This is a genomic window from Stenotrophomonas sp. ISL-67 (genome assembly GCF_018612915.1).
In the GTDB taxonomy this organism is placed as follows: Bacteria; Pseudomonadota; Gammaproteobacteria; order Xanthomonadales; family Xanthomonadaceae; genus Stenotrophomonas.
The window spans coordinates 115,344-166,006 of record NZ_JAGGRL010000005.1 but is presented as its reverse complement, the minus strand read 5'-3'; the positions used below and the strand labels follow the sequence as shown (position 1 = coordinate 166,006).

At 67.2% G+C, this 50,663-nt stretch carries 45 protein-coding genes and 1 pseudogene (1 of these 46 only partly in view); 1 reads left to right on the top strand and 45 read right to left on the bottom strand.

Annotated features, from left to right (window positions below; translation table 11 throughout):
• Positions 1-405: 405 nt before the first annotated feature.
• From J7J08_RS07605 to flhB, 17 genes and pseudogenes are all read right to left on the bottom strand, one after another.
• Positions 406-1,182 carry a flagellar brake protein gene (locus tag J7J08_RS07605; RefSeq protein ID WP_214903479.1) on the bottom strand — a complete coding sequence of 259 codons (777 nt, stop codon included), beginning with the start codon at positions 1,180-1,182 and terminating at the stop codon, positions 406-408.
• 179 nt (positions 1,183-1,361) lie between these two features.
• Positions 1,362-3,605: a methyl-accepting chemotaxis protein gene (locus J7J08_RS07600; protein WP_214903477.1), complete on the bottom strand. Its 2,244-nt coding sequence runs from the start codon at positions 3,603-3,605 to the stop codon at positions 1,362-1,364.
• Between the two features lie 905 nt (positions 3,606-4,510).
• The gene (locus tag J7J08_RS07595; RefSeq protein ID WP_214903474.1) at positions 4,511-6,475 is read right to left on the bottom strand and encodes a chemotaxis protein CheA; all 1,965 of its coding nucleotides are present in this window, start codon (positions 6,473-6,475) and stop codon (positions 4,511-4,513) included.
• 47 nt (positions 6,476-6,522) lie between these two features.
• Positions 6,523-6,888 carry a response regulator gene (locus J7J08_RS07590; RefSeq protein WP_088435039.1) on the bottom strand — a complete coding sequence of 122 codons (366 nt, stop codon included), beginning with the start codon at positions 6,886-6,888 and terminating at the stop codon, positions 6,523-6,525.
• Positions 6,885-7,193 carry an STAS domain-containing protein gene (locus tag J7J08_RS07585; RefSeq protein WP_214903471.1) on the bottom strand — a complete coding sequence of 103 codons (309 nt, stop codon included), beginning with the start codon at positions 7,191-7,193 and terminating at the stop codon, positions 6,885-6,887. Before J7J08_RS07585 ends, J7J08_RS07590 begins: the two co-directional genes overlap by 4 nt.
• 212 nt (positions 7,194-7,405) lie before the next feature.
• Positions 7,406-8,446: a chemotaxis protein CheW gene (locus J7J08_RS07580; protein ID WP_214903468.1), complete on the bottom strand. Its 1,041-nt coding sequence runs from the start codon at positions 8,444-8,446 to the stop codon at positions 7,406-7,408.
• Complete coding sequence (locus J7J08_RS07575; RefSeq protein WP_214903465.1) at positions 8,443-9,225, bottom strand: ParA family protein; 783 nt, start codon at positions 9,223-9,225, stop codon at positions 8,443-8,445. The genes J7J08_RS07580 and J7J08_RS07575 overlap by 4 nt, the downstream gene beginning before the upstream one ends.
• A 166-nt stretch (positions 9,226-9,391) precedes the next feature.
• Positions 9,392-10,222, bottom strand: a pseudogene (gene motD / locus J7J08_RS07570) (flagellar motor protein MotD); the annotation flags it as partial.
• A gap of 1 nt (position 10,223) precedes the next feature.
• Positions 10,224-10,964, bottom strand: a complete 741-nt coding sequence (locus J7J08_RS07565) for a flagellar motor protein (protein WP_214903459.1) — start codon at positions 10,962-10,964, stop codon at positions 10,224-10,226.
• Positions 10,965-11,159: 195 nt separating this feature from the next.
• A complete protein-coding gene (locus tag J7J08_RS07560; RefSeq protein WP_214903457.1) occupies positions 11,160-12,989 on the bottom strand; it encodes a chemotaxis protein CheA in 1,830 nt (609 codons plus the stop codon).
• Positions 12,990-12,993: 4 nt separating this feature from the next.
• Complete coding sequence (locus J7J08_RS07555) at positions 12,994-13,608, bottom strand: protein phosphatase CheZ (RefSeq protein ID WP_214903454.1); 615 nt, start codon at positions 13,606-13,608, stop codon at positions 12,994-12,996.
• Positions 13,608-14,000 carry a chemotaxis response regulator CheY gene (gene cheY, locus J7J08_RS07550; protein WP_214903452.1) on the bottom strand — a complete coding sequence of 131 codons (393 nt, stop codon included), beginning with the start codon at positions 13,998-14,000 and terminating at the stop codon, positions 13,608-13,610. The genes J7J08_RS07555 and cheY overlap by 1 nt, the downstream gene beginning before the upstream one ends.
• 16 nt (positions 14,001-14,016) lie before the next feature.
• Positions 14,017-14,763: an RNA polymerase sigma factor FliA gene (locus J7J08_RS07545; RefSeq protein WP_214903450.1), complete on the bottom strand. Its 747-nt coding sequence runs from the start codon at positions 14,761-14,763 to the stop codon at positions 14,017-14,019.
• The gene (locus tag J7J08_RS07540) at positions 14,760-15,647 is read right to left on the bottom strand and encodes a MinD/ParA family protein (RefSeq protein WP_214903448.1); all 888 of its coding nucleotides are present in this window, start codon (positions 15,645-15,647) and stop codon (positions 14,760-14,762) included. The genes J7J08_RS07545 and J7J08_RS07540 overlap by 4 nt, the downstream gene beginning before the upstream one ends.
• Entirely contained in the window at positions 15,634-17,247 is a 1,614-nt protein-coding gene (locus J7J08_RS07535) for an AAA family ATPase (protein WP_214903446.1), read from the bottom strand. Before J7J08_RS07535 ends, J7J08_RS07540 begins: the two co-directional genes overlap by 14 nt.
• 151 nt (positions 17,248-17,398) lie before the next feature.
• Positions 17,399-19,480, bottom strand: a complete 2,082-nt coding sequence (flhA, locus tag J7J08_RS07530; protein ID WP_214903496.1) for a flagellar biosynthesis protein FlhA — start codon at positions 19,478-19,480, stop codon at positions 17,399-17,401.
• 17 nt (positions 19,481-19,497) lie between these two features.
• Positions 19,498-20,628 (bottom strand): flagellar biosynthesis protein FlhB, encoded by a 1,131-nt coding sequence (flhB, locus tag J7J08_RS07525; protein ID WP_214903444.1) that lies wholly within the window; start codon positions 20,626-20,628, stop codon positions 19,498-19,500.
• Between the two features lie 474 nt (positions 20,629-21,102).
• On the opposite strand from flhB, the gene J7J08_RS07520 reads away from it, so the two are divergent.
• Entirely contained in the window at positions 21,103-21,930 is an 828-nt protein-coding gene (locus tag J7J08_RS07520; protein ID WP_214903442.1) for a DMT family transporter, read from the top strand.
• Between the two features lie 65 nt (positions 21,931-21,995).
• On the opposite strand, the gene J7J08_RS07515 is transcribed toward J7J08_RS07520, so the two are convergent.
• The 28 genes from J7J08_RS07515 to flgK all read right to left on the bottom strand — a co-directional run.
• The gene (locus tag J7J08_RS07515; RefSeq protein WP_214903440.1) at positions 21,996-24,137 is read right to left on the bottom strand and encodes an EAL domain-containing protein; all 2,142 of its coding nucleotides are present in this window, start codon (positions 24,135-24,137) and stop codon (positions 21,996-21,998) included.
• Between the two features lie 212 nt (positions 24,138-24,349).
• Entirely contained in the window at positions 24,350-25,141 is a 792-nt protein-coding gene (gene fliR, locus J7J08_RS07510) for a flagellar biosynthetic protein FliR (protein ID WP_214903437.1), read from the bottom strand.
• Positions 25,142-25,147: 6 nt separating this feature from the next.
• Positions 25,148-25,417 (bottom strand): flagellar biosynthetic protein FliQ, encoded by a 270-nt coding sequence (locus tag J7J08_RS07505; RefSeq protein ID WP_214903434.1) that lies wholly within the window; start codon positions 25,415-25,417, stop codon positions 25,148-25,150.
• A 7-nt stretch (positions 25,418-25,424) separates the two neighbouring features.
• Positions 25,425-26,213 (bottom strand): flagellar type III secretion system pore protein FliP, encoded by a 789-nt coding sequence (fliP, locus tag J7J08_RS07500; RefSeq protein WP_214903430.1) that lies wholly within the window; start codon positions 26,211-26,213, stop codon positions 25,425-25,427.
• Positions 26,210-26,611 (bottom strand): flagellar biosynthetic protein FliO, encoded by a 402-nt coding sequence (fliO, locus tag J7J08_RS07495; RefSeq protein WP_251006495.1) that lies wholly within the window; start codon positions 26,609-26,611, stop codon positions 26,210-26,212. The genes fliP and fliO overlap by 4 nt, the downstream gene beginning before the upstream one ends.
• Positions 26,608-26,949, bottom strand: coding sequence for a flagellar motor switch protein FliN (fliN, locus tag J7J08_RS07490; RefSeq protein ID WP_214903427.1), 342 nt, complete (start codon positions 26,947-26,949; stop codon positions 26,608-26,610). Before fliN ends, fliO begins: the two co-directional genes overlap by 4 nt.
• Positions 26,946-27,953: a flagellar motor switch protein FliM gene (fliM, locus tag J7J08_RS07485; RefSeq protein WP_214903424.1), complete on the bottom strand. Its 1,008-nt coding sequence runs from the start codon at positions 27,951-27,953 to the stop codon at positions 26,946-26,948. The genes fliN and fliM overlap by 4 nt, the downstream gene beginning before the upstream one ends.
• A 9-nt stretch (positions 27,954-27,962) precedes the next feature.
• Entirely contained in the window at positions 27,963-28,496 is a 534-nt protein-coding gene (locus tag J7J08_RS07480; protein WP_214903421.1) for a flagellar basal body-associated FliL family protein, read from the bottom strand.
• Positions 28,497-28,790: 294 nt separating this feature from the next.
• Entirely contained in the window at positions 28,791-29,942 is a 1,152-nt protein-coding gene (locus tag J7J08_RS13445; RefSeq protein WP_214903492.1) for a flagellar hook-length control protein FliK, read from the bottom strand.
• A complete protein-coding gene (gene fliJ / locus J7J08_RS07470; protein ID WP_214903417.1) occupies positions 29,942-30,412 on the bottom strand; it encodes a flagellar export protein FliJ in 471 nt (156 codons plus the stop codon). The genes J7J08_RS13445 and fliJ overlap by 1 nt, the downstream gene beginning before the upstream one ends.
• Before the next feature lie 3 nt (positions 30,413-30,415).
• Positions 30,416-31,798, bottom strand: coding sequence for a FliI/YscN family ATPase (locus J7J08_RS07465; protein ID WP_214903414.1), 1,383 nt, complete (start codon positions 31,796-31,798; stop codon positions 30,416-30,418).
• Positions 31,795-32,430, bottom strand: a complete 636-nt coding sequence (locus J7J08_RS07460; protein WP_214903411.1) for a FliH/SctL family protein — start codon at positions 32,428-32,430, stop codon at positions 31,795-31,797. The genes J7J08_RS07465 and J7J08_RS07460 overlap by 4 nt, the downstream gene beginning before the upstream one ends.
• Positions 32,427-33,443 (bottom strand): flagellar motor switch protein FliG, encoded by a 1,017-nt coding sequence (fliG, locus tag J7J08_RS07455; protein ID WP_214903409.1) that lies wholly within the window; start codon positions 33,441-33,443, stop codon positions 32,427-32,429. Before fliG ends, J7J08_RS07460 begins: the two co-directional genes overlap by 4 nt.
• Positions 33,436-35,082, bottom strand: coding sequence for a flagellar basal-body MS-ring/collar protein FliF (fliF, locus tag J7J08_RS07450; RefSeq protein WP_214903406.1), 1,647 nt, complete (start codon positions 35,080-35,082; stop codon positions 33,436-33,438). The genes fliG and fliF overlap by 8 nt, the downstream gene beginning before the upstream one ends.
• Positions 35,083-35,094: 12 nt before the next feature.
• Positions 35,095-35,454, bottom strand: coding sequence for a flagellar hook-basal body complex protein FliE (gene fliE, locus J7J08_RS07445; protein WP_214903401.1), 360 nt, complete (start codon positions 35,452-35,454; stop codon positions 35,095-35,097).
• A gap of 348 nt (positions 35,455-35,802) precedes the next feature.
• On the bottom strand, positions 35,803-37,293 hold the full coding sequence (locus J7J08_RS07440; protein WP_214903398.1) for a sigma-54 dependent transcriptional regulator: 1,491 nt from the start codon (positions 37,291-37,293) through the stop codon (positions 35,803-35,805).
• The gene (locus J7J08_RS07435) at positions 37,290-37,667 is read right to left on the bottom strand and encodes a response regulator transcription factor (RefSeq protein ID WP_214903395.1); all 378 of its coding nucleotides are present in this window, start codon (positions 37,665-37,667) and stop codon (positions 37,290-37,292) included. The genes J7J08_RS07440 and J7J08_RS07435 overlap by 4 nt, the downstream gene beginning before the upstream one ends.
• A gap of 14 nt (positions 37,668-37,681) precedes the next feature.
• A complete protein-coding gene (rpoN, locus tag J7J08_RS07430; RefSeq protein WP_214903392.1) occupies positions 37,682-39,091 on the bottom strand; it encodes an RNA polymerase factor sigma-54 in 1,410 nt (469 codons plus the stop codon).
• A 301-nt stretch (positions 39,092-39,392) separates the two neighbouring features.
• A complete protein-coding gene (locus tag J7J08_RS07425; protein ID WP_214903390.1) occupies positions 39,393-40,025 on the bottom strand; it encodes a response regulator transcription factor in 633 nt (210 codons plus the stop codon).
• Positions 40,026-40,155: 130 nt separating this feature from the next.
• Positions 40,156-40,737 carry a PilZ domain-containing protein gene (locus tag J7J08_RS07420; RefSeq protein WP_214903388.1) on the bottom strand — a complete coding sequence of 194 codons (582 nt, stop codon included), beginning with the start codon at positions 40,735-40,737 and terminating at the stop codon, positions 40,156-40,158.
• Positions 40,734-41,048, bottom strand: coding sequence for a hypothetical protein (locus J7J08_RS07415; RefSeq protein WP_214903385.1), 315 nt, complete (start codon positions 41,046-41,048; stop codon positions 40,734-40,736). The genes J7J08_RS07420 and J7J08_RS07415 overlap by 4 nt, the downstream gene beginning before the upstream one ends.
• The gene (gene fliS / locus J7J08_RS07410) at positions 41,048-41,464 is read right to left on the bottom strand and encodes a flagellar export chaperone FliS (RefSeq protein ID WP_214903383.1); all 417 of its coding nucleotides are present in this window, start codon (positions 41,462-41,464) and stop codon (positions 41,048-41,050) included. Before fliS ends, J7J08_RS07415 begins: the two co-directional genes overlap by 1 nt.
• A 102-nt stretch (positions 41,465-41,566) precedes the next feature.
• Entirely contained in the window at positions 41,567-42,925 is a 1,359-nt protein-coding gene (gene fliD, locus J7J08_RS07405; protein ID WP_214903381.1) for a flagellar filament capping protein FliD, read from the bottom strand.
• Between the two features lie 442 nt (positions 42,926-43,367).
• Positions 43,368-44,597, bottom strand: a complete 1,230-nt coding sequence (locus J7J08_RS07400) for a flagellin (RefSeq protein WP_214903378.1) — start codon at positions 44,595-44,597, stop codon at positions 43,368-43,370.
• A 520-nt stretch (positions 44,598-45,117) separates the two neighbouring features.
• The gene (locus tag J7J08_RS07395) at positions 45,118-46,344 is read right to left on the bottom strand and encodes a flagellin (RefSeq protein ID WP_214903375.1); all 1,227 of its coding nucleotides are present in this window, start codon (positions 46,342-46,344) and stop codon (positions 45,118-45,120) included.
• A 214-nt stretch (positions 46,345-46,558) separates the two neighbouring features.
• Positions 46,559-47,731: a flagellin gene (locus tag J7J08_RS07390; protein ID WP_214903372.1), complete on the bottom strand. Its 1,173-nt coding sequence runs from the start codon at positions 47,729-47,731 to the stop codon at positions 46,559-46,561.
• A gap of 247 nt (positions 47,732-47,978) precedes the next feature.
• Positions 47,979-49,184 (bottom strand): flagellar hook-associated protein FlgL, encoded by a 1,206-nt coding sequence (gene flgL, locus J7J08_RS07385; RefSeq protein ID WP_214903369.1) that lies wholly within the window; start codon positions 49,182-49,184, stop codon positions 47,979-47,981.
• Positions 49,181-50,663, bottom strand: the 3' portion of a protein-coding gene (gene flgK, locus J7J08_RS07380; RefSeq protein WP_214903366.1) for a flagellar hook-associated protein FlgK. 395 nt of this gene lie beyond the right edge of the window; the window shows 1,483 of its 1,878 coding nt (coding positions 396-1,878); its start codon lies off the right edge, out of view; its stop codon occupies positions 49,181-49,183. Before flgK ends, flgL begins: the two co-directional genes overlap by 4 nt.

Sequence of the window (50,663 nt, the reverse complement as noted above, 5' to 3'; positions counted from 1 at the left end):
TGGCGGGGGTGGGTTGGTGGGGTCGCCGCAAGTACGTCCATGTAGGCTAAGCAGCGCCATCCATGGCGCCGATTCCCCCACCAACCCACCCCCGCCAACCCCTCGATACGTGGCTGGTGCATCAGGAAAGAGCGAAGCGGGTAGAGCCGAGCTCTGCTCGGCTGCCTATTGCCGATGTGCCGGCCAACTCTGATGGGGGGCGGTAGGTTTATCCATGTCCCGATGGGCTCGTAACAATTCGTAGCCCCGGCCGTTGGCCGGACACCGCGCGCAGCGCGGCCCAACTGTCCGAAGGCTGCAAAATGCGGCGCCGGCAACCCGTCCGACGTTTAAACGTTCCGAACCCACCCACCCGACGTTCATGACCCGGAACGAAGCGCTCCGGCCAACGGCCGGGGCTACCGGTCATTCACCATTCTTCCGGGCGCTGCGCTGGCGGTCGATGCGGAAGATGTAGCGCTGGATGGCGCTGTCGCCGCCGCGCGGGAGGCCATCAAAACACATGCCGATGCGCTTCATTTCCACGCCACTGGGGAGCTGGACCGCGAGCTGGTTGCAGACGATCAGCGAGATCTGCAGCGGGCCGGTGTCGGGCATGTCCAGGCGGGCGTCGTACCGCTTCTGGATGCTGAAGGCACTGCAGTCCACGGGCACGGTCACGGCCAGGCCGCCGCCGCTGATGTCCACCACGCGCAGGTGCAGGGCTTCGCTGCGATCCTCGTTGATCGGGAACAGCAGGTGCGGGGAGTCGGTGAACGGGGTTTCCAGGCGGTACAGTTCGCGGCGCTGCAGGTGCACCAGTTCGGTGGGGAAGGGCACGCGGAAGGCGACGTGGCGATGGTCGCCCGTACGTTCCAGGTTGACCAGGCGGAAGCGGACCATGACCCGGTCCAGCTGCGCGAAGCAGAGCAGGTGGCCGGCGTCTTCGGCGGCGCGGTTGGCCGGTTCGGTCGGGCTGCCATCGAGCAGCAGCCAGTCGTCGTCTTCGTCCAGCTCCAGGATCGCGGTCGGGAACGACTGGTCGCGACCGCCCAGGTGGGCATTGATCAGCGAGCGCTGGTCGATCAGTGCCTGCAGCAGCTGGCGGATCTGCCGGGGGTTGCGGACCAGGTAACGATCGTCCGTGCCGTCTTCGGGGGCGGCATGGGCTGCATCACGGGGGTCAAGGCTGCCTTCGGACATGGACTCTGCTGCGTTGGGCGGATACAGATTTCGTGCGAAATCAGGTCTCTGACCGTTTATCGGCAGCGGTTCACAATAATGTAGGGTGAATATGTATATGAGATACGGCGAGATCCGGATGTCGGTAACCACGACACCCCGCCGCAGCGGGTGTCGTGGGTGGCCGCGTCAGGCGAGGGTTAGAACTCCTGCCAGTCGCCTTCACCGGCCAGCGCCGGTTCGCGGACCGCCGGGCGGCGAACCGGGGCGGCGGCAGCGCGCGGGCGTACCGGCGCCGTGTGGCGTGCGGGCGCAGCCGCAGCCGCTGTTGCCGCTGCGGTGGCGGTCTGGCCCTCCAGTTTGAACAGCGACACCGCGTCGGTGAGGTGGCCGGCCTGTTCTTCCATCGAACGGGCTGCGGCGGTAGCTTCTTCCACCAGCGCCGCGTTCTGCTGGGTGGTTTCGTCCATCTGCATGACGGTCTGGTTGACCTGCTCGATGCCGGCCGACTGTTCCTGCGAGGCCGCCGAAATCTCCGCCATGATGTCGGTGACGCGCTGCACCGAGGCGACGATCTCACCCATGGTGGCACCGGCCTGGTTGACCAGGGCCGAGCCCTCGGCGACCTTGCCGACCGATTCGTCGATGAGACCCTTGATCTCCTTGGCGGCGCTGGCCGAACGCTGGGCCAGGGTGCGCACTTCGGAGGCGACCACGGCGAAGCCGCGGCCCTGTTCGCCGGCGCGCGCCGCTTCCACGGCGGCGTTCAGTGCCAGGATGTTGGTCTGGAAGGCGATGCCGTCGATGACGGTGATGATGTCTGCGATGCGACGCGAGGAGGCGTCGATCTCGTGCATGGTGCTGACCACCTTGCCGACCACCTCGCCACCCTGCGACGCCACCGAGTGCGCGCCGATGGCAAGCTGGTTGGCCTGGCGGGCGTGTTCGGCGTTCTGGCGCACGGTGGAGGTCAGTTCCTCCATCGAGGCAGCGGTTTCTTCCAGGTTGGCGGCCTGCTGTTCGGTGCGGCGCGACAGATCGTTGTTGCCTGATGCGATCTCACCGGCGGCGGTGCTGATGCTGCCCGAGGCGTGCTGGATGCGGCTGACGATCTGGGTGAGCTGGGCCACGGTGGTATTGGCATCGTCGCGCATGCTGGCGAACACGCCGTGGAACTGGCCCTGCATGCGCGCCGTGAGGTCGCCGTTGGCGATGGCCTGCAGCAGGTGCGACAGCTGCGACAGGTTGCCGTCGGCGACTTCCATCATCGTGTTGAGGTGCTCGATCATGACCCGGAAGTCGTGGTCGAAGCGCAGCGCATCGCCGCGCTGGCTGAAATCACCGGCCGCTGCGGCCTGGGCCAGGCTCTGGATCTGGGTATTGATCGCCAGCAGGCTGGCCTTGGCCGCATCCATCGACTCGTGCAGGATCGCGCGGGTGCCGGGCAGGCGGCGCGCATTCGGCGACAGGTCGCCGGCCGCGTACTGGTTGAGCACGTTGATGGCGTCCTTGATGGAATCGAGATGCTCGAAGATCACGGTGTTCACGCCAACCGCCAGCTGGCCATAGACGCCCGGGAAGTCTTCCGGAATGCGGTGGCTGATGTCGGGGCCGGCGTGCATTTCCACCATCTGTTGGGTTTCGCTGGAGAAGCGGCGCAGCATCAGGGTCATGTCGCGGGTGGCGGCCAGCATGCGGCCGGCTTCGTCGGCGGTGGTGCTGGAGGCGATGTTCACCGACAGGTCGCCGCGCGCGACCGACTGGATGGCGTGCATGGCCTGCCGGATCGGGCCGGTGATGGCGCGCGCGATGAGTACGCCCATCGCCACCGCCAGCAAGGTCAGCAGCGACACGGTGATGATGATCGCCACCACGCTGGTGCGGTGGGTGGCGTTGGCGTCGGCGATCTTGGCCTGCATCAGGTTGCTGCTGAAGGCGCCGAGTTCCTTGAGGTCGTCGAACATCTTGCGGCGTGCCGGGCGCGACTTGTCGTCGGATACCTGCTGGGCCAGCACGCCGTCGGCGGCGGCGATGGCCGCACGCATCTCGGCGTTGGCGGCGAAATATACCTCCAGGTCTGAGGCCACTTTTCGGTACAGCACTTTTTCCTGGTCGGCGGCGGGCAAGGCAGCATAGGCGTTCAGCTCGTCGCGTACGATCCTGGCCGAGGCGTCCATGCGCTTGTTGTAGTCGGCCACCTTGTCGGGTTGGTCCAGCATGGTGAGCTGGGCCAGTTCGTAGGTGCGGAACTCGCCCAGCTGCGCGCGTACTTCGCCCAGGTGCTGTACCGACGGAATGTCGTTGTCGGCCATCTCGCCCAGTTCGGCGTTGAGGCTGTTCAGGCGCAGCAGGGCGAACACGCCCAGCCCGATGGTCATCAGGGTGGTGAGGGCAAATCCGACCGCGAGTTTGCGGGCGATGGGCAGATCGTGGAACCACTTCATGCTGGAAACTCCGGGCGGGACGGGGGCGCGCAGCGATGGGCCGCTGGGCGAAAGGTCGAAAGCAGCGAGGCGATGGGGCGTCAGGCAGGCAATGAACGTGTCATCGCTATTGCGGATAACGGCGGCGCGCGATGGTTTCTTGAGTGTTGGATGTCACATTTCTTCGCGGTCCCAAGCACGGCGCGGTTTGCAGCCGATGGTTGCGCAAGCAAGCAACACCAAGGGTTTCGCCATCCGGTAGCGAATGGGCCATCGATACGCGGCCGTATTCCCCCCGACCGACATCACGGTTTTCCATCAGGCGTTCTGGCGCCGGAACGAAGAGCATCCGGCCAACGGCCGGGGCTACCGGGATGCCGGCCTTCGGTTGATTGATCCCGATCCGAATGGGCCCGTAAAAATTCGTAGCCCCGGCCGTTGGCCGGACGCGACCATGTATCCGGAGCCAACGGTTGATTGATCCCGATCCCAATGGGCCGCAAAAATTCGTAGCCCCGGCCGTTGGCCGGACGCGACCATGTATCCGGAGCCAACGGTTGATTGATCCCGATCCCAATGGGCCGCAAAAATTCGTAGCCCTGGCCGTTGGCCGGACGCGACCACGTATCCGGAGCCAACGGTTGATTGATCCCGATCCCAATGGGCCCGCGAAAATTCGTAGCCCCGAAGAGAACGGCAGGAGCCGTTCTCAACGGCGCGACGCGCCGGCCCGAAGGGTGCCCGCCAGGACGGCGGGCATAACGTTGGCCGGACACCGCGCGCAGCGCGGCCCAAGCATCCGAAACCGCGATACCCAACGGTCGGGACGACCCATCCGGCGTTTACACCCACCGAAGCCGCCCGTCAGGCGTTCATGACCCCGGGACGAAGAGCATCCGGCCAACGGCCGGCGCTACCAATCTGCATTACGCCGCCTGCGGCACCCGCAGCGAGCGCACCAGGCCACCAATATCCACGATCAACGCAACCCGACCATCGCCGAGGATGGTGGCACCGGACACCCCACCAATACGGCGGTAGTTGTTCTCGATGTTCTTGACCACCACCTGCTGTTGCCCAACCAGCTCGTCCACTTCCAGCGCGATCTTCTGGCCGTCGCCTTCCACCACAACCACCAGGGAATCATCGTTCGCACGGCGGCCAAAGCCGTAGTACTCGCTGAGCGACAGGATCGGCAGGTACTCGCCCCGCACGCGCAGCACGCGGCCTTCGCCGGCCATCGAACGCACGTCTTCGGCCTGTGGCTGCAGCGCCTCAAGCACGTAAGCCAGCGGCAGGATCACGGTTTCGCCGGCTACCGAGACGGTCATGCCGTCAAGGATGGCCAAGGTCAGTGGCAGCCGGATCAGCACGCGGGTGCCGTTGCCGGCCTTGCTCTCCAGCTGCACTTCGCCCCCCAGCGCCTGGATGTTGCGGCGGACCACGTCCATGCCCACGCCACGACCGGACAGATCCGTGACCGCATCGGCGGTGGAGAAACCGGGCTGGAAGATCAGGTCCCAGACCTGCGCATCGGTGGGGTTGTCGGGTACGCTCAAGCCGCGTTCGAGCGCCTTGGACAGGATCTTGTCGCGGTTCAGCCCGCGGCCGTCGTCGCTGACTTCGATCACGATGTGGCCGCCCTGGTGCGATGCGGCCAGGGTGATGGTGCCGGTCTCGTCCTTGCCGGCGTCGCGGCGGACGTCGGGCATTTCCAGGCCATGGTCGATCGAGTTGCGGACCAGGTGGACCAGCGGGTCCGCTATCTTCTCGATCAGGCCCTTGTCCAGTTCGGTGCCTTCACCGATGGTGCGCAGGCGCACGTGCTTGCCCAGGCGCGAGGAGAGGTCACGGACCAGGCGCGGGAAGCGGCGGAACACCGCATCCACCGGCAGCATGCGCACGCCGATCACCGCTTCCTGCAGGTCGCGGGTGTTGCGTTCGAGCAGATCCAGGCCGGCGAACAGCTGTTCGGCATGCACCGGGTCCAGTGCGTGCGAGACCTGCTTGAGCATGGCCTGGGTGATGACCAGTTCGCCGACCAGGTTGATCAGTGCATCGACCTTTTCCACGGCGACGCGGATGGAGGTTTCCGCCTCGCTCGTGGGCGGCGCGGGCGCTGCTGCGGCGGCCACGGGTGCAGCAGGGGCGGCGGCAGCCGGGGCGCTGGTGGCCAGGCTGGGCGGCGCGGCCGGACGGATGTCCAGTTCGCAGTCGTCCACGACCCAGGCAAACGTATCTTCGATCTTGCTGCGCGGCACTTTACCGACCAGGCCCAGGTCCCACGCAAGGTGGGCTTCGAGCGGGTCGAGCTGGTCGAAGCCGGGCAGGCGGTCCAGCCGCGCGGCGACCTGCAGCGAGCCCAGGTGTTCCAGTTCGCGGATGATGCGCAGCGGATCGTTGCCGCTCATGAACAGCGACGGCGCCGGCACGAAACCGATCTGCCACGCTTCCGGGGTGTCATCGACCTTGGCGATGGCCGGTGCGGCAGCGGCCGGTGCCTGGCCGGACAGCACCGCTTCCAGGCGTGCCTTGACCGCGGCAACCGCCTGCGGATCGGCCGGCTGGCCGTGCTCGGCTTCGCGCAGCAGGGCGCGCAGCACGTCCACCGAGGACAGCATGGCATCCACGGCGGCCGCTTCGAGCGCACGCTTGCCGGCGCGCAGTTCGTCAAGCAGCGTTTCCAGCACGTGGGTCAGCGCGGCGATGGCGTCGAAGCCGAAGGTGCCGGCGCCGCCCTTGATGGAGTGCGCGGCGCGGAACACCGAGTTGATGATTTCCGGATCCTGCTGGCCCGATTCCAGTGCCAACAGGCCCGCTTCCATTGCGTCCAGGCCCTCGCGGCTTTCCTCGAAGAAGGTGGCGTGGAAGCGTTGCAGGTCCATGCTCATGGCAGTTCGGGTCCGGTTACCAAAGGGGAGGGGGAGGCAGGTGGAGATCAGCCCAGGACTTTCTGGACGGTCGCGACCAGCTGTTCCGGGTTGAACGGTTTGACCAGCCAGCCGGTGGCACCGGCCGCCTTGCCTTCGGATTTCTTGTCGGCGGCCGATTCGGTGGTCAGCATCAACATCGGGGTGAACTTGTAGTCCGGCAGCTGGCGCAGTTCGCGGATCAGCGCGATGCCGTCCATGTTCGGCATGTTCACGTCGGTGACCACCGCGTTGAAGCGCTGGCCCTTGGCGCGGCCCAGTGCGACGGCGCCGTCTTCGGCTTCCTCGACGGAAAAGCCGGCCGAGGTGAGGGCGAAGGAAACCATCTGGCGCATCGACGCCGAATCGTCCACCACCAAGATACGTGCGCTCATGCCGCGTTCTCCACAGATTTCAGGTTGTCATGGGTTGCGTCCAGGCCCAGGGCCTGGGTGACACCGAGCAGGCGCGCGGCATCGCGGAAAGTGGCCGTGCAGCCGTCGAACGCCGTCGGGTGGCCGGCCTGGCGGCGGGCCTCGACGAACGCGCACAGGACCTGCACCGACGCGGTATGGATACGGCCCACCTGGCTGGCATCCAGCATCAGGTCGCCGCCCTGGTCCACCAAGGGGGCCAGGCGTGTTTTGAGCTCGGTGCTGGTCTCGATTCCGAGATCATCACCCAGGGCCACAGTGCTCATCGTTGCTCCGGACAAACGGTTCCAAGGTCTATAACGGCGTATTTCGGGAAACCTTTAGGGGGCGTTGTCCATGGGTCGCCCGGCACCGCGTGGGACACGCATGGCGTGTCGCTACGCGGCCGACACAGCCAGGGTGCCGGGTCGGCGTAGAGCCACGCCCTGCGTGGCTGCCGGATATCCCGCAGCCACGCAGGGCGTGGCTCTACGAACGTTCAGATCAACAGCTGCGTGGCGTCCAGCAGGATCATCGGCTGTGCCGTGACCCGGGCCACCCCGCGGAACAGGTCGTTGGAGATCTGGCAGATGCGCGCGGTATCGGGCGGTTCGATCTGGGACTCGGTGAGGTTGGCCACGTCTTCCACGGCCGATACGCGAAGGCCCATGGTTTCGCCGTCTTCCTCCAGCACCACGATCCGGGTGTTGGCATCGTCGCGGGCCGGGCCGGTACCCAGGTGGATGCCAAGGTCCATCACGGGGACCACCTGGCCACGCAGGTTCATGATGCCCAGCATGGCCGACGGGGTGCCGCGCAGCGGCAGCAGCGGCACTGGCAGCACGACCTCCTGCACCTTCAGCAGCTCCAGCGCATAGGCCTGGGCGCCGCAGCGCAGGCGCAGCCAGCGCGAGGTGCGCTCGCTGGCGTGGCGGTCACCGCGTGGGCTGGAGGCGGGATTGCGGGCCTGGGCCTGCAGTTCCTGCCAGCTGCTGGGGTGGCCGGAGAGTGCGGGCGCGGTAGCGGTCGGCAGCGGGCGCGATGCGGCCACGGGTGTCGGAGGCGGCGGTGCAGGGCGGGCGGCCGGCGCGGACGCGGGCACGGGGGCAGCAGGCGGCGCGGTGTCGTGGAGTGCTTCGGCCGGCAGATCGTCCCAGCCGGGACGCGCAGTGTCCTGCGTCGCTGCCACCTCGACCGGACCCAGGGCCGGGTCGTTGAGCAGTTCGTCCAGCAGGGCCAACGCGGCTGGCGCGCCCGGCGACGTAGGCGTGTCGAACGCGGCAGCAGGCGAAGCCGCTGCCATCACCGGTCCCAACGCCGGGTCGTTCATCAGTTCGTCGAGCAGCGCCATGGCGGCGGGTGCGCCGGGTGAGGTCGGCGTATCGAACGCCGGTGCTTCGCCGTCGACCGTGAACGCCGCGCGGATCGCTTCGGCCACGCCGCTGGCTTCTTCCGTGTCGGCGATGACCATCGTGGTGACGGGCACTGCATCGCCCAGCAGTTCCTCGAGATAGTCGTCGAGTACGCCGGTGCCGTTCATGCCGCGCGCTCCATCTGCAGTGCGTCGTCGGACAGGATCCATTCCAGTGCGCGGCGATAGGCAGCCAGGCCACGGCCCGGGTAGTCGTCCGAGGTGGCCGGCACCGTCAGGCTGGCCGCGTTGCAGATGCGCGTATCGACCGGGATCGCGTCTTCCCACACGCGGTGGCCGTGGCGGTCCTGCATCTGCTTGACGGTTTCGTTGCCGGCGCGGGTGCGGCGGTCGAACAGAGTGGGCAGGATCGACATCGGCAGCGGACGACGGCGCGAACGCTCGACCATCTCGCCGGTGCGGACCATGCCATCGAGCCCGTACAGGGCCAGTGGCTCGGCCTGGGTGGGAATGATCAGGCGGTCGGCGGCAGCCAGTGCGTTGATCATCAGCAGGCCCAACGTGGGCGCGCAGTCCAGCAGGATGTAGTCGTGCTGGCCCTGGTGGCGCGCCATCGCGTGCTGCAGGGCCAGGCCGAGGCCGGGCTGGTTGGCGCTGCGGCGCTCCAGCGTGGCCAACGCAGCCTGCGCGCAGATGAAGTCCAGGCCGGGTACCTGACTGTGGTGGGCAACGCTGCCCAGTTCGGCCGGCGGGGTGGCGAACAGTTCCAGCACGCCGGCGGGCGGCGGATCCAGCGGCACGCCGAAGGCGCGGGTCAGCGATGAATGCGGATCGAGGTCGATCAGCAGCACGCGGTGGCCCAGGGCGGCCAGGCCGCGGCCGAGTGCGAGGGTGGTGGTGGTCTTGCCCACGCCGCCCTTCTGGTTGGCGATTGCCCAGATACGCATCGGCTTACTCCTTCATTGCAGGGGGAACGGCGGCGCCAACGCGGCTGCCGGCCGGCACCGGTGGCAGGTGCACCGGGGCGAGGGGGGAAACGGGGGAGGGTGCGGCCGACGCCGGCGCGTTGCCGGTTTCGGCGGTGAGCTGTGGGCCCAGCGGGTCCACGCCCTGCGCGGTGTCGGCCAGGATGATGACCATCACGCGGCGGTTGCGGTTGCGGCCCTGCGCGCTGGTGTTGTCTTCGCGCGGGCGGAACTGGCCGTAGCCGACCATCGCCAGCCGCGCCGGCTGCACGCCCTGGTCGGCGAACAGGTGCACCACGCTGGCCGCGCGCGCGGCCGACAGTTCCCAGTTGGACGGGAACAACGCCGTGGCGATCGGCACGTCGTCGGTATGGCCTTCCACGCGCACGCCATTGGGTGCGTCGTGCAGCACCTGTGCCAGCGAGGCGAGGGTGCTCTTGGCCTGCAGGTCGAGCGTGGCCGAACCGGTGGTGAACAGGATGTCGCTGTTGATCTCCACTTCGATCCACAGCTCGGTGCGACGCACGGTGATCATGCCGCGGTCGATCAGCGGCGCCAGGGTGGCGGTGAGGCGGTCTGCGATGGCGGTGAGCTGGCGCTCGGCGCGCTGCAGCTGTTCCTGGTTGTGCACCGACATCGGCATGCGCATCTGCGAGGCCATCGCCGGCAGCAGGGTGGGGTCGTTGCTGGGCGCGGGCGCGGAGGGGCCGACCCGGTTGCCGGCCTTGATCACCGAGGGGCTGTCCCAGCCGCCGCCCTGCACCTGCTGGTTGCCGACCTGCACCGGGTTGATGGTGCGCGGGGCGCCACCGAAGGCGGTGGTCAGCGCGTCGGCCATGACCCGGTACTTGCCTTCGTTGAGCGAGGAGATGGCGTACATGACCACGAAGAAGGCCAGCAGCAAGGTCATGAGGTCGGCGTAGGGAATCGCCCAGGCCTCATGGTTGGCATGCTCTTCGTGGGCTTTGCGGCGGGCCATGTCAGTGCAGGAAGCCCGACAGGTTGGTCTCGATGTTGCGCGGGTTTTCGCCCTGGGCAATGGAGATCAGGCCTTCGATGATCATTTCGCGGTCGCGGCTGTTGTGGTGGATCACGCTCTTGAGTTTGGCCGACACCGGCAGGAACAGCAGGTTGGCCGAGGCGATGCCGTAGATGGTGGCGGTGAACGCCGCCGCGATGCCGTGGCCAAGCTTGCTGGGGTCGGCCAGGTTCTTCATGACCGCGATCAGGCCCAGCACGGCGCCGATGATGCCCAGCGTGGGCGCATAGATGCCCATGCCTTCGAATACCTTGGACGCGGCCAGGTCCTTGCTTTCCTGGCTGCCCAGTTCGATTTCCATCATGTGCCGGATGGTTTCCGGCTCCACGCCGTCCACCAGCAGCTGCAGGCCCTTGCGCAGGAACGGGTCGTCCTGGGCATCGACCTGGGCTTCCAGGCCCAGCAGGCCCTGGCGGCGGGCAATGTTGCTCCACTCCACGATCTGGCGGATCAGCTCGGCGCGGTCGCTGGCCGGCGGGCGCACCACCCAGCTGACGATCTTGAAGGCGTGCTTGAACACGGGCGGGGAGGTGTGCAGCAGGATGGCGGCGATGGTGCCGACGATGACGATCACGAACGCCGCCGGCGACCACAACGAGGCCAGCCCGGCACCCTTGAGGATGCTGCCGCCGACCAGCGAGGCCAGGGCGAGGAAAAGTCCAATGAGGCTGAGTCTGTCCATTGTTCCGTTATCGGCTTGCAGGAAGGGGTCTTGAGGTTGGGGTTGGTCGGCGGTTCAGCCACGCAGGGCGTGGCTCTACGGCGGGTGGTTGTTCGGCGTGCGGTCAAACCGGGTGGGTCGGCGGTTCAGCCGGGCAGAGCCCGGCGCTACGGGCGGGGCGCCTGCGGCGTAGCGCCGGGCTCTGCCCGGCTGCTCTCAGCGCAGGCCGTCCACGTCGAGGATCAGCGACATGCGGCCGTCGCCGATCAGGGTGGCGCCGGCATAGCCGCGCAGGCCGCGCAGTGCCTTCGGCAGCGGCTTGATCACCACTTCCTCGCGGCCGCGGACCTGGTCCACCACCAGGCCGAAACGCGCTTCACCCGCCTGCAGCACCACGATGGTGAGCAGCGGCGAAGGCACCGGGTCGACCGCCAGCCAGTGGCGCAGGTCGACCAGCGGCAGCGTGTGCGACTTGCGGTCGAGCACCGCGCGCCCGTCGAACCAGCCCAGCGAGGTGTTGGGTGCGTGCAGCACTTCCATCACGCGCGCCAGCGGCAGCGCGTAGACGTCCTCGCCGGCCTGTACCAGCAGGGTGGGCAGGATGGCCAGGGTAAGCGGCACTCGGATCAGGAAGCGGCTGCCACGGCCCAGCTCGGACTGGATCTGGATCTGGCCGCTGAGCTCGCGGATGCGCGACTGCACCACGTCCATGCCGACGCCGCGGCCGGAGATGTCGGTGACTTCCTGCTTGGTGGAGAAACCCGGCAGGAACACCAGGTGCAGGCATTCCTCGCTGGTCAGGCGGGCGGCGGCTTCCGGGTCGATCAGGCCCTTTTCGCGGGCCTTGGCGCGAAGGCGTTCGGGGTCGATGCCGGCGCCATCGTCCTGCACTTCAATGCTGACGTAGTCGCCTTCCTGCTGCGCGGACAGGCGCACGTTGCCGCTGCGGGTCTTGCCCTGGGCTTCACGCAGCTCCGGCATTTCGATGCCGTGGTCGATCGCGTTGCGTACCAGGTGCACCAGCGGGTCGGCCAGCGCTTCGACCAGGTTGCGGTCCAGCTCGGTTTCCGCGCCGACCAGTTCCAGCTCCACTTCCTTCTTCAGGTTGCGGGCGACGTCGCGGGCAACCTTGGGGAAGCGTGAGAAGACCTTGCCGACCGGCTGCATGCGGGTACGCATCACGGCCGACTGCAGGCGGGCGGTGGCGATGTCGAGGGTGGACACGGCGCGGTCCAGCTCTTCGTCGTGCAGGCGTGCGCGCAGGGTCTTGAGCCGGTTGCGCGACAGCACCAGTTCGCCGATGAGGTTGACGATCGCATCCAGGCGCTTGGTATCCACGCGCACCGTGTGTTCGGCTTCGGCCACCGGCTTGTTGGCGGCGGGCTTGGCCGGGGCCGGGACGGCCACCGGGCGCGGCGCGACGGCCGGGGCGGGTGCCGGTGCGGTCACTGCCTGCGCGCCGGGGGCGGCGCCGCCATGCAGCTGGTCGAGCAGCGCTTCGAATTCGTCTTCGCCGATCAGGCCATCGTCGTTCTTTTTCGTGGGCGTCACGGCGGTCGGCGCCGCGCCGCCGTGCAGCGTGTCCAGCAACGCTTCGAACTCATCGTCGGTGATCAGTTCGCCACTGGCCGGTGCCGCAGCGGAGGCCGCCGGAGCGGGCGTCGCCGGGCCGTTGACGTCGAACTGCGCGATCAGTTCCGGCGGGGCATGGCCCGGTTCGGTCCCGGCCGCCACCGAATCCAGCATCGACTGCAGGTAATCCAGCGATTGCTGGGCCGCGTCGAAGTGGTGGGCCTGCAGCACGGCCTTGCCCGAGCGGGCCATGCCCAGGGTTTCTTCGGCGGCGTGGCACAGTTCGACCATGGCCTGGATGCCCAGGAAACCGGCGCCGCCCTTGAGCGTGTGGAAACCGCGGAACACCGCGTTGAGCTGGTCGCTGTCCTGGGGCGACTGCTCCAGCGACACCAGCTGTTCGCCGAGGCGATCCAGGATCTCCTGGGCCTCGAGGATGAAGTCTGCGGCAATGTCGTCTGGAACAGCACTCATGATCTTAAAGTCCCAAATCTGAAAGCAGGTCGTCGGCGTCCACCTGCGACACCTGGTGGCGGTCCAGGCCGCTTACGGCAGGACCGGCCAGGCCGTTGTCGCGCTTGTGGGCGCTGTCTTCCGGCGGTGGCAGGCCGAGTGCGCCAAAGCCTTCGTGCACGCGGCGCACGATGCCGACCACGCGGCGGATGATCTGCCCGGTGAGATCCTGGTAGCTCTGGGTGAGCGCGATCTCGGTCAGGTTGTGGCGGATCCGGTCCAGTTGCTGGTCCTGGTCCGGGCTCAGCCCGTTGGCGCGCAGCTGCTCGGTGAGCGCGCGGCATTCTTCGGCCAGGTCCAGGGTGCGGTGGGTGGCCTGTTCGGTCATCGCCACGACGTGGTCCAGGCGCGCGCAGGCATCGTCCAGCTCGCCGGCCTCGCTGGGCACGGTGGGCAGTTCACCCAGTGCCTGGCCGAGTTCGCGGGCGAGCCGGTTCAGCCCGGCCATCATCGGTTGGGTACGAAGCGCGGCAAGGGCGTCGATTTCCTGGCGCCAACCGGCTTCGTCGCCGCTTTCCAGCGCGGCCAGGGCATCCTGCAGGCGCTGCACCAGCGCCGATTTATCGCGAAGGGTTTCCATCAGGCGCTGGCCGCCAGGCGCTCGAAGATCTTGCCGAGCTTCTCTTCCAGGGTCTGGGCGGTGAACGGCTTGATGATGTAGCCGTTCACGCCGGACTGGGCAGCTTCGATGATCTGCTCGCGCTTGGCTTCGGCGGTGACCATCAGGACCGGCAGGGTCTTGAGCCTGGCATCGGCGCGGATCGCCTTGAGCAGGTCGATGCCGGTCATGACCGGCATGTTCCAGTCGGTCACCACGAAATCGAACGGCTGGCTCTGCAGCAGGGCCAGCGCGGCATGCCCGTCCTCGGCTTCGGCCGTATTGGTGAAGCCCAGATCGCCAAGCAGGTTCTTGACGATACGACGCATGGTCGAGAAATCGTCGACGATCAGGATACGCATGTTCTTGTTCAAAGCACTTTCCTCGGTATCAAGTGTTCTCGAGGCCGGCGTCGGCCGCCTCGAAGATCTTCAGTCGGCCACGCAGGCGCAGCACTGCCTGGCCATGGATCTGGCAGACGCGCGACTCGCTGACGCCGAGCACCGCGCCGATCTCTTTCAGGTTCAGTTCCTGCTCGTAGTACAACGACAGCACCAGCTGTTCGCGTTCGGGCAGCAGGCCGATCGCATTGCCCAGTTCGCGGCCGAACTCGCCGCGTTCCAGTACCTGCTGCGGGGTCGGGCCACCCTGGGCGACGGTATCCAGCTCGCCCTGGTCTTCGATCCGCGATTCCAGGCTCAGCACCTGGCCCCGCGCGGCGTCTTCCATCAGGCGCAGGTAGTCGGGCAGCGGCATGTCCATCGCGGCGGCTACTTCGGTGGCGCTGGCGGCGCGGCCGGTGCTCTGTTCCAGCCGGCGGATGGTGGAGGCGGCGTCGCGGGCACGACGGTGCACCGAGCGCGGCACCCAGTCGCCGCGGCGGATCTCGTCGATCATCGAGCCGCGGATGCGGATCGAGGCGTAGGTTTCGAACGAGGCGCCCTGGTCGGCGTCATAGCTGCGCGAGGCTTCGATCAGGCCCATCATCCCGGCCTGGATCAGGTCGTCCACTTCAACGCTGGCCGGCAGGCGCGCGGCCAGGTGGTGTGCAATGCGCCGGACGAGGTCGGAGTGCTGGGCGATGCACTCGTTGGCGGCGGCGCGTTGCACCTCCTTGTATTGTGCGGCGCCTTTCATGCCGTCACCCCGCGTTGCTTGAGGATGCGTTCCAGGAAGAATTCGACGCTGCCGCGTGGTTCGGTCGGGGCCTGCCAGCGCGCGGTGCGGCGCGCGATCTCGGCGATCGCCTGCGCAGCCGGGCTGGACGGGTAGGCCTTCACCACCGGCTGCTGGCGCTGCACCGACAGGCGCAGCCAGTCGTCCTGCGGCACGTGCCCCAGATAGTTCAGCGAGACATCGGCCAGGAACTTGTCGCAGACGCGGCTGAGCTTTTCGTACAGCACGCGGCCTTCATTGGGGTCGCGCACCATGTTGGCCACGACCTGGACGCGGTCCACGCCGCGCTCGCGCGCGAGCACCTTGATCAGCGCATAGGCATCGGTGATTGAAGCGGGTTCGTCGCAGACCACCACCACGGTGTCCTGGGCGGCTTGGCAGAAGGTCAGCACGCCGTCGGTAATGCCAGCGGCGGTGTCGACCACCATGAAGTCCAGGTCGCGCTCAAGTTCAGAGAAGACGTTGACCAGGCCCACGTGTTCGGCCGGTTGCAGTTCGGCCATGTGGCGGCGTCCGGATGCCGCCGGCACCACCAGCACGCCGCCGGGGCCTTCCAGGATGACCTCATCCAGCGTGCAGCGCCCGGCGACCAGGTCGGCCAGGGTCAGCTTGGGCTGCAGGCCCAGGATCACATCGATGTTGGCCAGGCCCAGGTCGGCGTCCAGCAGCAGCGTGCGCTTGCCCATGCCCGCCAGCGCCACGGCCAGGTTGGCCGACACGTTGGTCTTGCCCACGCCGCCCTTGCCGCCGGTGATGGCGATGGTGCGGACCGGGCCCAGCGGCGGGCTGCGGGTGGCCGACAACGGGAAGGTCCTGGTCAGGTTTTCGTACTCACGCGACGGCATGGTTCAACTCCGGGTTGCAGGGCATATCGGCCGCGCGGCGCAAATCTTCAAGGCGAAGTACAAGATTGGCCGCACTGGCCCGGTGCAGGTCTTCGGGAACATCCTGGCCGTCGGTGACCCAGGTGATCGGCAGGTGGTGGCCGACGGCCACCGACAAGGCGGTGCCGAAGCGGCCGGTCTCGTCCAGCTTGCTCAGCACCACGCCCTGCGGGTTGGCGGCGCTGAAGCGGCGGACCACTTCGTCCATGTCGCCGAAGCTGGTGTTGGCCGGCAGCACCAGCAGGGTGCGGACCTGCTGGGCGGCGCGCAGCCACTGCAGCTGGGCGGCCAGGGCGCGGTCGCGCGGACCCAGCCCGGCGGTATCGATCAGCACCAGCTTGTAGTCCTTCAGGCGCTCAAGCAGCTGGTTGAGGTCGCTGCCGCTGCTGGCTTCATGCACGGCGATGCCGAGCTGGCGGCCGAAGCCGTACAGCTGCTCGCGGGCACCGATGCGGGCGGTGTCGGTGGTGACCAGGGCCACGTCGCGCGCGGCATGGGCTTCGGCGAAGCGCGAGGCCAGCTTGGCGATGGTGGTGGTCTTGCCGGCACCGGTGGGTCCGACCAGCGCGATCACACCCCCCGCCTCGAGCGGGTCGACCGGGGCGATCGGCAGCTTCTTCGACAGCAGGCCCAGCATCAGGCCGCGGCCCCGATGGGCTTCGGTGTCCAGCGGGATCTGCAGGGCCACGTCGCGGCAGATGCCGGCGTCGAAGCCATACTCGTCCATCAGGTCCAGCGCGGAGGCACGCACGGCCGAGCCGCGCAGGCGCTCGTCGGTGAAGCGGTTCATTTCGCGCTCGATGACGGTGCGCATGCCGGCCACTTCATGGCGCAGCTGACGCAATTCTTCATCGTCGCGCACCAGGGTCACCGGTGCGGCGGTCGCGGGTACGGCCGGGGCGACAGGGGCGACCGGTGCGACTGCCGCGATGACGTCGGCCGCCGGTGCCGGTTCGTTGGCGGCCTGCATCGACGGCAGCGCCGGCGGGGCTGCCACGGCCGAATCGTCGATCTGCATGATCGGGCTGGCCGGCCCATGCATCTCAAACAGCGGCGCGTCGTCCAGCGGCGGGTCGATGATGAAACGGGCGCGATTGGCCGGTGCCGGCGCGGCCGCACGAACCGGTGATTCGGCCGGCGCGGCGGCACGCGCCAGGGTCGCGGCAAAGCCGCTGCTGCCCGGCGGCGGCACGATTTCGTTGGCGCTGTCCAGGGTGCGGCCGGTGGCGCCGACGGCGGCGCGGGCCAGCGCAGCCACGGCCGAGGTGGTGGCCGCCACCGGTTCCGGTGCGGTACCCGGTGCCTTGCGGCGGGTGACGGCGGCGATCACCGCGTCGGCGGCATTGCGCGGGCGCGGCGCCGGCGGTGCCGGGGCCACGTCCTTGCGCGCCGCTTCCAGCGCACGCTGTACCGCGCCTTCGTCATAGTTCGCCGCCGCCACGATTTCCACGCCTTCCTCGATCCGGCGATTGGACAGGATCACGGCATCCGGACCGTGTTCCTTGCGCACCAGGTTCATGGCCGAGCGCATATCGGGAGCAACGAAGCGTTTGATTTTCATGCTGTGGTACCGGGACTGGGGCGGCTGGGGGGTGGAAGGGAAGCGCTGGTTGTCGGTGGTCTGCACGGTCCGGGTTTCCCTTCTTGTCCTGCTGCGGTGAATACGAAATGGGGGTGTCTGTTTTCTGACGCGTTGCTGTCGACGTTCCGGCTCAGCTGATCGTGCCGACCAGCTTCAACCGTTTGTCCTCGGGTACCTCGCTGTAGGCCAGCACGGACAGCGACGGAACGCTGTGGCGTACCAGCCGTGCCAGCGCGGCACGTACCGGACCGGGTACCAACACCACTGCGGGCTCGTTCTTCGCTTCCTGCTTGCCGACACATTCGGCCAGGCTCTGGTGCAGTCGCTCAGCGAGTCCGGGTTCCAGCGCGGCGCCGTTGCCCTGGGTGGACTCCTGCAAGACGCGTTCCAGTTGCGGGTTGAGGGTGAATACCGGCAGCTCCGCCGACATTCCGGCGATCTCCTGCACGATGAAACGGCCCAGCGCGTTGCGCACGGCAGCGGTGAGCACGCCCGGGTCCTGGCTCGTAGGTGCGTTCTCCACCAGCGACTCGGCGATCTTGCGCAGCTGGCGCACCGGAATGCGCTCGATCAGCAGGTTCTGCAGCACGCGCACCACCACCGACAGCGGCAGCGCCTTCGGGGTGAGGTCTTCAACCAGCTTCGGTGCGCTCTTGGCCAGGTTGGCCAGCAGCTGCTGCACTTCCTCGTGACCGAGCAGTTCCGGCGCATGTTCGCGGATCAGGTGCGACAGGTGGGTGGCGACCACGGTGGCCGGGTCGACCACGGTGTAGCCCATCGATTCGGCGTGGGCGCGCTGGTGCGGCTGGATCCAGGTGGCATCCAGGCCGAACGCGGGGTCCTTGCCGGCGATGCCTTCCAGCACGCCGAGCGCGCTGCCCGGGTCCAGCGCCAGTTCGCGGTCGGGATGGATGTCGGCGGTGGCCACCGGCACGCCGTGGATCAGCAGGCGGTAGGCGCTGGCGCTCAGTTCCAGGTTGTCGCGGATGTGGACCGAGGGAATCAGGAAGCCGATGTCGTGGGTCAGTTTGCGGCGCACGCCCTTGATGCGCGCCATCAGTTCGCCGCCCTGGTTCTTGTCGACCAGGGGAATCAGCCGGTATCCCACTTCCAGGCCCAGCGGGTCGACCGGGCGCAGTTCGTCCCAGGTCAGCTCGGCGGTGGGCGAGGGGGTGCCGCCGGGCAGGCCGAGCGCGTTGGTCGGGCCGGTGGCAGGGGCCGCTGCCGCCTGTTCGGCGGCCATGCTCTTCTTCCACAGCTTCCAGGCGATGAAGCCGAGGATCGCGGCCAGCGTCAAGAAGGCGACGTTGGGCATGCCCGGCACCAGCCCGACCACGCCCAGGATCGCCGCAGCGATGGTCAGTGCGCGGTGCTGGCCGAACACCTGGCCCATCATGGCCTGGGCCATGTCCTGCGAGCGCGAGGCGCGGGTGACCAGCATCGCCACGGCCGACGACACCAGCAGCGCGGGCAGCTGCGCCACCAGGCCGTCACCGATGGACAGCAGGGTGTAGGTTGCTGCGGCCTCGCCGAACGGCATGCCGTGCTGAAGCACGCCGACGGCCAGGCCGCCGATCAGGTTGATGAACAGAATGAGGATGCCGGCGATCGCATCGCCGCGGATGAACTTGCTGGCGCCGTCCATGGCGCCGTAGAAGTCGGCTTCCTCGCGGACTTCTTCGCGGCGCAGCTTGGCTTCCTCACGCGTCAGCAAACCGGCGTTGAGGTCGGCGTCGATCGCCATCTGCTTGCCGGGCATTGCGTCCAGGATGAAGCGCGCGGTCACTTCGGACACGCGGCCGGCACCCTTGGTGATCACCACGAAATTGATGATGGTCAGGATCGCGAACACCACGATACCGACCGCGTAGTTGCCGCCGATCACGAATTCGCCGAAGGCGGCGATCACCTTGCCGGCGGCTTCGTGGCCGTTCTGGCCGTTGAGCAGGATCACGCGGGTGGACGCCACGTTCAGGGCCAGCCGCAGCATGGTCGTGATCAGCAGCACGATCGGGAAGATGGTGAAGTCCAACGGGCGCTTCACGTACACCACCGCCAGCAGCACCATCAGCGAGATGGCGATGTTGAAGGTGAACAGCGCGTCCAGCACCGGGGCGGCCAGCGGCACCACCACCATGGCCAGCAGGGCCAGCACGATCAGCGGGGCGCCCAGGCCCTGGCGGATCATGTCCAGGGCGCGACGGGTATTCATGCCGGCAGGCTGGGCGCTCATGGGCGGCCTCCCTTGCCGAACTCATCCACGTCGATGCTGGGCGTGGCCGGCATCGGCCCGCCCCGCCAGGTACGCAGCTGGTAAACGTAGGACAGCACCTGGGCAACGGCCGAATACAGTCTCACGGGAATTTCCTTTCCAAGTTGACCTTCCCGATACAAGGCGCGTGCCAAAGGCGGCGCCGAGACGATGGCGACCTTGTTGCCGTCGGCCACCTGGCGGATGCGCAGGGCGGTTTCGTCCACGCCCAGGGCCACCACGGTGGGGGCGCCCATCCTGCCGCCGTCGTACTTGAGGGCGACCGCGTAGTGGGTCGGGTTGACCACCACCACGTCGGCGGTGGGCACCGCTTCCATCATCCGGCGGTTGGACATCTGCTGCTGAAGCTGGCGGATGCGGCCCTTCACTTCCGGGCTGCCTTCGCTTTCCTTCATTTCCCGGCGCAGTTCCTCGCGGGTCATCTTCAGCTTGCGCATCCAGTTCCAGCGCTGGTAGGGGGCATCGATGGCGGCCAGCAGCATCATGGCCCCGCCGGTGGCCAGCATCAGCTTCAGGGTGAAGCCCAGGCCGTGGACCATGGCCGCTTCCAGCGGCTGGTGGAGCAGATCACGCAGCGGGCGGATGCCATGCCAGACCACCAGCCCGGCGGCCGTGCCCACGAACACGATGCGCAGCAGCGATTTGGTGAACTCGGCGATCGCTTCAGGGCCATACAGCCGCTTCATGCCGGCCAAGGGGCTGAGCCGGTTGAACTGGGGCATCAACGATTTATTGGACCAGCGCAGCCCGCCCATGGCCACCGGCGCCAGGAAGCTGGCCAGCAGGCAGACCAGCAGCAGCGGCCACAGCGCCAGCATCAGCTGCAGGAACAGGTGGCCGAAGTGGTTGAACAACCCCAGCGGTTCGGCGCGCAGGCCGGGTTCCGGGGACAGCGCCAGCTTCATCCAGTCCTTGGCGCTGTTGGCCATGCCACCGGAAAACGCCATCAGTGCCAGCACCGCGGCACCGAACACGGCGGCGGTGGCCAGCTCGCGCGAGCGCGGGATGTTGCCCTGTTCACGGGCATCGCGCAGGCGTTTTTCGGTAGGTTGTTCGGTTTTTTCGCCGGCTTGTTCGTTTTCGGACATCGGGGACAGGGCACCGGGGGGATTACCCCGGGCGATGCAAGAACCGTTCCGAAACCGGCAGCCAGGTCGATTGATCCCGATCCCGATGGGCCCGTAACGGTTGGTGGTCGATTGATCCAGATTCCAATGGGCCCGTAACGGTTGGTGGTCGATTGATCCAGATCCCAATGGGCCCGTAACAATTCGTAGGTCCGGCCGTTGGCCGGACACCGCGCGTAGCGCGGCCCAAGTCTCCGAAACCGGCATCCCACCGCTCGCGGCCCTCCAACCGGCGTTTAGACCCAACCGAAACCGCCCATCAGACATTCATGACCACGGAACGAAGAGCAGCCACGCTACAGAATCATGCCCCGTGCCAATGCGGCGGGGCACGGGCGCGTGGCGACGCGTTCATCGGCAGGGCGCACAACGCCTGGTGGGGCGCGGCGTGGCGCTACGGCATCATGGACGTTCCCCTGGCTGCTGCGGGTTCCGATGTCGTCTTTCCTGTTCTGCACCGTGCTGGTGGCCGGGCTGCTGCATGCCAGCTGGAATGCCATCGTCAAACGCGGCAGCGATACGCTGTTCACCACGGTCCTGGTGACCGGTTCGGCGGCATTGATCGCTGCGCTCTGCCTGCCATTCGTTGCCGCACCGGATCCGCGCAGCTGGCCGTGGCTGGCGATGTCTACCGTGCTGCAGGCCGGCTACTACGTGCTGGTCGCGCGCACCTATAGGTTGACCGACATGAGCGCGGCCTATCCGCTGATGCGTGGCTGCGCGCCGATCGTGGTGGCGTTGCTGGGGGGCGTACTGCTGGGGGAGCGTCTGCCGGGGGTGGCGTGGGCGGGCATCGGGCTGATCTGCGTCGGCATTCTGTGCATGGCGCACGGGATCGTGCGCCGGCAGATGTGGCTGCCGCTGATCGTTGCCGGGGTGATTGCCACCTACACGATGGTGGATGCGTGGGGTGCGCGGCAGTCCGGTTCCGCTGTGGGCTACACCTTGTGGCTGTTCCTGTTGTCGGGACTGCCGTTGCCGATCTGGGCCTTGTGCACGCGGGTGCCGCAGTTGAGCGCCTACGCGCGCGCGAACTGGGGTTACGGCGTGGTGGGCGGGGTCGGCACGCTGACATCGTATGGGGTGGTGTTGTGGGCGATGACGCAGGCACCGGTGGCGATGATTTCGGCACTGCGCGAAACCTCGATCCTGTTCGGCGTGCTTATTTCGGCCCTGGTGTTGCGGGAGCGGGTCACCCGGCGAAGGTGGATGGCCGCCGGGCTGATCGTGGCAGGAGCGGTGCTGCTGCGGTTGTGTGTGTGATCCTGGAGGGTCGCGCGTGGTTCGGCGCCCCTACCGGTGGGCCCATGCCCTGCGTGGCTGTCCCGTCAATCCAGGAAATGGCCGCCCTGGGAGGTTTTGTATTCCTGCGACACCACCATGCGGGGGCGGGGCAGGTCGTGCAGCTTCATGAACCGCTCTGCATCGACCGGGCGGCCGAGCAGGTAGCCCTGCAGGAAGTCGCACCCCAGCCGCTCCAGGTAGGCGCGCTGGCCGGGGGTCTCCACCCCTTCGGCCACGATGTCCATGTCCAGCGCATGGCCCAGCGCCACGATCGCCGAGACGATCACCACGTCTTCGGAGCTGCTTTCCAGGTCGCGCACGAAGGCGTAGTCGATCTTGATCTCAGTGGCCGGCAGGCGCTTGAGGTACAAGAGGCTGGAGTAGCCGGTGCCGAAGTCGTCGATGGAAATGCCCACGCCCAGCCGCGCCAGCGCCTGCAGCAGGCGCAGGCTGGTCTCGGTGTCGCGCATCACCGCGCTTTCGGTGATTTCCAGCACCAGCCGGCGCGGCTCGACGCGGTGCAGCGTCAGTGCGGCGCTTACCTCGTGGAGCAGGTGCGGTGAGCTGAACTGGATCGGCGACAGGTTCACCGACACGGACCAGTCTTCATGGCCGGCATCGTGCCACCGCCGCAGCTGGCGGCAGGCTTCGTTGAGCGCCCACCGCCCGATGTCGTGGATCACGCCGCTGCGTTCAGCCAGCCGGATGAAGCGGTCCGGCGGAATCAGGCCCTGTTCGGGGTGGTTCCAGCGGACCAATGCTTCCGCACCGCAAACCTGGTGGGTGCTGGCCCGGACTTTGGGCTGGTAATGCAGGAACAGCTGCTGGGTGCTGATCGCGCGCCGCAGGTCCGCCAACAGCCGGAACTGCTGTTCGGCGCTGTCATTCATCCACTCGGCGAACACCACGAACGCGTTGCGTCCGGCCTCCTTGGCCTGGTACATCGCCGCGTCGGCGTACCCCATCAACTGGCGTTCGGTGGTGGCGTGGTCGGGACAGATGGCGATGCCGATGCTGGCGGTGACCTGCAGCTCATGCCCGGGCACCAGGCTGCCGGTACCCACAGCCTCGATGATGCGGCTGGCCAGGCCGGCCACGTCCTCGTCGTTCTCGATGCCCACCACCAGCACGAATTCGTCGCCGCCCAGGCGCGCAATCACATCGGCGGCGCGCAGCAGTTGGCGGGTGCGGGTGGCCACGGCAACCAGCAGGGCATCCCCGGTCTGGTGGCCATAGGCATCGTTGACCTGCTTGAAGCCGTCCAGGTCCATGAACATCACCGCGAAGCGCCCACCACGCTGTTCAGCGTCGACCAGCGCCTGTTCGATGCGCTGCTGCAGCAGCAGGCGGTTGGGCAGGTGGGTCAGCGGATCATGCAGTGCGGCCTGGCTGAGCTCGGCCTGCGCATCGTCCAGCGACGTGCGCAGGTGCTGGTTGCGCAGCCGCAGCAGCTGCGCCTGCTGGCGTTGGTCCAGCCAGGACACCAGCAGCACCACGGCCAGGATGGCGATGGTGAGCACCATCACAAGCGCCGCCAGCCACTGGGTCTGCAGGCCGGAACCCGCGGCGGCGCCACAGACACTGTCGGCAGGGAAGCGCGCTGCTGCCATGCCGGTGTAATGCATGCCGACGATGGCCGCGCCCAGCACCACGGCCGGCGCCACGCGACGTTGCAGCCCGGTCTCGTTGTGGCGAAGGCGGAACGCAACGTACAGCGCTACCCACGATGCCACCACCGCAATGATCAGCGACAGGGTGAACCAGCCGCCGTGGTATTCGATGCCGGGCTGCATGCGCATCGCGGCCATGCCCAGGTAATGCATGCTGGCAATGCCACTGCCCATCAGCAATGCGCCAAGGGCCAGGCGCGAATGCGGGAGCGTGGCCCGCGAGACCAACCATAGGGCGAACATCGAGGAAGCTACTGCTGCCAGCAGCGACACGGCGGTCAGCTCCAGGTCGTAGCCCAGTGGGATCGGCAGGCGGAAGGCCAGCATGCCGATGAAGTGCATGGACCAGATGCCCAGACCCATGGCACAGCCGCCGCCCAGCAGCCACAGCACGCTGATTTTCGGCGAGGGCGCGGTGGTGACACGATTGGCCATGTCCAGCGCGGTGAAGGACGCAAGCATGGCGACCAGCAGCGAAACCACGACCAACCACGGGGTGTAACTGCCGACGAGCATCATGACTCTCCCTGGCGTACACAGCTGCAATCAACGATAGATTGGCCTGCGCTGGCGCTCCGCGCGGGCTGCTCAGGCACGTTCCCCCTGCCGTGCTGCATGGTAACGACACAGATGGGGGTCAGCGCAAGCGAAAATCGGCTAAATTTCATGCGGCCATCACGCGCATTGATCCGGCCTGCCTACGTCACGGTATGCGTCGGCAGCGATGGCTAATGCGTGACGCCGTCTGCGGCCTGGAAGGCTGCATCAAACAGGCGTTGTACCGGCGGACCCATTTCACCTGCAAGGACAGCAAGCAGGAACAGGCCAAGCAGCAATGCCACCGGCAGGCCGAGCTGGATCGGGTTGAGCGCGGGTGCGGCGCGGGCGAGCACGCCGAAGGCGAGATTGATCGCCAGCATGGCGACCGTCAGCGGCAGCGCCAGGGTCAGTGCGCCGCGGAACACCTGCAGCAGGAAGGTCGGCGCGGCACTGAGGAATGCATCGATATCCGGGAGCGACGCGCCTATCGGCACCGCTTTGTAGCTGTCCATCAACAGCGAAATCAGTGCGAGATGGCCGTTGGCGGCAAAAAACAGCAACCCGAACAACAGGTAGAACCATTGCCCGATGACACCCGACGTACCGCCGCGCATGGGGTCGCTCATCTGTGCGAACGCCAGGCCGGTGCCCTGCGACACCAGTTCGCCGGCCATGGCGCCGGCCTCGAAGACCATCCGCAGCAGGAAGCCGATGGAAATGCCGATGGCCAGCTCCCGCGCGATGCTGAGCACCGTGGCGGCATCGAAGCCGGTCCACGCGGGTACCGGTGGCAGCATCGGCGACAGCGCGATGGCCAGCGCCCCGGACAGCATCACGCGCACCCGCGCCGGTACCGCACGGCTGCCGACCAATGGCATCGCCATGATCATCGCGCCGATGCGCAGCATGGTCCACAGCACGGTGCCGATCATGCCGAAGGCGTTGAGCCCGTCGGCGGCCATCTGGGTTGCCGAATCCATCCCGTGCTATCCGATCAGGTGCGGTATGCGCTGGAACAGCAGCGTGGTGTACTCGACCAGGTGGCCGATCAGCAGGCTGCCCAGCGCGAACAACACGACCGTGAGCGCGGCGGCCTTGGCGACGAAGGCGATGGTGGGCTCGTTGAGCTGGGTGGCGGCCTGCACTACGCCGACGACCACGCCGACGATCAGCACGGTCAACAGCAGCGGGCCGGCAATCCACAGCACGGTGATCAGGCCACCGCGCAGTTCGGTCAGGGCAAGTTCGGGCGTCATGGCGACCTCAGGCGGCGTTGAAGCTGGCGGCGAGCGTGCCGACCACCAGCACCCAGCCGTCGACCAGCACGAACAGCAGGATCTTGAACGGCGCCGAGACCAGCATCGGCGAGAGCATCATCATGCCCATCGACATCAGCACGCTGGCCACGACGAGGTCGATGATCACGAACGGAATGAAGATCAGGAAGCCAATTTCGAAGGCGGTCTTCAGTTCGCTGGTCACGAACGAAGCGACCAGTACCGGGAACGGAATGGCATCGGGGCTGGCGTACGTGCCATGCCCGGCCATGCCGGCGAAGGTCATCAGGTCGGTTTCGCGGATCTGCGCCAGCATGAAGGCGCGCAGCGGCTGGGTGGTCAGGGTCCAGGCGGTCTGGAAGTCGATCTCGCCGTTGAGGTAGGGCGCCATGCCGCTGCCCCAGGCCTTCTGCCATACCGGCAACATCACCATGGCGGTCAGGAACAGGGCCAGGCCCAGCAGCACCTGGTTGGACGGCGTCTGGCCGGTACCCAGCGCCTGGCGCAGCAGGCCCAGCACGATGATGATGCGGGTGAAGGCGGTGAGCACCAGCAGCATCGACGGGATCAGGGTGATCGCGGTCATCAGCAGCAGGGTCTGCAGCGGCAGGCTGACCGGGGCGCCGCCGATCTTGCCGACGTTCACGTCGGGCAGGTTGGGCACGGCAGGCGCGCCAGGCGCGGCCATCGCCAGCGCGGGCAACGCGCACAGCAGCAGGGTCAGCAGCAACGGCAGGTAACGGGTCCAGGACGCACGGGGGCCACGCATGATCATTTTTCCTTGCGCAGCCGCTGTTGCAGGAGCTGGGCGAAATTCGGCAGGTTCTTGAAATCCGGCAGGCGCGCCGGTTCCGGGGTGGGCAACGGTCCGGGCAGGCGGTGCAGGGTGTTGATGCCGCCGGCGGTAACGCCCAGCAGCAGCTGTTCGCCGTTGACATCGACCACGACGACGCGTTCCTTGGCACCCACGTTGAGGCTGGCCACCACGCGCAGGCCTTCGGCAGGCTTGAAGCCGCTGCCGGGCATGCGCTTGAGCAGCCAGCCCAGGCCGACGATCAACGCCAGCACTGCCAGCAGCGCCAGCACCGCACCGAACATGCTCGGCGCAGCGGCGGCGTGTTGGCCAATCTTGACCGCCGGGGCACCGGCGGCAATGAGTGCCAGGGCGATCAACGCAGTCTCCGGATCCGTTCGCTCGGGCTGACGACGTCGGTCAGGCGCACGCCGAAGCGGTCGTTGATGACCACCACTTCGCCGTGGGCGATGAGCGTGCCGTTGACGAACACGTCCAGCGATTCGCCGGCACCGCGTTCCAGTTCCACCACCGAGCCCTGGTTGAGCTGCAGCAGGTTGCGGATCGGCAGGCGGGCCCGGCCGACTTCCAGCGACAGGGTGACCGGTACGTCGAGGATCACGTCAAGGTTCAGATCCGGGCCACCGCTGGTGTCGTCCGAGTGCAGGGTGGTGAACTGCGCCGGTGCCGGTTCGTTGGTGTCGATGTCGTCGTTCATTGCGGGTCTTCCTGGATAACGGGAGCACGCGGGCGGGTGCCCGGGGGGTGGGTAGCGGTGATCTTCACGGCGTTCATGCCGTTGGCGACGCCGAACTGGCCGGTGAATACGGGAATGTTCTCCACGCACAGCGGTACCTGCGGCGGCAGGTCGATGGGCAGGACGTCGCCGATCTTCAACTGGGTGAGGTCGCGCAGGCTCATGCGCTTGGTGGCGAGAACGCTGGAGAGGGTGACTTCAGCGATGTTCAGCTGTTCGCGCAGCATCGTGCCCCAGCTTTCATCGCGGTCGTTGCGATCGCTCTGGATGCCTGCGTCGAGCAGTTCGCGGATCGGTTCGAGCATCGAGTAGGGCAGGGTGACGTGGATGTCGCCGCCACCGCCGTCGAGTTCGACATGCAGGCGGCAGACCACGACGTACTCGCGCGGGGTGACGATGTTGGCAAAGTGCGGGTTGATCTCGGAGTTGATGTATTCAAGCTCGACATCCATCACCGGGGCCCAGGCTTCGCGCAGGTCGGCGAAGGTCTGCTTGAGCAGGAGGTGGATGACGCGCATTTCGGTGGCGGTGAATTCGCGGCCTTCGATGCGGGTCGGGTAGCGCCCGTCGCCGCCGAAGAAGTTGTCGACGATGGCGAACACCAGGGTGGGCTCGAACACGATCAGGCCGGTGCCACGCAGGGGCTTGAAGCGGATCAGGTTGAGGTTGGTCGGCACATACAGGGAATGCATGTAGTCGTTGAACTTGATCAACTCGATGCCGCGCACGGACAGTTCGGCGGAGCGGCGGATCAGGTTGAACAGGCCGATGCGCCAGAGGCGGGCGAAGCGCTCGTTGACCATTTCCAGGGTCGGCATGCGGCCGCGGATGATCCGGTCCTGGCTGGCGAAATCGTAGTTGCGCGCTTCGCCCGGCGCGATGGCGTCCACTTCGGTCTCGACGGCGCCTGAATCGACGCCGTGCAGCAGGGCATCGATTTCGTCCTGGGAAAGCAGGTCGTTCATGGGATGCCCTTACTGGGTGACGAAGCTGGTGAACAGCAATTCGTCGACGCCCTTGCTGCCGGTTTCGGCCTTGAGCAGTTTCTGCGCCTCGGCCAGGGAGTCGGCCTGCAGGCGTTCCTTGCCGGCACGGTCGGCGATCTGTGCCGGTTCGACCTGGGAGAACAGCATGAGCAGCTTGGCGCGGATGGCGGGGGCGTGGAGCTTGATGGCTTCCAGCGCGGCGGGGTCGCGGGTCATGAGCTGGACTTCGACCTGGAGGTAACGCGGGCCGTTGAAGCTGCTGTTGAGGTTGACGACGAACGGGGGTTCGAGGCCGAAATACTGGGCGGGGGCGGGCACGGCGGCTTTGGAGGGGGCGGCCTTGGCGGGGGTCTTCTCGTCGTGGGACTGGGTGAAGTACCACACGCCGCCACCGGCGGCGCCAGCGGCGACGACGGCGATCAGGGCGGTGACCAGGAGCGGGCTGCGCGGCTTGGCGGCCTTGTCCTTGTCGGTGGATTTCTTGGTTTTATCAGCGGCTGCGGCCACGAGGGGAAGCTCCATAGGATTGCTTCCTGGCTACATGCAATTGGCGTGCCGAACCGCGACGGTTCTTCGTTGCCGGAAATTTGACGGCAACGTCTACCACGGTAGACAAGGTGACGTAGAGCCGGGCTCTGCCCGGCTGCCAGCTCAACTCGATCACTGCAATGCGTTACCGGGTGTTGTGGCTCTCACGGCAGTTGTCTGGCGACCAACCCTACCGAAATCACGTCACGGGCCCGCTTTTTCCTTGGCCGCCGGTCAATTGTCAAGGGTTGGCCGGGGCGGGTTTGCGGGACCGTGTGCTTCGCAGGATCAGGCGTATGCGTCCACCAACCCGCGCTGCCGCATCAACTGCGCGGGTGAGACGATGGTTTCGGTCATCGACGCGTCGCCGTCGCTGGTGCCTTGGGCGGTGTTCCCGCTGCCGGCCTTGCCATCCTGCGCGGTCTGCTGGTGGCCTACGTCGGCGTTGCCGAGCTGGAATCCCTGTTCGTTCAACATTTCACGCAAACGCGGGATGCTGGATTCGAGGGCGTGGCGGACGTCGGCGTGGGCGCTGGTGAAGCTGGCATGGACCTTGTCGCCGTCCATCTGCAGGCGGACTTCGATCTGGCCGAGGTCGTGCGGGGTGACCTTGATGGTGGCGTGGCCGATCTTCTGGTCGGCCAGCCAGCCGATGCGGGCGCTGATGGCGTCGTCGAAATCATCGCCGCCCACGTGTGGGGTGGCGGTCGGGTCACCCTGGAACGGGGTGCTGGCGGTGGCGGCGGCTTTGAGCTCGGCGGCGGCGTGCAGGGCGTGCAGGAGCGGGGTGGTGGTGGGCACGTCGGTGTCGTCGCCGGCATTGGCGATGGCGTCGGTCAGGGCCTTGGGCAGGGCGGTATCGTCGGCGATCTCCGCATCCAGGGGCAGTGCAATGGGCCCGGGTGAAGCGTCGGCTGTCGCGGTGCTGGTCGCGGCGGCGGGCGGGGCGGGAGCGCCCGGTGCGGGGGCGGGCGTTGCGGGCAGGGTCTGCAGCAGGGGGCCTGCCCTGGTTGCGGCTGAAGCACCGGCATTGGCGGCAGGGGCAGCCGCTACCGCCACGGTCTCCAGACCGGCCAGCGCGAGTCCAGCCAGGCCAAGCGGCGGCCAGGGAGCGGTGTCGGTGTCGTCGCCGGGCTCGTTGGCGACGGGCTTTTCGGTGGCAGGGGGCGGCGTCTCGGCAGCCGGATCAAGGCTGTCGGGGGTGGCGTCGCTGCCAGCGGCGCGCGGTGCGCCGGCCGGCGTGCTGCCGCTGTCAGCGGTGCCTGGCTTGGTGGCGGCCGGCGTTGCGCTTGCTTCCCTGCTGGCGCCGTCGCTCTTGAGCAGGGCGTCAAAGTCCTGGCGATTGTGTCCGCTGGCGTCGCTGCGGGCGCCGCTGGCAGGGCTGCCGGTGCTGTTGCCTGCGGCGGTGGGGGCACTGCTGCCCAGCACGGAGGGCGGCATCACGGGGTCTCTCCGCTGTCGGTATCTGCGCTGCGGGCCAGGCGGCTGCGGCGGGCGCCCAGGTCGTCCATCTCGCGCTGGTCGCGGCGGTCGACCAGGACCTTTTCCTGGGCACGGTAGCTGGCGGCGAGCTGTTCGAGCACGGCCTTGTCGCGACTGGCCAGGATCAACCGGGCGCGTTCGGCTTCGACCTTCTCCCGGTTGCTGTCCACGGTCTGGCGCTGCTGGGCCACGGCGGTGTCGAGGCGGTCGAGGAAGGCACGGCGGTTGAGCAGCTGGGCAGGGCTGGTGGCAGCCATCTGCGCGTTGGCCATCTGTTCGTTGGCATATTCCTCGGCATAGCGCCGCAGCTCTTCCAGACGGGAGAGGTGGGTGTCGAGCACGCGCTGGCGTTCGGCCAGGTCACGGGCGACTTCGTCTTCGTGGTCCTGGGCCCGCTTGAGCAGGGGATCGATGCGCTTGGATTGCATGGTTTAGCCCTCAGGTTCCACCAGGCGCTTGAGCGCGGCCTGGCTGTGCGGCAGGTCGGCGGCTTTGCCGACGTCCTGGCCGAGGAAATCGACGATGTCCGACCAGCGTTCCAGCGCTTCGTCGGTGGCCGGATCGTTGCCGCGCTGGTAAGCGCCGATGGCGATCAGGTCGCGGTTGCTGGAGTACGCCGAAACCAGGCGCTTGAGCTTGCGGATGCGCAGGCGCCAGGGTTCGTCGGCGATTTCGGTGACGACGCGGCTGACCGACGATTCGACGTCGATGGCCGGGTACAGGCCACTGTCGGCTACCCGTCGCGAGAGCAGGATGTGGCCGTCGAGGATGGCGCGGGCGGCATCGGCGATGGGGTCCTGCGGATCGTCGCCCTCGGTCAGCACGGTGTAGAACGCGGTGATAGAGCCGCGCCCTTTGGCGCCGTTGCCGGCGCGTTCGACCAGCGCAGGCAGCTTGGCGAACACCGACGGCGGGTAGCCACGGGTGGTGGGGGGCTCGCCCACCGACAGGCCGATCTCGCGCTGGGCCTGGGCGAAGCGGGTCAACGAGTCCATCAGCAGCAGCACGTTCAGGCCCTGGTCGCGGAACCACTCGGCAATCGCGGTGGCACGGTAGGCCCCGTGCAGGCGCGCCAAGGGGGGGCGGTCTGCCGGGCTGGCCACGACCACGGCACGGCGCAGGCCTTCTTCGCCGAGTGTGCTTTCGACGAAATCGCGTACTTCGCGGCCACGTTCGCCGATCAGGCCCACCACGATGACGTCGGCGGCGGTGTAGCGGGTCATCATGCCGAGCAGGGTGGACTTGCCCACGCCGGAGCCGGCGAACAGGCCCACGCGCTGGCCACGCCCGATCGGCAGCAGCGCGTTGATCGCGCGCACGCCCACGTCCAGCGGCTGGGTGATCGGTTCGCGGGCGAGCGGGTTGATCGACACGCCGGCCATGCCGACGGTGCCTTCGGCACGGATCGGCCCCTTGCCGTCGAGCGGCACGCCGTCGCTGTCGATGACGCGGCCGAGCAGGCCTTCGCCGACTTCCACGCCGCCCCGTCCGAGCGAGGGCACCACGCGCGCATTGGGCAGCAGGCCGTGCAGTTCTGCGCTGGGCATCAGGTAGGTGCGTTCACCCGCGAAGCCGACCACTTCTGCATCGACCCAGCCGCCATCGGCCACTTCGACCTTGCAGCTGGCGCCCATCGGCGACTCGCAGCCGACCGCTTCCAGGGTCAAGCCGACCGCGCGGCGCAGCACGCCTTCGCGGATCAGGCCACGACCGTGCGCGCCATCGGGCTGGATGCCATCCAGGCGCGCCGCCAGCCGCAGGTTGCGCGCGGCCGACCAGTCTGCCGCCGGTGGGGGCAGGGGTTCGGTGTTCATGCGCTGGCTCCGGATTTGCGCAGCACCGCATCCAGCGCGCCACGTAGGCGCGCTTCCAGGGTGCCGTCGATACGCACCGCTTCGGCATGCACGCGCAGGTCACCCCGGCTCAGGCTGAGGTCGGCGGTGAGGCGCTGGGTGGGGGAGAGCTGCAGCAGCGGGGCGAGCGCTGCGATGTCGTCAGGGTGCAGGCGGACTTCAACCTCGCGGTTGGCGCCGCCCACCGCATCGACGGCTTCACCGACCAGCTGCGCGAGCAGGGCCGGGTCGGCCTCGTAGGCGCGGCCGACCAGGGTGCCGGCGATGCGCACGGCCAGTTCGCCGAGCGCGGCCACCACTTCGTTCTCCAGCCGCGCCAGCGGCCGGCCGAAATTGTCCAGGATCCCTTCGATCTGCGCGACCAGGCGGCGCACTTCGGCCTGGCCTTGGGCCTGGCCGTCTGCATGGCCCTGCTCGAAACCGTCCTTTTCCGCCGCGTCCTGGATGGCCTGGATTTCCTCCAGGGTCGGCAGCTGCAGCAGCGGCTCGGGGTCGTGCTCGGCAACGGGTTCGTCGAGGTCGTCATGGTCATCCTGCGGGGCGGCAGGGGCCGCCAGCAGGTCGGGGGCAAGCCAGCGCACGGCGTGGGTCACAGCATCGCCTCCGCGTTGCCACCCAGGGTGACCGTGCCTTCATCGGCCATGCGCTTGACGATGGCCAGGATCTCGCGCTGCGCGGTTTCCACATCGGACAGGCGCACCGGACCGCGCGCTTCCATGTCTTCAAGCAGGATTTCGGCGGCACGCTGGGACATGTTGCGGGTGATCTTGTCGCGCACCTTGATGTCGGCACCGCGCAGGGCCAGGCCCAGGCGCTCGCCGCTCACTTCGCGCAGCACCAGCTGCAGTTCGCGGTCTTCCAGGTCGATCAGGTCGTCGAACACGAACATCTTTTCCTGGATGCGCGCGCTCAGCGGTGCATCGATGCGCGAGATCTCGCCCAGGATCGCCTGGTCCTGGCCGCCGTCCATGAAGTTGAGGATGTTGGCCGCGCACTGCACGCCGCCGATGTTGGACGACTTGAGGTTCTGGTTGCCGGCGAACTGGCGCTCCATGATTTCATTGAGCTCATTGAGCGCGTTCGGCGGAATGCCGTCCAGGGTGGCGATGCGCAGCAGCACGTCGACCCGGGTGCGTTCGGGCAGCAGCTTGAGGGCGTCGGCGGCCTGGTCGGTTTCAAGATGGGCCATGACGATGGCGATGATCTGCGGGTGCTCATTGCGGACCAGGTCGGCCACCGCACGCGGGTCCATCCACTTCAGCGCGTCCAGGCCGGTGGTGTTGCGGCCCAGCAGGATGCGGTCGATCAGGTTGCCGGCCTTCTCGCTGCCCAGCGCCTGCACCAGCATGTTGCGGATGTAGTCGTCCGAGCCGACGCCAAGCGAGGTCTTGGAGCCCAGTTCGGTGCTGAATTGATCCATGACCCGTTCGACCTGCTCGCGGGTGATGTCGCTCATGGTGGCCATGGCGATGCCGATCTTCTGGACTTCCTTGGGTTCCATGTGGCGCAGCACGTCGGCGGCTTCCACTTCGCCCAGCGACAGCAGCAGCACGGCGGCGCGCTGCACGCCGCTGAGGGGCGCGGGGGGGGCGGCGGGATCAATCATTGGCCACCCAGCCCTTGACCACCTGGGCCACGCGCTTGGAATCGGTCTTTACAGCTTCACGCGCCATGCGCAGTCGTTCCTCGTAGGAGTCCACCGGCAACGCCAGCGGCTCATGACCTGAAAGGTGTACCCGGTCCGAACCGAGCTGGGGCAGGCCTTCGCCATCGTCCACCAGCTGCACGTCGGCGCTGTGGGGTTCCAGGCTGTCGTCTTTGGTCAACGTCCTGGGCGTGCCGGTGATCGAACGCAGCGCCGGGCGCAGCACGCCGAACACCAGGGCCAGTACCACGATGGCGCCGAGCAGCAGGCGCAGGCCGTCCTGCACCTGCGGCAGTTCCCACCATTTGGGGCCTTCCACCGGGATCACTTCACGTACGAATGGGGCGTTCATCACCGACACGGTGTCGCCACGCTCGGCATCGAAGCCCACCGCCTGTTTGACCAGTGCTTCGACGCGCGTCAGTTCGGCCGCCGACAGCGGCTGTTCGGTGGTCTTGCCGTTGGCGCCGGGGCGCGGCACGTTGTCCAGCAGCACCGCCACGGACACGCGCTTGATGCGGCCGCCCGGCTGGCGGCTGTGCTGCAGGGTGCGGTCCAGTTCGAAGTTGCGGGTGGCGTTGCGCGAGGTTTCGGTCGGCGTGGCCGCGGTGGCCGGCGCTGCAGCCGGACCCGGCGGGGTGTTGCTGGCCGCACCCGGTACACCCTGCGGGCCCGGGGTGCTGGTGCTGTTTTCGCTGGTCTGTTCGCTGCGCAGCTTCTGCGGCTCGCCGTTGTACAGCTCACGGGCTTCTTCGATGACCGAGAAGTCCATGTCCACGCTGACTTCCGGGTTGACCCGGCCCGGGCCGGTCATCGGCTCGAGCAGTTCGCGGATGCGCTGGTTGAACGAGGTTTCCTGGCGGCGCACCTGGTCGAACTGCGCGGCATTCAACGCAGCTTCGCTGTTCGGGTCGGACACGCTGAGCATGCGCCCGCTCTGGTCCACCACGGTCACGCGTTCGGGGGCCAGGTCGGGAATGCTGGCGGCCACCATATGCACGATGGCATCGATCTGGCCGCGTTCGAGCTGCTGCCCACCGCGCAGTTCCAGCACCACCGAGGCGCTGGCCACGTCGCGCTGGCGGGTGAAGGCGCTGGGCTTGGGAATGGCCAGGTGCACGCGTGAATCGCGTACCGGGCGCAGGGTGTTGATGGTGCGCGACAGCTCGGTTTCCAGCGAATGCTGGTAGCGGGCGTTTTCCATGAACTGGCTGACGCCGAAGCCCGGGTCGCGCTCCATCAGCTCGAAACCGAGCCGGCCGCTGTCGGTCAGGCCGGAGCCGGCCAGCTTCAGGCGCGCATCGTGCAGGTTCTTTTCCGGAACGGTGATGCCGCCGCTGGCGGCGTCCAGTTCGAATGGAATCTGCGCCGCGCGCAGCAGGTCGGTGGCTTCGGCGGTGGCCTTCTGGTCCAGGCCGGTGTACAGCGGCACCATCCCCGGCTTCTGCGACCAGAAGAACACGAACAGGCCTGCCGCAACGGCCACGGCGATCATTGCCATCAGGCCAAGCCGACGGGTGATCTGCAGGCTTTGCAGACGGTCGAACCACTGGCCCGCCTTTTCGGCGTTCAGGGATTCCTTGGTGAGCGACAGGGCCATGCGGTTCTATCCTTACAGCGGCATGTTCATCACGTCCTGGTAAGCCTGGACGAGACGGTTGCGGACTTCCACGGTGGCGCGGAAGGCGATCGAAGACTGCTGCGAGGCGACCATGACCTTGGCCAGGTCGGCGCCGGGTTCGCCCAGTTCGAAGGCGCGGGCGAGCGCGCCGGATTTCTGCTGCGTTTCGTTGACGCCGGCGATCGCGCCGCGCAGGGTCTCGGTGAAGCTCGGGCCCTGCACGTCCTGCGGGGCCATCAGGCCCTGCAGCGCGTTGGTCTGCGGGCGCTCGGCGAGCGGGCTGACCGGCTGGCCGACCTGGGTCTGGTAGGTGCGGATCTGGGAAAGAATCGAGGTGACGGAGTGTGACATCTGGAACGTTCCGGCTGTTTGGGGGTTTCGAGTGATGACGTTGCAAGCCCCGTGCCGAAACGGCTGAGTGGTTCAGGGATGTGGTGATGGCGCGGTGTGTAGGGCTGCCGCGCAACCGGTTACAGGACCGGCGCGACGGAATGCCGCTGCGTCAGGCCGACGCAGCGCCGGCGTCGGAACCCCGGCGTCGGGAAACCGACGCCATGCCCGGTAGCGCCGGCCGTTGGCCGGCCCACGTCATGTCCGGAAATTGCAGCGGGCCGGCCAACGGCCGGCGCTACCGGCAGATATGAAGACGCCCGGGGGTACCCGGGCGTCCTGAGCGAATCCGTTGGAAGAACACGGGCATCAACTCACCAGTTCAGCCTGGTCGCGTTCGATGCCGTACTTGCGCAGCTTCTCCACCAGGGTGGTGCGGCGCAGGCCAAGCAGCTGGGCGGCGTGGGCGACCACGCCCTGGGTACGCTCCAAGGCTTCGTTGATCAAGGTCAACTCGATGTTGGCCATGTGGTTGCGCAGGTCCAGGCCGGCATCGGGCAGGGCGGGGGCGCGCTCGGCGCCGGTGCCGTTTGCTGCCGCCGTTGCGTCTGCCGACGGTGTGTGGAACGAGAAGCTGCGCAGGTCAAGGCGCTCGTCGCTGCTCGCGGCCGGGGCGGTCGTGGCGACCGGCGCGGCCACCGCGAAATCGCCGCGGTAACGCGCCGGCAGGTCCTGCACGCGCACGCTGCCGCCGGGGTGCAGAACCGCCAGGCGTTCGACCAGGTTGGTCAGTTCGCGCACGTTGCCCGGCCATTCGTAGCTGGCCAGCGCCTGCAACGCTTCCGGGCTGAAGCGCACTTCGCCCCGGCCGGTGCGGGCCAGCTGGCCTGCGATGGTGATGACCAGTGCAGGCAGGTCCTCGCTGCGCTCGCGCAGGGCCGGTACGTCGATCGGGAATACGTTGAGGCGGTAAAACAGATCCTCGCGGAACTTGCCGTCGGCGATGCGTGATTCCAGGTCGCGGTGGGTCGCGGCGATCACGCGCACGTTGCAGCGGATGGTCTGGTTGCCGCCCACGCGCTCGAAGCTGCGTTCCTGCAGCACGCGCAGCAGCTTCACCTGCATCGGCAGGCTCATGTCGCCGATTTCATCCAGCAGCAGGGTGCCGCCTTCGGCCATTTCGAAACGACCCTTGCGTGCGCTCAGCGCGCCGGTGAAGGCGCCTTTTTCGTGACCGAACAGTTCGCTTTCGAGCAGGTCGGCCGGAATCGCACCGCAGTTGATCGCTACGAACGGGCCATCGCGGCGCGGCGAGCGCTGGTGGATCGAGCGCGACACCACTTCCTTGCCCGTACCCGATTCACCCAGCACCAATACGGTGGTGTCGAAGGCCGCCACCTGTTCGATCATCCGGCGCAGCGCGCTGACCGCCGCACCATCGCCGGTGGGGCCCTGGTCCTGCACGGCACCGGCCTGGTGTTCGGCATCCAGCCGCTTCAGGCTGGCACGGCGCAGCAACGCTTCCATCTGTGCATGCCGCAGCGGGGCTTCCAGCGGCCACACGTTGGCTTCATGCAGGCCATGGCGCTGCGCAAACGCGCCCGCATCGCCGTCGATCAGCATCACCGGCGGCGGCAACGCGCCCTGGCCGGCCCAGGCGAACAGCGCTTCGCTGCGCGCGCCCGGTTCCAGCCCGCCGATGATCACGGCCATCCAGTCGGTGGCGCGGTGGCGGGTGGTGTCGAAATCGGCCGCGTCGGCGATCCAGCGCGGGTTGAAATCCATGAACTCCAGCAGGCTGACGGTGCGCTCTGCGCGCACGGCGTCGTTGTCCAGCACCAGGATGCGCGACTCGCTCATGGGGTCGCCTCCTTCAAGCCCTCCAGGATCGGCATGACCTCCTGGATGTAGGACAGCTTGCTGACGAAGTTGTCGGCGCCGGCACGCAGGGAGTGCTCGCGGTGCTCGACGTCGTCGAAGTGGCTGGCGATGACGATGTAGGGCGCATCATCCTGCGACTTGATCAGGCGGGTGGCCTGCAGCCCGCCCATTTCGGGCATGGCGAGGTCCATCAGCACGACCTGCGGGCGCAGTGCTTCGGAGCGCTCGATCGCTTCCAGGCCATTGGCGGCGCTGCCGACCACATCCAGCCACTCGACCTTGCGGAAGTGGCGCATGGCGGCGTTGATGAAACCTTCGTGGTCATCGACCAGCAGGACGGTGAGCTTGTTCATGTCGTGTACTTCCTTCAGCCCACCCGGGCCAGTAGCGGGGTGCGGGCATTGTGCCGGCGGCGTTCCCGGGCCGGGGCGATGTCCAGTTGTTCGCGGTATTTTGCAACGGTTCGGCGCGCGATGTTCACGCCCTGACGTGACAGAAGTCCCGCAATGGCTTCATCGGCCAGCGGTCGTCCGGCCGGTTCGGCATCGATCAGGCGCCGGACCATGGCCTTCACGGCCTGGCCGGAGACGCTGGCGCCTTCCAGGCGCACGGCGAAGAAGTGCTTCAGTTCCAGGGTGCCACGCGGGGTCTGCAGGTACTTGCCGGTGGTGATGCGCGAGACGGTGGACTCGTGCATGCCGATGGCATCGGCCACTTCCTTCAGGGTCAGCGGCGCCATCGCCTCTTCGCCGCGGGTGAGGAAGCCGGCCTGGCGCTCGATGATGACCCGCGTGGTGCGCAGCAGGGTGTCGTAGCGCATGGACAGGCCGCGGGTCAGCCAGCGCGCTTCCTGCAGCATGTCGCGCAGCGGCTGGGCGCTGTCGCCGGCCTCGGCCAGGGCGCTTTCGTAGCTGGGGTTGATGCTCAGGCGGCGGCTGGTGGCCGGGTTGAGCGCCACGCGCCACTGGCCGTCGGCGTGCCAGGCCACCACGTCGGGGATGACCGCGCCGTTGCTGTCCGGCAGCAGGCTGTCGCCCGGGCGTGGCTGCAGCGACAGGATCAGCCGCACCGCTTCATGGATGTCGGCCACTTCCGCGTCCAGCTGGCGGGCCAGGGCGGGGTAGTCGTGGGCGGCCAGGCTTTCCAGCCCGTGGTCCAGCACGCGCAGGGCCAGGTGGCGGGCCGGCACGCGGCCGTGCAGGGCACGCAGCTGGACCGACAGGCACTCGTGCAGGTCGCAGGCGGCCAGGCCGGCGGGGTCACCCTGCAGGATCTGCTGGCGCACCGCCTCCACGCCGGCGGCGTCCACATCGCAGTGGGCGCTGGCCAGCAGGCTCAGCTGCTCCAGCGGTGCATCCAGGTAGCCGGCATCGTCGCAATGCTCCAGCCAGAAGCGGGCCACGGCCAGTTCGCGCGCATCCAGTTCCAGCGACAGGCGCTGCAGGGCACGCAACTGCGGGTCGCTGGACTCGTCGGCGGCAATGCGCTGCAGGCGGTCGTCGTCGCCGTCGTGCCAGCTGGCACCGGCCACGTCCCACATGGCGGGCTCAGGCAGTTCGTCGAACGCAGCCACTTCCACGGTGGTGCCGGCATCGCCGGTCTCCGCGGTTTCGGGCGCAGGCGCTTCTTCCAGTTCGAGCAGCGGGTTGGTGTCCAGTGCGCGGCGGATTTCCAGTTCCAGCTGCATGCCGTCCAGCTGCAGCAGTCGGATCGACTGCAGCAATTGCGGCGTGAGGTGCAGCTGCTGACCCATCTGGGTCGACATCGTCGGCTTCATGCGGTGTATCCCCGTCGCACCGACTCCCCGGTGCGTTATGGAACACATCTTGCTTCTGATCCCTGGTCGGGGAAATCAGGGGGTTCCCTAGTGGGGTCGTCAGGTTCCCGACACCATGTGGGGAGATTCCCGACAGTATTCCGATTATTTGACGCTGGGAGTCGCTGAAGCCCCGTGTTTTCGTGGCCGGGCCGGCTGTGCGTGATTCAAAAAGTCGACGGTTGTGGCCGGCGGGCTCAGGAAGTGTCGGGGAGCTGACACATTACCTGAGCGAAAGCCTGCAGCGGGGCAGGGCCCCGCTCTATTCGAGTTCGTGCTGGTGGCGGGCGGCGAGCAGCAGCAGGTCGTTGGCGCGGCGGCAGCCGAGCGATTCCATCATCCGGGCGCGGTGGGTCTCCACCGTTTTTACGCTGATGCCGAGGTCGGCAGCGATTTCCTTGTTGCTTTCGCCCTTGCCGATCTGGCGCAGGATCTCGCGCTGGCGCGGCGACAGGGCGGCGACGCCGACCGGCTTTTCCCGGCCCAGCATGGGGGCGAGCATCTTGGCCGAGATCTGCGGGCTCAGGAATACCTGGCCGGCGTGCGCGGCGCGCAGGGCCAGGTCCAGTTCCTGCGGGGCGGCATCCTTGACCACGAAGCCGACCGCGCCACGGTCCAGGGCGTCGCGCACGTGCACCGCATCGTCGTGCATGGTCATCATCACGACGCGGGTGCCCGGCGCGCGGACCAGGATGTCGCTCAGCGCTTCCAGCCCGGTACGGCCAGGCAGGGAAAGGTCCATCAGGATCACATCGGGCGAATGCAGCAGGGCCATCTGCAGCGCCTGTTCAGCATTGCTGGCCTCTGCGGCCACCTCCACGTCGGCAAAGCCCTGGAGCAGGCGACTCAGGCCGGCGCGGACCAGGGTGTGATCGTCGACAATGAGAACGCGCACGGGCAGGGGCGATGTGAAGGCAGGGAGGTCTTCACATTAACGTAGCGCGCGGCGCTAGCCAAGCGCGGGTAGCCCCGGCCGTTGGCCGGACCGGCGTTTGGTGCCATTCCAGGCCGCCGACCAACCGTGCCTACCGGCCGCGCCGCGCATCGGCCACCTGCCGCCGATGCAACCGGAAAAGATGCCGTTCCAGCGCCATTTCCAGCGCGTCGCTCATCGGCTCGAAACGCAGCCACAGGAAGCAGGAGCCGGACCCGGTGGCGGCTTCGGCCAGTACGGCCACGGGCAGGTCGATGTGGTCGGGCAGCCAGTCGCAGGGCTGCAGGCGGATCACGCCGAGGCTGCCGGCTGGCGCACCGGTGCGGGCACCCAGTTCAAGGCGGATGCCCCGGCGCGACCAGCGCAGCGGACGCAGGTCCAGGTCCTGGGCGCTCTGCCGGACCAGGCGGCCGAGCAGCACCATGGTCAGGTCCAGCTTGGCTTCCAGGCGCTGCAACTGGGTATTGGACTCGCCACGGTCGTCGTGGCCGTCGTCACCCCTGGCATCTTCGACCAGGGCAACGCCGCGCAGCAGGGTTTCGGCGCTGCCCGGGCGGATGGCGCTGCTGCCCAGGCGGAATTCGGCGGGCAGGGCGACGTCGCAGCTCAGCGTTTCATCGAACAGCTCGCTTTCAGCCGGATGATGGATGTCGCTGGGGCGAAGGTCGCTCATGTCAGGGATTCTGCCCGGAGGTAGGCGAGGGACGCGCGAACGGCGCGTCGGTCGGCCGTGATGTGGGTGGCCGCTTCATCACGGCGGGCGGCCATGCGGATGCTGACCTGCTGCTGGCGGGCGATCAGGCCACGCAGCGAACCGGCGTCAATGCGGGCATCGTGTTCGTCCAGGTAGGCCCGGACCTGCTGGTCGTAGGCGTCCATCAGGCGCTGGGTAAGGTCGTGGTCTTCACCGTCCACGGCGCGCGACAACTCGTCCAGCGCGTCGTGCAGGGGCTGCAGTACGTCGGTGGCGAGCGCGGCGTGCATCAGGCGCCCGCCACGGCGGGCTGGCGCTGGTCGTGGGGAATGGCATTCCACGCCGCATCGATCTCGGTCAGCAACTGCAGGGCTTCCTGCAGGGCAGCACCATCGTTGTGCAGGTTGGCATCAGTCAGGCGCTGCATGACGTAGTCGTACAGGGCCGACAGGTTGCCGGCGATGTCGCCGCCTGCTTCGTGGTCGAGCGAGCCGTTGAGGTGGCCAACGATGGCGCAGGCCTCGCCGATCGCCTTGCCCTTGCGGGCCTGGTCGTTGCGCTCCAGGCAGGCTTCGGCCAGGCGGATGCGCTCGCAGGCGCCGGTCAGCAGCATGGCGACCAGCTTATGCGGGTCGGCATCGTTGACGGCACTGGAAACGCCGACCTTGCGGTACTGTTCTGCGTACTGACGGCTGGAACCGTACATTCGAAATCTCTCCTCTGGGCCCCACGCCAGACATCAGGTGGTGGGTGCTGCCATGAATATCGGCGGTGCAGTGCGGAAACTTGAGCGTTGTGGCGCGATGGCTCAGCTGCTGGACTTCTTGGCCAGCGCCTGGGTCAGGCCGTCGCTGGTGGTCTGCATCTGGGTCACCAGGGTTTCCATGGCCGTGAACTGTTTGGTGTAGCGGTCGGAGACCTTTTCCATGCGCGCATCGAGCGCGTCCAGGCGGCTTTCCAGGTCCTTGATCTGCTTGTTCAGCGAATTGGTGCGCTGGGTGAGGGTGCCGGTTTCCTTGTCCAGGTTGCTCTTGATCAGCGTGTCCATCGGCTTGCCGATGGCGCCCTCCTTGCCGAACAGGCGGGCCACGGCGTCGGGATCCTTGCCAATGGCGGTTTCCATCTTGCCGCTGTCCAGGGTCAGGCTGCCGTCGGCGGCCATGGTCACCCCCATGTCCTTGAGGCCGTTGATGTTGCTGCTGAACTGGCTGCGCAGCTGCTGCTGCAGGCCACGCACCATGGCGTCGCCGGTCAACGCGGCGGAGGTCTTGCTGGTGGCGTTGTAGGCGCTGGCGGACTTCAGCGCGCCGTTCATCGCGTTGTAGGCGGCGACGAACGCGGCCATGTCGGTTTTGACGGTGGTGTTGTCGCGGGTGATGGTCAGGGTCTGGGTCTTGCCCGCCTCGGTCCCGGCCTTGGTCAGGGTCAGGTTCACGCCCGGGACGATGTCGCTGATCGTGTTGGAGCTGGAGGTGCGGGTGAAACCGTCGACCACCACCACGGCGTCCTTGGGCTCGACCATCTGGGTCATGCCCGAGCCGGCGGTACCGTCGTAGGTCAGGGCATCCAGGCCGCCATTGCCGCCCGAGGCGGTGATCGTGACCGCGCCGGCCAGGCCGGTGTCGACAGCGCTGAGCACGAGGTGCTGGCCATCGTCGGCGGTGATGACGCTGGCGGTGACGACTTTGCCGCCGGCCGCCTTGTTGATGGCGGCGGCGATGTCGCTGAGCTTGCTGTCGGCGTTGACCGTCACTTCCAGGGTCTTGTCGCCATAGGCGATGGTCAGCTTGCCGTCGCCGACCACGTCATCCTTGCCGAACGCACCGGAGCTGAGTTTCTGGCCCTGTGCCAGCGATTTGACTTCGACCTGGTGGGTGCCGGCGGACGCAGAGGGCGCGCCCTCGCTGGTATCGATGCTGGCGGTGAAGTTGGAATCGGTGATGGTGCTGGTCTTGAACGCCGGCTTGTCGGCGCTCTTGATCAGGCTGGCCAGCGTGGTCTGCAGGTTGGTCATGCCGCTGGTCAGGGTGGCCAGCGCCGACAATTTGGCACTGGCGGCGGTGCCGGCTGCGTTGATCTGGTTTTCCTGCGGTTCGCGCTCCTTGGCGACCAGCTGGGCCACCAGGGTGGGAATATCGAGGCCGGTACCAATGGAACCAATCGCCATGTCTGCAGTCCTGTCTTGAAAAGTGGGCACGCAACCGCCTGCGCTTCCTGCAGGTGATATCGGCCCGGAACGGGGAGGCTTGAGCCGCAGTCACCAAAAGGTGCGCGCGGCGATGCCCAAGGCCAATGCAAGTACCGTGCCGCGCGTGGGGTCATTCGATGCGTGGGCCGGCCAACGGCCGGCGCTACCGAATGTGTCCGGCGCCCATGGTTGATTGATCCAGATCCCAATGGGCCCGTACCAATTCGTAGCCCCGGCCGTTGGCCGGACACCGCGCGCAGCGCGGCGCAAGTGTCCGAAACCTGTGTCTCAACGATCACCGTACTTCTACCGACGTTTAGACCTGCCGAAGCCGCCGTTCAGGCATTCATGACCCCGAAAGGAACAACAGAGAAAACCCCGCCGAAGCGGGGTTTTCAGTGTCACGCGCCAGCGAGAGGAATCAGCCCTGCAGCAGGCTCATCACGCTGGACGGCGACTGGTTGGCCTGGGCCAGCATGGCGGTACCGGCCTGCTGCAGGATCTGCGTGCGGGTCAGTTCGGCGGTTTCCTTGGCGTAGTCGGTGTCGCGGATACGGCTGCGCGAGGCCGACAGGTTTTCCGAGGTGGTGTTCAGGTTGGCGATGGTGGAGGTGAAGCGGTTCTGGATCGCACCCATGTCGGCGCGCGAGGAGTTCACCGAGGTCAGCGCCTTGTCCACGATCGACAGGGCCTGCTGGGCGCCGGCCACCGAGGAGATGTCCAGGTCGCTGGCGAACTGGCTGGCCAGCAGGGCGCCATTGGCGGCGGTGGTGGCGGCGTAACCGGTCGGGACGGTGGCGCCACCGGTGTAGGTGCCTTCGGTCAGGTCGATGGCATTGAACGTGCCGTCCGAGCCGACGCTGTTCTGCACCGAGGTCAGGTTGATCTTGCCTGCGGCGCCGTCGACCGAGGCGTACACGCCGGTCTGGTCCATCTTGGCGTTGATCGCGGCGGTGACGGCGGCGACGGTGGCCTTCTGGGTGGCCGTTTCGTCGACGCCGGCCTTCACGTTGATGTCGTCCAGGGTATAGGACTTGCCATCGGCACCGGTAATGGCCATGCCGGTGATCTTGACGTCGGCATTGGCACCGGCGGCAGCTGCGCCGACGATGAAGGAGTTGCTGTCGAACTTGGCGCCGCCCAGTGCGCTGGCGCTGGCATTGACGATGCTGTTGATGCCGATGGTCTGGCCCGAATCGGCGCCGACCTGGAACAGCGCACCGGAGAACGAGCCGTCCAGCAGCTTGGTGCCGTTGAAGTTGGTCTGGCGCGAGACGCGGTCGATTTCCGAGGTCAGCTGCTTCACTTCGGCGTTCAGTGCTTCGCGGTCGCTGTCGGAGTTGGTGGCGTTGGCCGACTGCACCGACAGTTCGCGGATACGCTGCAGGTTGTTGCCGATTTCGACCATCGCGCCTTCGGCGGTCTGGGCCAGCGAGATGCCGTCGTTGGCGTTGCGCACGGCCACGTCCAGCCCGCGGATCTGGGTGCTGAAGCGCTCGGAGATGGCCAGGCCGGCGGCGTCGTCCTTGGCGCTGTTGATACGCAGGCCCGAGGACAGGCGCTGGATGGTGGTGGCCAGGCTGGAACCGCTGGTCGACAGATTGCGCTGGGCGTTCAGCGACATCACGTTGGTGTTGATGACTTGTGCCATTTTCTTGCTCCTGGTGGCGATGATGTCGCCGGGTTGTCGAAGTGTTTCCCGCTTGCGGGAGCGCCAAGCGATGTGGATCTGCCGTGGCTGAAGTCAATAACGACCCGATGTCAACAACCTTTAATCCATTGAGGCAGAAATGTGCCGGTGTGCCGGGATTTCATTGGCATCGATCATTCCGTGGGCCGGCCAACGGCCGGCGCTACCAAATGTGTCCGGCGCCCACGGTTGGTTGATCCAGATCCCAATGGGCCCGTACCAATTCGTAGCCCCGAAGAGAACGGCAGGAGCCGTTCTCAACGTCGCGCAGCGACGGCCCGAAGGGTGCCCGCCAGGACGGCGGGCATAACGTTGGCCGGACACCGCGCGCAGCGCGGCACAACCACCCGAAACCGGGGTGTACAACGATCAACGTGTTTCAACCGACGTTTAGACCTGCCGAAGCCCGTCAGGCGTTCATGATCCCAGAACAAAAAACCCCGCCGGGGCGGGGTCTTTCGTTACGCACCATTTGCAGGAATCAGCCCTGCAGCAGGCTCATCACGCTCGACGGCGACTGGTTGGCCTGGGCCAGCATCGCGGTACCGGCCTGCTGCAGGATCTGCGTGCGGGTCAGTTCGGCGGTTTCCTTGGCGTAGTCGGTGTCGCGGATACGGCTGCGCGAGGCCGACAGGTTTTCCGAGGTGGTGCCCAGGTTGGCGATGGTGGAGGTGAAGCGGTTCTGGATGGCACCCATGTCGGCGCGCGAGGAGTTCACTGCGGTCAGCGCCTTGTCGACGATCGACAGGGCCTGCTGGGCGCCGGCGACCTTGGAGATGTCCAGGTCCGACGCGAAATTGACCTTCAGTGCGGCCTGGGCGGCGTCATCGCTGGGAGCGTAGGCCGCAGCCGGCAGGGCCACGGCGGTGCCCGTCAGGGTGCCGAAGTCGACATCGATCGCGTTGAACACGCCCTTGTCGTTGACGCTGTTCTGCACCGAGGTCAGGTTGATGGCACCCGCGTCATCGGTTTCGGCAAACACGCCGGTCTGATCCATCTTTTCATTGATCGCGGCGGCGATGGCGGCGTTGGTGGCCTTCGCCGTGGCGGCCATGTCGGCACCGGCCTTGACCTTGATGTCGGCCAGCGTGTGGGTGGTGCCGTCAGCGCCGGTGATTTCCATGCCGCTGATGGTGACGTCGCTGTTGACCGTGCCGGCGCCGAGCGAGAAGGTGCCCTTGTCGAACTTGGCGCCGCCCAGCGCGCCGGCACTGGCGTCGACGATGCTGTTGATGCCGATGGTCTGGCCCGAGTCGGCGCCGACCTGGAACAGCGCGCCGGAGAACGAACCGTCCAGCAGCTTGGTGCCGTTGAAGTTGGTCTGGCGGGAAACGCGGTCGATTTCCGAAACCAGCTGCTTCACTTCGGCGTTCAGCGCTTCACGGTCGCTGTCGGAGTTGGTGGCGTTGGCCGACTGCACCGACAGTTCGCGGATACGCTGCAGGTTGTTGCCGATTTCGACCATCGCGCCTTCGGCGGTCTGGGCCAGCGAGATGCCGTCGTTGGCGTTGCGCACGGCCACGTCCAGCCCGCGGATCTGGGTGCTGAAGCGCTCGGAGATGGCCAGGCCGGCGGCGTCGTCCTTGGCGCTGTTGATGCGCAGGCCCGAGGACAGGCGCTGGATGGTGGTGGCCAGGCTGGAACCGCTGGTCGACAGATTGCGCTGTGCGTTGAGCGACATCACATTGGTGTTGATGACTTGTGCCATTTCCGTGCTCCTGGATATGAAGGTAATGCGGGTGTGGTGGGGTGCCTCGGGGGAGGCAGTGGGCGATGTGCCCTGGTTGAAATCATTAACGACACCCCGGCGGGAACCTTTAGGCCCGGATGGCGGATATTTCGCGGATGTCAACGGCTGACGGCGGGCCGGCAACAAAAAACCCCGCCGGGCGGGGTCTTTCGTTACGCACCATTTGCAGGAATCAGCCCTGCAGCAGGCTCATCACGCTCGACGGCGACTGGTTGGCCTGGGCCAGCATCGCGGTACCGGCCTGCTGCAGGATCTGCGTGCGGGTCAGTTCGGCGGTTTCCTTGGCGTAGTCGGTGTCGCGGATACGGCTGCGCGAGGCCGACAGGTTTTCCGAGGTGGTGTTCAGGTTGGCGATGGTGGAGGTGAAGCGGTTCTGGATCGCACCCATGTCGGCGCGCGAGGAGTTCACCGCTTTCAGCGCGTCGTCCACGATCGACAGGGCTTTCTGGGCACCGGCGACGGAGGAGATGTCCACGCCGCTGACGGTGTCACGGGTGTCCGCGTCGGCATCGGCGAAATCGCCCAGTGCCATGACCAGCCCGGTGGCATCGGTGGTGGCGGCGGTGAACTCGAAATCCTTGCCCGACTTCAGCGAGGTCAGTTCCAGCTCGCCGCTCTCGGTCAGCGACGCGTAAACGCCGCTCTGGTCCATCTTGTCATTGATGGCGTTGACCAGTTTCTTGCTGACATCGGCAGCCTTGTCGCCCACGGCCACGTCCACAGCATCAATGGCGATGCCGTTGATTTCCATGTCGCTGACGGTGCCGGCGACGGTCGCCGCGCCGGTGATGGGGGCGGCGGTCGAGGTCTGCTTGGCGGCATACAGGCCATTGCCCAGTTCGGAGGTGCTGGAATTGACGATGCTGTTGATGCCGATGGTCTGGCCCGAATCGGCGCCGATCTGGAACAGCGCACCAGAGAACGAACCGTCCAGCAGCTTGGTGCCGTTGAAGTTGGTCTGGCGCGAAACGCGGTCGATTTCCGAGGTCAGCTGCTTCACTTCGGCGTTCAGCGCTTCGCGGTCGCTGTCGGAGTTGGTGGCGTTGGCCGACTGCACCGACAGTTCACGGATGCGCTGCAGGTTGTTGCCGATTTCGACCATCGCGCCTTCGGCGGTCTGGGCCAGCGAGATGCCGTCGTTGGCGTTGCGCACGGCCACGTCCAGCCCGCGGATCTGGGTGCTGAAGCGCTCGGAGATCGCCAGGCCGGCGGCATCGTCCTTGGCGCTGTTGATGCGCAAGCCCGAGGACAGGCGCTGGATCGTGGTGGCCAGGCTGGAACCGCTGGTCGACAGATTGCGCTGAGCATTCAGCGACATCACGTTGGTATTGATTACTTGTGCCATTTATCTCATTCCTGTGGGCAAGTTCCGGCCGCGGCGTGCACCCGGAGTTGACGCAGAGACCGCACCCATGCCGGATGCAGCTGTTGCAGGAGAGATAGCGGCGGTTTGACGGGAGGCTTGAGAAAAAATACGCAGAAAACATCACCCGGGCAGGGTGATGGTCGGGGGTTGCGCGTGTCCGGCGAGGGCCGGAACAGGCGCAACAGCCTGCAGCGCGGGGCGTTTGGCGCCCGGCGTGCGCGCTATGTCAGCGGATCGCGTTGAACAGCGACATCTGCTGCATCTGGGTGAAAATGGTCTGTGCGGCCTGCAGGGAAATCTGTTCCAGCTGGTACTGGCCGATCGCTTCGGCGTAATCCAGGTCGCGCATCGCCGACAGGGTGGTCTTGAGGGTCACGCCATTGGCGTCGCGCAGCGCGCCGGCATCGTCGATTGCCTTGAGCTGGGCACCACCGGCCGCGCGCGCGTCGATGAATTTCTCCGATGCCCGGGCCACATCGCGGATGCCGGCCTGCAGGATGTTCTGCTGGTGGGCCACCGCGGCCGGGTCATCGGCGGCGTTGTCCAGCGCGTTGATCATGCCGTCCAGGGTGGCGAAGATGTCGCGGGCATCGGCGGCGCCGATCCCGAAGCTGTCGCCGGCCTGGGGTTCGCCTTCGATCCGCATCGAAACGCCCTCGAACGTGATGTCTTCGCCGGCCTTGAAGGTGCCGGTTTTCACCACCGTGTTGGTCGCATCGACCACTTCATAGGCATCCGGGCCGGTGAAGCGCAGGGTGTAGCTGGCGCCGTCCCAGCTGCCCGATGCCGGGTCGCGGCCGAAGGTGGTGAGTACGCCGGTACCGGTGTTGGTGCCGCTGGCGCTGCCGTCCAGGGTGCCGTCGCCGGTGCGGATGCGCAGGAAGATCTCACTGCCGGGCAGGGCGTCCTTGACGAAGGTATCCGGGGCCACTTCCACCTGGCGCTGGGTCTGGTCGCCGTTGTAGGTGACCACGCCGTTGCTCAGCGTGAACGGCGCATCGGCGTCGTCGGTGCCGCCAAAGAGGTAGCGCCCGGTGCCGTCGGTGGAGTTGGCCAGCGACAACAGGCCGTCGCGCACGCTCTTGAGCTCGGAGGCGATTGACTTCAGGTCGGCCGCCGACAGCGCGGGGTTGTTGGCCTGGATGGTCAGTTCGGTGATGTGCGCCATCATTTCGCCGGCCTGGGCCAGTGCGTTCTCCTGCAGGCCCAGGCGGTTTTCCACCACGTCGCCGTTGCGGGCGAAGCGGTCCAGCTCGGCCACGGCGCGGTCCAGGCCCACGGCGGTGCCGGCGGCAACCGGGTCGTCCTTGGCGCTGACCAGCTTCTTGCCGGTGGCCAACTGCTGTTCGAGGTGGTTCATCTTGCTCTGCTTGGCCATCATCATCGAGATGGACTGGTTGAACATCATCCCGGTGGAGATACGGTTGTTCATCGCGAAACGGCTCCCAGGATGGTCTGGAACATGGTGTCGGCGGTGGAAATCAGCTGCGAGGCGGCCTGGTAGGCCTGCTGCAGGCGGAGCATGTCGGCGGCTTCCTCGTCCAGGTTGACCCCGGACACCGAGTCGCGCGAGGCCTGCGCCTGGTCGGTGATGACCTGCTGGGCCTGCAGCGAATAGTCGGCCGCACGCGCGGCCGAGCCGACCAGCGTGGTCAGGCCGCCCAGGGCCCCGTTGAGGGTGACCGTGCCGGCATTGAAGGTCTTGGCGTCCTCCACCTTGGCCAGCAGCAGGGCGTTGCTGTTGTCGCTGGAGCCGGCCGGGGTGGGGCTGATGTTGAAGCTGTCGCCGACTTTGGGTGCGCCGTCCAGCACGAAGCTCCAGCCGTTGGCGCTGATGGTCTGGCCGGCGGTGTAGGTGAACGGGCCGGTGCCATCGATGGTGTATTCCGTGGCGCTGGTGAACACGATGGCGGCCGGATTGCGCAGGTTGGCGTTGGCGTAGTCGCTCACGGCCACGCCGCTGACCTTGCCGGTGCCGGTGTTGCCCAGCCCGGCGGCGGCCTTGATCGGCGCTGCGGCAGCGATGCGCGACGTATCGGTGATCGCCACTGACAGGGTGCCGGCGACGCCGGCGGTGGGCTGCAGCAGGAAGCGGTCGTTCTGCGCCGGGGCGCCGGACATCACCAGCTCCACGCCGTTGAGTACCAGTGGATCGGCGGCGGTGCCGGTGCCGGTCATCGGCACGGCGGCGCCGGTGTCGGCACGGGTGGCCTGCCAGGCAGTGCCGTCAAACTTCAACACGATGTTCTGGCCGTCCAGCTTGGACAGGTCGCCGAAGCTGGCGCTGAAGCCGGCGGTGCCGGTATTGCTGGTGTTGCCGGTGACGCGCGGGCTGCCGTAGTTGAAGAAGTCCCCGCCCATGTTGCCGTACAGGTCAACGCCCTGGTGGTGGGTATCGTTGAAGTTGCTGGCCAGCCCCACAGCGAGCTTGCCCAGCTCGGCCTGGGTGGGGGTCAGCACCGAATCGCGGAACTCGAGCAGGCCGCCGATCTGGCCGCCCAGGCTTTTCGGGTCCAGGGTGATCTTCTGGCCCTGGGTTTCCAACGCCAACTGCAGGCGCTCTGGCTGGTAGGGGTCGGTGACGGTGGTGACCTTGCTGGCGGTGGTACCCACCACCATGGCCTGGCCACCGGCGGTGTAGACGTTCATGAAGCCGCCGTCCTGGATGACCGCGGTGCCGCCGGTGTAGCCGATCAGGTTGGCCACCAGCTGGTCGCGGCGGTCGAGCAGGTCGGGCGCGGCGGCATTGGCATTGCTGCCGATGGCACCGTTGAGCTGGGCGATCTCGGCTGCGAGCCGGTTCACCTCCGAGGCGCCGGCGATCAGGCCGTTGTTGACCTCGCCATTGAGCGCGTTGAGGCTCTCGTTGAGCTGCTTGAAGCGACTGGCGAGGGTGCCGGCGTTGTCGAGC

What these genes read in the sequence shown, in the direction of transcription:
- J7J08_RS07605 (WP_214903479.1), bottom strand. Translation starts at nt 1,182, where the DNA reads ATGTCCGAAGGCAGCCTTGACCCCCGTGATGCAGCCCATGCCGCCCCC.
- J7J08_RS07600 (WP_214903477.1), bottom strand. Translation starts at nt 3,605, where the DNA reads ATGAAGTGGTTCCACGATCTGCCCATCGCCCGCAAACTCGCGGTCGGA.
- J7J08_RS07595 (WP_214903474.1), bottom strand. Translation starts at nt 6,475, where the DNA reads ATGAGCATGGACCTGCAACGCTTCCACGCCACCTTCTTCGAGGAAAGC.
- J7J08_RS07590 (WP_088435039.1), bottom strand. Translation starts at nt 6,888, where the DNA reads ATGAGCGCACGTATCTTGGTGGTGGACGATTCGGCGTCGATGCGCCAG.
- J7J08_RS07585 (WP_214903471.1), bottom strand. Translation starts at nt 7,193, where the DNA reads ATGAGCACTGTGGCCCTGGGTGATGATCTCGGAATCGAGACCAGCACC.
- J7J08_RS07580 (WP_214903468.1), bottom strand. Translation starts at nt 8,446, where the DNA reads ATGAACGGCACCGGCGTACTCGACGACTATCTCGAGGAACTGCTGGGC.
- J7J08_RS07575 (WP_214903465.1), bottom strand. Translation starts at nt 9,225, where the DNA reads ATGCGTATCTGGGCAATCGCCAACCAGAAGGGCGGCGTGGGCAAGACC.
- J7J08_RS07565 (WP_214903459.1), bottom strand. Translation starts at nt 10,964, where the DNA reads ATGGACAGACTCAGCCTCATTGGACTTTTCCTCGCCCTGGCCTCGCTG.
- J7J08_RS07560 (WP_214903457.1), bottom strand. Translation starts at nt 12,989, where the DNA reads ATGAGTGCTGTTCCAGACGACATTGCCGCAGACTTCATCCTCGAGGCC.
- J7J08_RS07555 (WP_214903454.1), bottom strand. Translation starts at nt 13,608, where the DNA reads ATGGAAACCCTTCGCGATAAATCGGCGCTGGTGCAGCGCCTGCAGGAT.
- J7J08_RS07545 (WP_214903450.1), bottom strand. Translation starts at nt 14,763, where the DNA reads ATGAAAGGCGCCGCACAATACAAGGAGGTGCAACGCGCCGCCGCCAAC.
- J7J08_RS07540 (WP_214903448.1), bottom strand. Translation starts at nt 15,647, where the DNA reads ATGCCGTCGCGTGAGTACGAAAACCTGACCAGGACCTTCCCGTTGTCG.
- J7J08_RS07535 (WP_214903446.1), bottom strand. Translation starts at nt 17,247, where the DNA reads ATGAAAATCAAACGCTTCGTTGCTCCCGATATGCGCTCGGCCATGAAC.
- flhA (WP_214903496.1), bottom strand. Translation starts at nt 19,480, where the DNA reads ATGAATACCCGTCGCGCCCTGGACATGATCCGCCAGGGCCTGGGCGCC.
- flhB (WP_214903444.1), bottom strand. Translation starts at nt 20,628, where the DNA reads ATGTCCGAAAACGAACAAGCCGGCGAAAAAACCGAACAACCTACCGAA.
- J7J08_RS07520 (WP_214903442.1), top strand. Translation starts at nt 21,103, where the DNA reads ATGTCGTCTTTCCTGTTCTGCACCGTGCTGGTGGCCGGGCTGCTGCAT.
- J7J08_RS07515 (WP_214903440.1), bottom strand. Translation starts at nt 24,137, where the DNA reads ATGCTCGTCGGCAGTTACACCCCGTGGTTGGTCGTGGTTTCGCTGCTG.
- fliR (WP_214903437.1), bottom strand. Translation starts at nt 25,141, where the DNA reads ATGGATTCGGCAACCCAGATGGCCGCCGACGGGCTCAACGCCTTCGGC.
- J7J08_RS07505 (WP_214903434.1), bottom strand. Translation starts at nt 25,417, where the DNA reads ATGACGCCCGAACTTGCCCTGACCGAACTGCGCGGTGGCCTGATCACC.
- fliP (WP_214903430.1), bottom strand. Translation starts at nt 26,213, where the DNA reads ATGATCATGCGTGGCCCCCGTGCGTCCTGGACCCGTTACCTGCCGTTG.
- fliN (WP_214903427.1), bottom strand. Translation starts at nt 26,949, where the DNA reads ATGAACGACGACATCGACACCAACGAACCGGCACCGGCGCAGTTCACC.
- fliM (WP_214903424.1), bottom strand. Translation starts at nt 27,953, where the DNA reads ATGAACGACCTGCTTTCCCAGGACGAAATCGATGCCCTGCTGCACGGC.
- J7J08_RS07480 (WP_214903421.1), bottom strand. Translation starts at nt 28,496, where the DNA reads ATGGAGCTTCCCCTCGTGGCCGCAGCCGCTGATAAAACCAAGAAATCC.
- J7J08_RS13445 (WP_214903492.1), bottom strand. Translation starts at nt 29,942, where the DNA reads ATGCCGCCCTCCGTGCTGGGCAGCAGTGCCCCCACCGCCGCAGGCAAC.
- fliJ (WP_214903417.1), bottom strand. Translation starts at nt 30,412, where the DNA reads ATGCAATCCAAGCGCATCGATCCCCTGCTCAAGCGGGCCCAGGACCAC.
- J7J08_RS07465 (WP_214903414.1), bottom strand. Translation starts at nt 31,798, where the DNA reads ATGAACACCGAACCCCTGCCCCCACCGGCGGCAGACTGGTCGGCCGCG.
- fliG (WP_214903409.1), bottom strand. Translation starts at nt 33,443, where the DNA reads ATGATTGATCCCGCCGCCCCCCCCGCGCCCCTCAGCGGCGTGCAGCGC.
- fliF (WP_214903406.1), bottom strand. Translation starts at nt 35,082, where the DNA reads ATGGCCCTGTCGCTCACCAAGGAATCCCTGAACGCCGAAAAGGCGGGC.
- fliE (WP_214903401.1), bottom strand. Translation starts at nt 35,454, where the DNA reads ATGTCACACTCCGTCACCTCGATTCTTTCCCAGATCCGCACCTACCAG.
- J7J08_RS07440 (WP_214903398.1), bottom strand. Translation starts at nt 37,293, where the DNA reads ATGAGCGAGTCGCGCATCCTGGTGCTGGACAACGACGCCGTGCGCGCA.
- J7J08_RS07435 (WP_214903395.1), bottom strand. Translation starts at nt 37,667, where the DNA reads ATGAACAAGCTCACCGTCCTGCTGGTCGATGACCACGAAGGTTTCATC.
- rpoN (WP_214903392.1), bottom strand. Translation starts at nt 39,091, where the DNA reads ATGAAGCCGACGATGTCGACCCAGATGGGTCAGCAGCTGCACCTCACG.
- J7J08_RS07420 (WP_214903388.1), bottom strand. Translation starts at nt 40,737, where the DNA reads ATGAGCGACCTTCGCCCCAGCGACATCCATCATCCGGCTGAAAGCGAG.
- J7J08_RS07415 (WP_214903385.1), bottom strand. Translation starts at nt 41,048, where the DNA reads ATGCACGCCGCGCTCGCCACCGACGTACTGCAGCCCCTGCACGACGCG.
- fliS (WP_214903383.1), bottom strand. Translation starts at nt 41,464, where the DNA reads ATGTACGGTTCCAGCCGTCAGTACGCAGAACAGTACCGCAAGGTCGGC.
- fliD (WP_214903381.1), bottom strand. Translation starts at nt 42,925, where the DNA reads ATGGCGATTGGTTCCATTGGTACCGGCCTCGATATTCCCACCCTGGTG.
- J7J08_RS07400 (WP_214903378.1), bottom strand. Translation starts at nt 44,597, where the DNA reads ATGGCACAAGTCATCAACACCAACGTGATGTCGCTGAACGCCCAGCGC.
- J7J08_RS07395 (WP_214903375.1), bottom strand. Translation starts at nt 46,344, where the DNA reads ATGGCACAAGTCATCAACACCAATGTGATGTCGCTCAACGCACAGCGC.
- J7J08_RS07390 (WP_214903372.1), bottom strand. Translation starts at nt 47,731, where the DNA reads ATGGCACAAGTAATCAATACCAACGTGATGTCGCTGAATGCTCAGCGC.
- flgL (WP_214903369.1), bottom strand. Translation starts at nt 49,184, where the DNA reads ATGAACAACCGTATCTCCACCGGGATGATGTTCAACCAGTCCATCTCG.